This window comes from Aliiglaciecola sp. SL4, from assembly GCF_041538045.1.
Taxonomy (GTDB): Bacteria; Pseudomonadota; Gammaproteobacteria; order Enterobacterales; family Alteromonadaceae; genus Aliiglaciecola.
This window is the reverse complement of the sequence record NZ_JBGOSE010000006.1, coordinates 230,685-288,355: the sequence shown is the minus strand read 5'-3', so window position 1 is coordinate 288,355 and position 57,671 is coordinate 230,685. Positions and strand designations below refer to the sequence as shown.

Annotated in this window: 54 protein-coding genes, 1 pseudogene and 1 riboswitch (1 of these 56 only partly in view); of the genes and pseudogenes, 17 read left to right on the top strand and 38 right to left on the bottom strand. The window is 40.1% G+C overall.

Features of this window, described 5'->3' with window-relative positions:
- Window positions 1-7: 7 nt before the first annotated feature.
- Both AB6T38_RS11515 and AB6T38_RS11510 read right to left on the bottom strand, forming a co-directional pair.
- A complete protein-coding gene (locus tag AB6T38_RS11515) occupies window positions 8-493 on the bottom strand; it encodes a GNAT family N-acetyltransferase (RefSeq protein ID WP_216048940.1) in 486 nt (161 codons plus the stop codon).
- Window positions 469-1,326: an MBL fold metallo-hydrolase gene (locus AB6T38_RS11510; RefSeq protein WP_372547451.1), complete on the bottom strand. Its 858-nt coding sequence runs from the start codon at window positions 1,324-1,326 to the stop codon at window positions 469-471. Before AB6T38_RS11510 ends, AB6T38_RS11515 begins: the two co-directional genes overlap by 25 nt.
- A gap of 165 nt (window positions 1,327-1,491) precedes the next feature.
- Here AB6T38_RS11510 and AB6T38_RS11505 point away from each other — a divergent pair, with 165 nt between their 5' ends.
- A complete protein-coding gene (locus tag AB6T38_RS11505; RefSeq protein ID WP_372547450.1) occupies window positions 1,492-3,222 on the top strand; it encodes a Na+/H+ antiporter NhaC family protein in 1,731 nt (576 codons plus the stop codon).
- A 27-nt stretch (window positions 3,223-3,249) separates the two neighbouring features.
- Here AB6T38_RS11505 and AB6T38_RS11500 read toward each other — a convergent pair whose 3' ends face one another.
- Together AB6T38_RS11500 and AB6T38_RS11495 are read right to left on the bottom strand one after the other, a co-directional pair.
- Entirely contained in the window at window positions 3,250-4,005 is a 756-nt protein-coding gene (locus AB6T38_RS11500; RefSeq protein WP_372547449.1) for a LytR/AlgR family response regulator transcription factor, read from the bottom strand.
- A complete protein-coding gene (locus AB6T38_RS11495) occupies window positions 3,998-5,080 on the bottom strand; it encodes a sensor histidine kinase (protein ID WP_372547448.1) in 1,083 nt (360 codons plus the stop codon). Before AB6T38_RS11495 ends, AB6T38_RS11500 begins: the two co-directional genes overlap by 8 nt.
- A 456-nt stretch (window positions 5,081-5,536) precedes the next feature.
- Here AB6T38_RS11495 and AB6T38_RS11490 point away from each other — a divergent pair, with 456 nt between their 5' ends.
- Entirely contained in the window at window positions 5,537-8,494 is a 2,958-nt protein-coding gene (locus tag AB6T38_RS11490) for a TonB-dependent receptor domain-containing protein (RefSeq protein ID WP_372547447.1), read from the top strand.
- A gap of 105 nt (window positions 8,495-8,599) precedes the next feature.
- Here AB6T38_RS11490 and AB6T38_RS11485 read toward each other — a convergent pair whose 3' ends face one another.
- From AB6T38_RS11485 to AB6T38_RS11405, 17 genes are all read right to left on the bottom strand, one after another.
- Window positions 8,600-8,806: a DUF1653 domain-containing protein gene (locus tag AB6T38_RS11485; RefSeq protein WP_303499177.1), complete on the bottom strand. Its 207-nt coding sequence runs from the start codon at window positions 8,804-8,806 to the stop codon at window positions 8,600-8,602.
- A gap of 2 nt (window positions 8,807-8,808) precedes the next feature.
- Window positions 8,809-10,008 (bottom strand): MFS transporter, encoded by a 1,200-nt coding sequence (locus tag AB6T38_RS11480; RefSeq protein WP_372547446.1) that lies wholly within the window; start codon window positions 10,006-10,008, stop codon window positions 8,809-8,811.
- 113 nt (window positions 10,009-10,121) lie between these two features.
- Complete coding sequence (dinB, locus tag AB6T38_RS11475; protein ID WP_372547445.1) at window positions 10,122-11,189, bottom strand: DNA polymerase IV; 1,068 nt, start codon at window positions 11,187-11,189, stop codon at window positions 10,122-10,124.
- 58 nt (window positions 11,190-11,247) lie between these two features.
- Window positions 11,248-11,682, bottom strand: coding sequence for a hypothetical protein (locus AB6T38_RS11470; protein ID WP_372547444.1), 435 nt, complete (start codon window positions 11,680-11,682; stop codon window positions 11,248-11,250).
- 51 nt (window positions 11,683-11,733) lie between these two features.
- A complete protein-coding gene (locus tag AB6T38_RS11465; protein ID WP_372547443.1) occupies window positions 11,734-12,144 on the bottom strand; it encodes a hypothetical protein in 411 nt (136 codons plus the stop codon).
- A 207-nt stretch (window positions 12,145-12,351) separates the two neighbouring features.
- On the bottom strand, window positions 12,352-12,585 hold the full coding sequence (nqrM, locus tag AB6T38_RS11460; protein ID WP_348491381.1) for a (Na+)-NQR maturation NqrM: 234 nt from the start codon (window positions 12,583-12,585) through the stop codon (window positions 12,352-12,354).
- 27 nt (window positions 12,586-12,612) lie between these two features.
- Window positions 12,613-13,644: an FAD:protein FMN transferase gene (locus tag AB6T38_RS11455; RefSeq protein WP_372547442.1), complete on the bottom strand. Its 1,032-nt coding sequence runs from the start codon at window positions 13,642-13,644 to the stop codon at window positions 12,613-12,615.
- An 84-nt stretch (window positions 13,645-13,728) separates the two neighbouring features.
- Window positions 13,729-14,961 (bottom strand): NADH:ubiquinone reductase (Na(+)-transporting) subunit F, encoded by a 1,233-nt coding sequence (nqrF, locus tag AB6T38_RS11450; RefSeq protein ID WP_303471192.1) that lies wholly within the window; start codon window positions 14,959-14,961, stop codon window positions 13,729-13,731.
- A 26-nt stretch (window positions 14,962-14,987) separates the two neighbouring features.
- Window positions 14,988-15,596 (bottom strand): NADH:ubiquinone reductase (Na(+)-transporting) subunit E, encoded by a 609-nt coding sequence (nqrE, locus tag AB6T38_RS11445; RefSeq protein ID WP_216048953.1) that lies wholly within the window; start codon window positions 15,594-15,596, stop codon window positions 14,988-14,990.
- 3 nt (window positions 15,597-15,599) lie between these two features.
- On the bottom strand, window positions 15,600-16,232 hold the full coding sequence (locus AB6T38_RS11440) for an NADH:ubiquinone reductase (Na(+)-transporting) subunit D (protein WP_348491379.1): 633 nt from the start codon (window positions 16,230-16,232) through the stop codon (window positions 15,600-15,602).
- An 11-nt stretch (window positions 16,233-16,243) separates the two neighbouring features.
- A complete protein-coding gene (locus tag AB6T38_RS11435; RefSeq protein ID WP_372547440.1) occupies window positions 16,244-17,002 on the bottom strand; it encodes a Na(+)-translocating NADH-quinone reductase subunit C in 759 nt (252 codons plus the stop codon).
- Window positions 16,992-18,200 (bottom strand): NADH:ubiquinone reductase (Na(+)-transporting) subunit B, encoded by a 1,209-nt coding sequence (locus AB6T38_RS11430; protein ID WP_372547439.1) that lies wholly within the window; start codon window positions 18,198-18,200, stop codon window positions 16,992-16,994. Before AB6T38_RS11430 ends, AB6T38_RS11435 begins: the two co-directional genes overlap by 11 nt.
- A 3-nt stretch (window positions 18,201-18,203) precedes the next feature.
- On the bottom strand, window positions 18,204-19,544 hold the full coding sequence (locus AB6T38_RS11425; RefSeq protein WP_372547438.1) for a Na(+)-translocating NADH-quinone reductase subunit A: 1,341 nt from the start codon (window positions 19,542-19,544) through the stop codon (window positions 18,204-18,206).
- Between the two features lie 478 nt (window positions 19,545-20,022).
- Window positions 20,023-21,201, bottom strand: coding sequence for an enoyl-ACP reductase FabV (gene fabV / locus AB6T38_RS11420; protein ID WP_372547436.1), 1,179 nt, complete (start codon window positions 21,199-21,201; stop codon window positions 20,023-20,025).
- Between the two features lie 159 nt (window positions 21,202-21,360).
- Window positions 21,361-22,458: a TRAP transporter substrate-binding protein gene (locus AB6T38_RS11415; RefSeq protein WP_372547434.1), complete on the bottom strand. Its 1,098-nt coding sequence runs from the start codon at window positions 22,456-22,458 to the stop codon at window positions 21,361-21,363.
- A gap of 19 nt (window positions 22,459-22,477) precedes the next feature.
- Window positions 22,478-23,836, bottom strand: a complete 1,359-nt coding sequence (locus tag AB6T38_RS11410; protein WP_372547433.1) for a TRAP transporter large permease subunit — start codon at window positions 23,834-23,836, stop codon at window positions 22,478-22,480.
- A complete protein-coding gene (locus tag AB6T38_RS11405; protein WP_372547432.1) occupies window positions 23,836-24,369 on the bottom strand; it encodes a TRAP transporter small permease subunit in 534 nt (177 codons plus the stop codon). The genes AB6T38_RS11410 and AB6T38_RS11405 overlap by 1 nt, the downstream gene beginning before the upstream one ends.
- A 142-nt stretch (window positions 24,370-24,511) precedes the next feature.
- A riboswitch (cobalamin riboswitch) is annotated at window positions 24,512-24,641 on the top strand.
- Between the two features lie 152 nt (window positions 24,642-24,793).
- On the opposite strand from AB6T38_RS11405, the gene AB6T38_RS11400 reads away from it, so the two are divergent.
- From AB6T38_RS11400 to AB6T38_RS11390, 3 genes are read left to right on the top strand one after another with little or no spacing between them, the layout of a single operon-like run.
- Complete coding sequence (locus AB6T38_RS11400) at window positions 24,794-25,633, top strand: ABC transporter ATP-binding protein (RefSeq protein WP_372547431.1); 840 nt, start codon at window positions 24,794-24,796, stop codon at window positions 25,631-25,633.
- A complete protein-coding gene (locus tag AB6T38_RS11395) occupies window positions 25,626-26,654 on the top strand; it encodes a FecCD family ABC transporter permease (RefSeq protein ID WP_372547429.1) in 1,029 nt (342 codons plus the stop codon). The genes AB6T38_RS11400 and AB6T38_RS11395 overlap by 8 nt, the downstream gene beginning before the upstream one ends.
- A 2-nt stretch (window positions 26,655-26,656) precedes the next feature.
- The gene (locus AB6T38_RS11390) at window positions 26,657-27,559 is read left to right on the top strand and encodes a cobalamin-binding protein (protein WP_372547428.1); all 903 of its coding nucleotides are present in this window, start codon (window positions 26,657-26,659) and stop codon (window positions 27,557-27,559) included.
- Between the two features lie 73 nt (window positions 27,560-27,632).
- Here AB6T38_RS11390 and AB6T38_RS11385 read toward each other — a convergent pair whose 3' ends face one another.
- On the bottom strand, window positions 27,633-27,956 hold the full coding sequence (locus AB6T38_RS11385; RefSeq protein WP_348491369.1) for a BolA/IbaG family iron-sulfur metabolism protein: 324 nt from the start codon (window positions 27,954-27,956) through the stop codon (window positions 27,633-27,635).
- Between the two features lie 145 nt (window positions 27,957-28,101).
- Window positions 28,102-28,716, bottom strand: a complete 615-nt coding sequence (locus tag AB6T38_RS11380) for an alpha-ketoglutarate-dependent dioxygenase AlkB (RefSeq protein WP_372547426.1) — start codon at window positions 28,714-28,716, stop codon at window positions 28,102-28,104.
- A gap of 24 nt (window positions 28,717-28,740) precedes the next feature.
- On the opposite strand from AB6T38_RS11380, the gene AB6T38_RS11375 reads away from it, so the two are divergent.
- Together AB6T38_RS11375 and AB6T38_RS11370 are read left to right on the top strand one after the other, a co-directional pair.
- Entirely contained in the window at window positions 28,741-29,880 is a 1,140-nt protein-coding gene (locus AB6T38_RS11375; RefSeq protein WP_372547425.1) for a methyltransferase, read from the top strand.
- 12 nt (window positions 29,881-29,892) lie between these two features.
- Entirely contained in the window at window positions 29,893-30,492 is a 600-nt protein-coding gene (locus AB6T38_RS11370; protein WP_348491367.1) for a peptidylprolyl isomerase, read from the top strand.
- On the opposite strand, the gene AB6T38_RS11365 is transcribed toward AB6T38_RS11370, so the two are convergent.
- The 4 genes from AB6T38_RS11365 to efp form a co-directional block, all read right to left on the bottom strand.
- Complete coding sequence (locus AB6T38_RS11365; RefSeq protein WP_372547423.1) at window positions 30,487-31,017, bottom strand: GNAT family N-acetyltransferase; 531 nt, start codon at window positions 31,015-31,017, stop codon at window positions 30,487-30,489. The two genes, AB6T38_RS11370 and AB6T38_RS11365, sit on opposite strands and share 6 nt — an antisense overlap.
- Window positions 31,014-32,153, bottom strand: a complete 1,140-nt coding sequence (locus AB6T38_RS11360; protein WP_372547421.1) for a GGDEF domain-containing protein — start codon at window positions 32,151-32,153, stop codon at window positions 31,014-31,016. The genes AB6T38_RS11365 and AB6T38_RS11360 overlap by 4 nt, the downstream gene beginning before the upstream one ends.
- A gap of 174 nt (window positions 32,154-32,327) precedes the next feature.
- Window positions 32,328-33,305, bottom strand: coding sequence for an elongation factor P--(R)-beta-lysine ligase (gene epmA / locus AB6T38_RS11355; RefSeq protein ID WP_372547420.1), 978 nt, complete (start codon window positions 33,303-33,305; stop codon window positions 32,328-32,330).
- Between the two features lie 53 nt (window positions 33,306-33,358).
- Window positions 33,359-33,928: an elongation factor P gene (efp, locus tag AB6T38_RS11350; protein WP_348491363.1), complete on the bottom strand. Its 570-nt coding sequence runs from the start codon at window positions 33,926-33,928 to the stop codon at window positions 33,359-33,361.
- A 32-nt stretch (window positions 33,929-33,960) separates the two neighbouring features.
- On the opposite strand from efp, the gene epmB reads away from it, so the two are divergent.
- Window positions 33,961-34,986 (top strand): EF-P beta-lysylation protein EpmB, encoded by a 1,026-nt coding sequence (epmB, locus tag AB6T38_RS11345; protein ID WP_372547419.1) that lies wholly within the window; start codon window positions 33,961-33,963, stop codon window positions 34,984-34,986.
- 1 nt (window position 34,987) lies between these two features.
- Here epmB and AB6T38_RS11340 read toward each other — a convergent pair whose 3' ends face one another.
- The gene (locus AB6T38_RS11340; protein ID WP_348491361.1) at window positions 34,988-35,176 is read right to left on the bottom strand and encodes a hypothetical protein; all 189 of its coding nucleotides are present in this window, start codon (window positions 35,174-35,176) and stop codon (window positions 34,988-34,990) included.
- A gap of 122 nt (window positions 35,177-35,298) precedes the next feature.
- On the opposite strand from AB6T38_RS11340, the gene AB6T38_RS11335 reads away from it, so the two are divergent.
- Together AB6T38_RS11335 and AB6T38_RS11330 are read left to right on the top strand one after the other, a co-directional pair.
- On the top strand, window positions 35,299-35,628 hold the full coding sequence (locus AB6T38_RS11335; RefSeq protein WP_348491360.1) for a hypothetical protein: 330 nt from the start codon (window positions 35,299-35,301) through the stop codon (window positions 35,626-35,628).
- A 175-nt stretch (window positions 35,629-35,803) separates the two neighbouring features.
- Window positions 35,804-36,154, top strand: a complete 351-nt coding sequence (locus tag AB6T38_RS11330) for a hypothetical protein (protein ID WP_372547417.1) — start codon at window positions 35,804-35,806, stop codon at window positions 36,152-36,154.
- A 9-nt stretch (window positions 36,155-36,163) separates the two neighbouring features.
- Here AB6T38_RS11330 and AB6T38_RS11325 read toward each other — a convergent pair whose 3' ends face one another.
- From AB6T38_RS11325 to nudF, 6 genes are all read right to left on the bottom strand, one after another.
- Window positions 36,164-37,483, bottom strand: coding sequence for a hypothetical protein (locus tag AB6T38_RS11325; RefSeq protein WP_372547416.1), 1,320 nt, complete (start codon window positions 37,481-37,483; stop codon window positions 36,164-36,166).
- 394 nt (window positions 37,484-37,877) lie between these two features.
- Window positions 37,878-39,767: a DNA topoisomerase IV subunit B gene (parE, locus tag AB6T38_RS11320; protein ID WP_372547415.1), complete on the bottom strand. Its 1,890-nt coding sequence runs from the start codon at window positions 39,765-39,767 to the stop codon at window positions 37,878-37,880.
- Between the two features lie 178 nt (window positions 39,768-39,945).
- Complete coding sequence (locus tag AB6T38_RS11315) at window positions 39,946-40,521, bottom strand: YqiA/YcfP family alpha/beta fold hydrolase (protein ID WP_372547414.1); 576 nt, start codon at window positions 40,519-40,521, stop codon at window positions 39,946-39,948.
- Entirely contained in the window at window positions 40,522-41,277 is a 756-nt protein-coding gene (locus tag AB6T38_RS11310; protein WP_372547413.1) for a metallophosphoesterase, read from the bottom strand.
- An 11-nt stretch (window positions 41,278-41,288) separates the two neighbouring features.
- The gene (locus tag AB6T38_RS11305; RefSeq protein WP_372547411.1) at window positions 41,289-41,735 is read right to left on the bottom strand and encodes a DUF1249 domain-containing protein; all 447 of its coding nucleotides are present in this window, start codon (window positions 41,733-41,735) and stop codon (window positions 41,289-41,291) included.
- Window positions 41,722-42,348, bottom strand: a complete 627-nt coding sequence (gene nudF / locus AB6T38_RS11300) for an ADP-ribose diphosphatase (RefSeq protein ID WP_372547410.1) — start codon at window positions 42,346-42,348, stop codon at window positions 41,722-41,724. Before nudF ends, AB6T38_RS11305 begins: the two co-directional genes overlap by 14 nt.
- A gap of 353 nt (window positions 42,349-42,701) precedes the next feature.
- Here nudF and tolC point away from each other — a divergent pair, with 353 nt between their 5' ends.
- Together tolC and AB6T38_RS11290 are read left to right on the top strand one after the other, a co-directional pair.
- On the top strand, window positions 42,702-44,039 hold the full coding sequence (tolC, locus tag AB6T38_RS11295; protein WP_372547409.1) for an outer membrane channel protein TolC: 1,338 nt from the start codon (window positions 42,702-42,704) through the stop codon (window positions 44,037-44,039).
- Between the two features lie 126 nt (window positions 44,040-44,165).
- On the top strand, window positions 44,166-44,999 hold the full coding sequence (locus tag AB6T38_RS11290; protein WP_372547408.1) for an ion transporter: 834 nt from the start codon (window positions 44,166-44,168) through the stop codon (window positions 44,997-44,999).
- A 731-nt stretch (window positions 45,000-45,730) separates the two neighbouring features.
- Here the strand turns inward: AB6T38_RS11290 and prsT are convergent.
- Window positions 45,731-48,472: an XrtA/PEP-CTERM system TPR-repeat protein PrsT gene (prsT, locus tag AB6T38_RS11285; protein ID WP_372547407.1), complete on the bottom strand. Its 2,742-nt coding sequence runs from the start codon at window positions 48,470-48,472 to the stop codon at window positions 45,731-45,733.
- Window positions 48,473-48,800: 328 nt separating this feature from the next.
- Between prsT and AB6T38_RS11280 the strand changes: the two genes are divergently transcribed.
- The 3 genes from AB6T38_RS11280 (at window position 48,801) to AB6T38_RS11270 (ending at window position 53,106) form a co-directional block, all read left to right on the top strand.
- Window positions 48,801-50,531, top strand: coding sequence for a DEAD/DEAH box helicase (locus AB6T38_RS11280; protein ID WP_372547406.1), 1,731 nt, complete (start codon window positions 48,801-48,803; stop codon window positions 50,529-50,531).
- Window positions 50,532-50,673: 142 nt separating this feature from the next.
- Complete coding sequence (gene cysG, locus AB6T38_RS11275) at window positions 50,674-52,071, top strand: siroheme synthase CysG (RefSeq protein WP_372547405.1); 1,398 nt, start codon at window positions 50,674-50,676, stop codon at window positions 52,069-52,071.
- 81 nt (window positions 52,072-52,152) lie between these two features.
- Window positions 52,153-53,106, top strand: coding sequence for a hypothetical protein (locus tag AB6T38_RS11270; RefSeq protein ID WP_372547403.1), 954 nt, complete (start codon window positions 52,153-52,155; stop codon window positions 53,104-53,106).
- Between the two features lie 209 nt (window positions 53,107-53,315).
- Here the strand turns inward: AB6T38_RS11270 and AB6T38_RS11265 are convergent.
- Window positions 53,316-53,735, bottom strand: a pseudogene (locus AB6T38_RS11265) (PhoH family protein); the annotation flags it as partial.
- A gap of 601 nt (window positions 53,736-54,336) precedes the next feature.
- Here AB6T38_RS11265 and AB6T38_RS11260 point away from each other — a divergent pair.
- Both AB6T38_RS11260 and AB6T38_RS11255 read left to right on the top strand, forming a co-directional pair.
- The gene (locus AB6T38_RS11260; RefSeq protein ID WP_372547402.1) at window positions 54,337-55,092 is read left to right on the top strand and encodes a hypothetical protein; all 756 of its coding nucleotides are present in this window, start codon (window positions 54,337-54,339) and stop codon (window positions 55,090-55,092) included.
- 440 nt (window positions 55,093-55,532) lie between these two features.
- The gene (locus AB6T38_RS11255; RefSeq protein WP_372547401.1) at window positions 55,533-56,399 is read left to right on the top strand and encodes a DUF6731 family protein; all 867 of its coding nucleotides are present in this window, start codon (window positions 55,533-55,535) and stop codon (window positions 56,397-56,399) included.
- Between the two features lie 202 nt (window positions 56,400-56,601).
- On the opposite strand, the gene AB6T38_RS11250 is transcribed toward AB6T38_RS11255, so the two are convergent.
- Both AB6T38_RS11250 and AB6T38_RS11245 read right to left on the bottom strand, forming a co-directional pair.
- A complete protein-coding gene (locus AB6T38_RS11250; protein ID WP_372547400.1) occupies window positions 56,602-56,874 on the bottom strand; it encodes a peptide chain release factor-like protein in 273 nt (90 codons plus the stop codon).
- A gap of 340 nt (window positions 56,875-57,214) precedes the next feature.
- Window positions 57,215-57,671, bottom strand: the final stretch of a protein-coding gene (locus AB6T38_RS11245; protein ID WP_372547398.1) for a DEAD/DEAH box helicase. The gene runs 2,048 nt beyond the window's last position; 457 of the gene's 2,505 nt are visible here — the last part of the coding sequence; its start codon lies off the right edge, out of view; its stop codon occupies window positions 57,215-57,217.

The window sequence follows — 57,671 nt, the reverse complement described above, 5'->3', positions numbered from 1 at the left end:
CTGTTATTTAGTCTTTAATTAAATAGTCACACTTTGCCATCTCAGGTGTTATAGATTCCGGATAATTTACTCGCCGGAAACCCAAAGATTGATACAGCTTCTTAGCGACTTTATTATGAGGCCATACAAATAACGAAAAGCCCTTAGTTACTAGGTATTCGGGGGCTTGAGTCAGTAGTTGCTTAACGAGTTGCTTACCAACACCACAGCCTCTGTTCTGAGGATTGACAACCAAACGGGCTAAGTGACACCTTCCAAGTCGTTCATAACACTGCCCAAAAGCGAGCATGTTGTTTTTGGTATCTATTAGCTTATAACTCCTTCCCTGCGCTAATTTAGTTTCTACAATTAGACTGCGGGAGCTAATGGGGAAGGAGATGTTAGGTCCCCCCCAATCACGAATTTCATCAAAACTGACAAACCACCCACAAAGGCTAGCTATATCCTGTTCGGAGGCCTCGACTAAAATTAACGGTAAAGTGTTCTTATCCATTTTTCTTCATTGATAAAAGCCCAGCTCCATTCTTTCCATTTATCATCTAATCCCGCGTCTATAATATCTTCAACTGGTAATCCATTTATCTTCAACTGTTTAACTTGCGAAGATGTTTGTTTAATCATTTCAACAAATGCCTGTAATTGCGCCTTGTCGCCTAAAGGTCCATGACCTGGAATAATTTTAGTATCATCATCAATCATACTAATCAGTTTTTCTACCCCGGCAATGTAACCTTTTACTGAGCCCCCACTGTCTATATCGATATAGGGAAAAAGCCCATTGAAAAATAAATCACCAGTATGCAAAACATTGGCCTTTTCAAACATAACGACACTGTCTCCATCAGTATGAGCGTTGGATAAATGCATTACTTTTAGTGTGTCACCATTAAAGTGAAAGGTAACACCTTGAGAATAAGTGACGACAGGCAATTCCGAGTGTTTATGCTCCTCTTTGTTTAGCAGTCGAACACGGACATTATCGTGGGCGAAAATAGTGGCATCTTTGACTTCTTTCATATACGCATTTGAGCCAGTATGATCACCGTGATAGTGGGTATTAATCACGTACCTTAACTTGTCTTTCAGAGTTGAATCTAAAGCAGCAGAGATTTTTTCTGCCATAGGTTCATATTGGTCATCAATAATCAGAAGCCCATCTTCACCGGCTGATACCCCAATATTTCCGCCCATCCCCGTTAGCATATAGACTGAATCCCCCAAATTTTCAGACTTCATAGTAACGTCATCAGGATTATTTTGAGCATAGCCAGACGTAGTTAAAAATCCAGTTAACAGAAACATCAATAAAACAACTTGTTTACGCATTTTCCTATCCTATGTGTTTAATCAGTTATGAATATTAAGAGCTCAACTAATCGTTAGCATTTAACGACAATAGTGCCTAATTAGCTTAGAAGTTTAGCCTCCTTGGATGCTAGACTATTACTTTCTCAATTTGCTAAAGACATAATTACTTAGAGTGGCGCTAGAATGAATAAATTGCAAAATAAGTTGACCTTTTTATGTATTATTTTAGGTTTAATAGGCGCTTTGTATGTCAATTTATATGTTTCAGCAACTTGGGTCGAATCAAGGATACAATACCAAACCTACTTAACAGAACAAGGTGAATGGGCATACGTAAAGCAAGGTAATGAACAAATTATTAGCGACGTTACTCCTTACGAACTATCGCCACTGGCCCAGCATAAACTAAATTTACTGACCTCAGAACCAGAAATTAAAGAACAGTGGGTTGTCATCTCAGACGTCGGTCAAAACCCTATTTTACTTCGCGCAGATTATCACTTTAAAGTATGGTCGCTGTTACCAGCATTCATCGCGATCGCCCTATGCTTAATCAGCCGAGAACCTCTGCTTGCCTTGTTTAGCGGGATCGTTGTGGGCGCTTTTATGTTAGGCAAGTTTGATATCAGCCAAGAAGTTTTAATACCTAATATGGCCACCACTGACGCAGCCTCAATTTTAATATTGTATTTGTGGTTGCTGGGCGGGCTGATGGGAATTTGGTCTAAAACAGGCGCGGCACAAGCGTTTGCGGAAATGATGAGTGAACGCTTTGTCACCGGTCCTCGTTCAGCAAAGCTAGTAACTTGGATGTTAGGCGTGTTGTTTTTCCAAGGTGGCACCATGAGTACTGTATTAGTTGGTACCACTGTCAAGCCCATGGCTGACAAAGCGAATGTGAGCCATGAAGAACTGAGTTATGTGGTTGACTCCACCGCTTCGCCTATTGCAGCAGTGATCGCATTTAACGCTTGGCCTGCATATATTCAGGCATTTATATTTGTTCCAGGGGTGGCATTCTTAGCCACTGAAGCCGACCGAATAGCTTTCTTTTTTTCCAGTATTCCATTTAGTTTTTACGGCATTTTTGCAGTAATTGGTACTCTCCTTCTTAGCTTAGAATTCACCGTTTTTTCCGGCGCACCAATTCGCAAAGCCATTTCTAGGGCCAGACTGACCGGCCAGTTAGATGCTCCAGACGCGGCCCCTATTAGCGCAAAAGAACTGCAAGAGACGAGCGTGCCTGAAGGGTATAACCCTCATTGGATCGAGTTTGTTTTTCCCCTTGTTAGTCTTATTGGGATTGCGGTGGTGACCTTCATCGTAACCGGCACCCCGCAAATTCACTGGGCCTTCGGGGGCGCTTTGTTAATTGCAGTGCTGTTCGCCATCGGTAAAGGCATGCAAATTCGTGAAATGCTTAATGGTCTTGGCATCGGCTGGAAAGGTGTTGTCGTCGCATCGGTAATTTTAATGTTAGCAATAACCATAGGCACCATCAGTAAACAACTTGGTGGTGGGATTTATTTAGTCGACCTACTTGGTGAACAGATGCCGTTCTGGATTCTGCCGGTAGTTTTACAATTGCTCACTATGATCATCGCCTTTTCCACCGGCACCAGTTGGGGAACATTTGCCATTGCATTCCCCTTAGCCATGCCTTTGGTTTGGGATATTTCTCAAAATGAAATGTTAGCCAACCCTGAAGTATTTATGATGATTTGTTTTGCTGCAGTGTTAAATGGCAGTGTCTATGGCGACCAATGTTCGCCCATATCGGATACCACTATTCTTAGCTCGATGACTACCGGCTGTGACTTAATGGATCATGTAAAAACCCAGCTAGTGCCAGCTACTATAGCAGCCTCTATTGCAGCGGTGTTATGGACCTTGTGTGCATTATTTATGAGTTAAGGGCAGATTAAAGGCGAGTCGTCATTTTTAATTGGTTAACTCATCAAGCTTAACTCTATTTCCACGAGATAAAGTTAGAACCTCGCCACTTTTTAAGATTACTGAGTAGTCACCTTTGTCATTTGGACGCAATTCACTAATGGCACTGCGACGAACAATGGAAGAACGATGAATCCGCACAAAATCTTGGGGATTGAGTTGCTCTTCCAAGGTAGAAAGAGTTTCTCGATGCAATACGTGTTTACCATCATTTAGGTGAATTTCCGCATAATTTCCTGCACCAGAGATAAAGTTAATTTGCGCCACATCGATCAAACGAATTCGACCAGGATCCCTTATCACTAACCTTTCTCTATAAACCGTTTGCTGATCATCCATAATCTGCTGAATAACTTCACTTAACTTAGAATAGTCATCTTGTTGTTCACCTTTGATCTTTTTCCTCGCTCGCTGCAAAGCCTTAAAGAAGCGCTCATCGTCATAAGGCTTCAAGATATAATCTATGGCATTAAGTTCAAAAGCCTCAACGGCATGCTCATTATAAGCAGTTACAAAAATAATCACGCTTTCAGGTGGTACATGTTTGGCCACTTGAATACCAAATAGTTTCGGCATTTCAATATCCAAAAAGACTACATTCGGTTTATATTCGTTAATCAATAAAAGTGCCTGATTGCCGTCTTCAGCTTCGTAAACAGTACCAATATCCGTTTCATTTGATAACAATACTTTGATCGTTTCCCGAGCCAGATATTCATCATCAGCAATAAGCACATTAAGCATCTTGCGCTCCTATTGGTATAGCTAAAGAAGTTTCAAATAAGTCGTTTTCAAGGGGGTGTAACTCCAATCGAAACTGCCCATAAAGTCGAGCTAATCTCTCACGAGTATTGCTCAGGCCGATTCCAAAACCATTGTGACTATCATTCCTAGCGACCTTGTTGGTTAGTACCACTCTAAGTTCGTATTCATTCCTACTAATATCTAAATTTAATAGATTTCGACTCGACTCTAATTGCGACCCGTGTTGTACCGCATTTTCAACCAACGGATGCAAAAGCATATTGGGAATTGTCAGGTCGAGACATTCTGGTTGCACGTGAATGTGGGTATCCAGCTTGTCTGCAAAACGCATTTTTTGGATAGCTAGATAACTATTGATAAAAGCAATTTCATCTTTAATCTTAATATCATCATTATTTTTCGTTTCGAGTATTTTTCGTAACATAATACTTAATTCAGAAAGAGCAGTTACAGCATCTTTATCACGCTTTAAGCGCACTAAGCTGGCAATAGTATTCAATGCATTAAACAGAAAGTGGGGGTTCAGCTGAGACCGTAAAGTCCGTAACTGTTCTTGGGTGAGTTCATGATGCAAACGCTTCAATTCAAGACTTTCTTGCACTGCATTATGATAAAAACGCAATGCCATCGCTGCCCCAAGCACTCCTAAATACATAGAAATATCCAATTGTGCATTCTGAGTTATGGTGCGCAGAAAGTAATACGAAAACTCATCCATTGTTCGATCTGTTACGGCGATGATGAGTAGATGCGCCGTACCCCAATAGATAAATAGAATAAACACCATCCAACTTAAGTGGAAAAAAACTTTAACAGTGGTTGAATGAGATGAGTGACTTGTGTATTGCACTAGCTTAAAGATAATGGCGGTCACGCCTATCCAAATAATAAACCAAGGACTTATCGCGATCCAAAGTTCAGTCCAATTTGGATTTTTGTCATTTTGCTCAAACGCTAAAAATTTAACGTGTGTGTAAAGGGCGTGAACAGCCAACCAAAAGAAGGTGTTGGCAAACCAGAAATAGCGATTAAAAATAAGTTTTGAATGGGCCATTTCAATTATTCTTTATCGTTGGCTTTTTTTTAACATATCGATGTTTTCATAAATAATCCACACATAAAATTGCATTAAAGTGGGTTAACTATTCATCACAACCTGTCCCCACTCGCCCCAAAGCCATCTCAATTAAAACTTTAGAAGTAACCAGCCTAAAGCACAACAAAAATCGTATAAATATAATTTAATCGCTAAATTTCAATAACTTAATTAATTTCCGAGTAATTTATTGGGCGACAATTAAACCTGCACAGCCGCCGTTCATCGAAAGTTCCCCCGCTTCAACACGCAAAACACTCCTTTGGTCACACACTTACAACGCTTGACGGAAACCACCTAGAGCAACTCCGAGATAGCGCATAGCTTATCTCTAGACAAGTGGTTTTTGTCACAAACTCACTATACAAAAAATGTGAGTCCAATTAACCATTGAGACCCATTGGGGAGCTAAAAATGTATATCACCTCAAAACTAGCCAGATCAATTAAGTTGGCACTTTGTGCTAGCTCGATGGCAGCAATTAGTACATCATTTGTTGCCGCTCAAGAAGCTACAGACACGACCGATGTAGAAAAGATTTCAATAACAGGTAGTCGTATTTTGTCACCCGGAGTTGAATCATCCAGTCCTATTTTTTCGTTGGGAGAGGAAGAGATTGGTTATTTACAAACCCCCGAGTTTGAAAAAATAATTCGCTCATTACCCTCTACTATTCCCGCCGATGGTGGCAACGTAAATAATGGCACCGCAGGTGCTGCAACCATAGATTTACGTGGTTTAGGGGCGCAACGTAATTTAGTACTGCTAAATGGAAAACGCATGGTGCCATTTAATTTTAATGGCCAAGTAGATACCGCCAACATTCCTACGGCACTAATTGACAGAATCGATGTAGTCACCGGGGGAGCTTCTGCCGTTTATGGTTCTGACGCCATTTCTGGTGCAGTGAACGTTGTACTGAAGAACAACTTTCAAGGTGTTGCTCTGGATATGAATCACTCGCAAAGTAGCGAAAGTGATGGCGACCAAGACAATATGTCTCTTACCATTGGCGCTAACTTTGACGACAGCCGAGGGAATGCGGTTTTATCAATTAGCTGGATGGAACGGGACTCAGTACTGCTCGGCGATCGTTCCTTAGGATTATTCGGTATTAATTCCAACACAGGTTCCGGTTATCAAGAGTTTCTAAACGGAGATGTAGCCACACCGCCGCCGGCTGGTTGTGGCGGTCCAAACGTTGTGGATTTATCTGGTAGCGGTTCAACTACTGCAATCCCCACTCGATTTGAATTAATAGGAACCGGTGTAAGTGGACAGTTTAGAGAGGACGGTACCCTTGGTTCAAACTGTAGTTTATTCAACTTTAACCCATTTAATTATTATCAAACGCCAGCTCAACGTTATGGCGCAACGGCCCTTGCCAACTATGAAATAAACGATCACATGGAATTCTACTCATCGTTTAACTTCACTAATACCACAGTGGTTCAGCAAGTCGCGCCTTCCGGTACATTTGGTAGCAGTTTCAATTTACCGCTATACAACCCTCTCATTGGCACACAGGCTTTAGACTTTATTCTTGATGGCGCGAATGCCGCTGTAGGTGATGGAACCTTATTAAATGGTGGTAGTTGGACTGACGCTAACAACAACGGAATTGTGGATACCGAAGACTCGTTAACGGTTCGATTACGCAGACGTACGTTAGAACTAGGTCCGCGCTCGGAACGCTATGACGCTGAGCTTTGGCAAATTAATGCCGGTATTCGCGGCGAGTTAGTAGCCGACTGGGATTATGATTTTTCTTACCAGTATGGTGAGTCAAACCGCACAACAGTGCGTGACGGCTATACCAATCTTGGTAACATCCAAAATGCATTGGATACCCGTGATGGTGTCAGCTGTGCAGTGGGTGGAACTTGTGTTCCTATTAATTTATTTGGCGGCTTTGGCACTATTACAGATGCGGCTTCGGCCTACGCTAGAGCGATTGCTTTACAGCAACAAAAATACGAACAAGAAATTATATCCCTAGTACTTACCGGCCCAGTAGACTTCATTGAGTTACCCACTGCTGGGGCTCCACTAGCCATGAGTTTTGGTTTTGAAAACAGGACGGAGACTGGTATTTTGGAGCCGGATGAATGTTTAAAAGAAACCCCAGCTAGCTGTCAAGGTGGAGCTGGAGGTAACTTGCTTCCAATTAAAGGTGGTTTTAAAGTTGATGAATTTTATTTTGAAGGGATTCTACCCGTGTTCGATGGTGCTGCGTTTGCTGAAACCATGGATCTAGAATTCGGTTTTAGGACTTCAGATTTTGATACTATCGGAACTGCAGAATCATGGAAAATAGGGTTCAATTGGCGTCCAGTAGGGCCACTGTTATTGCGAGTGATGCAACAAAAAGCCAATAGAGCGCCAAACGTAGGTGAACTGGCTTCCCCTGTCACATCTGGTTTAGATAATGCCGTTATTGATCCCTGCTCGATAGCCAATGCAGGAAATATTGACGCGGCACTAACAGCTTTATGTGTATCAACTGGTATGACTGAAGCGCAAGTAGGCGTGATACCCGACATCATTTCTGGTCAAATCAATACCTTTAATGGGAGCTCACCAAGCAATCCTCCAGGACCAGAAGAAGCAGATACTTTCACGGCAGGTTTTGTGTGGACACCAGATTTTACTTGGGCTAACGATTTTACCCTTTCGGTAGATTATTACGACATCGATATTTCTGGGATCATTGGTAATTTTTCCGCGCAGGAAATACTTGATTCATGTTATATCAATGGTGACGCTGGTGAATGTGCCAAAATCAATCGTGTTGGAGGAGACTTAACCGGTTCTGCGGCGGGTGTCAATCAATTTACCACCAACCTGAAGTATCTTCGTGCTGAGGGGATTGAAGTTGGCTTTAACATGAACTTTGATTTAGAGGAGATGGGCAACATTGCCATCTCAGGTAACATCAATAAATACTTAACCCAGGAATCACAAAGCTCAGACACAGTACCAGTTCTAGACTGCAAAGGATATTACGGCACCAGTTGTGATCCGCTATCTGATATACGTTGGATTCAGCGTACGACTTGGTCATATGATGACTTTACTGTTTCTTTATTATGGAGACATATCAATTCTGTAGATGTAGAGCCAGGTGAGCGTGACTTGCGATTTGAAGCCTTCAGAAAAATTGATTCTTACGATTACTTCGACATATTTGCCAGTTATAGTTTTACCAAATACGCCACCTTTACTTTGGGTATAGATAATATGTTTGACAAGGAATCACCGGTTTTAGGCAATGATATTGGTGACACCAGTTCAAATTCGGGCAATACCTTTCCAAGCAACTATGAAGTTTTGGGTAGAATCTATAAAGCAGGTCTTAAATTTAAGTTTTAGTACTTTGATTTAAACTAAAAAGTAACTTTAGCAAACTCAAAACGGAGCTTAAATAGCTCCGTTTTGATTGTCTGTTTTAAGCCTCAAGGCGGTACAGCTTTGCTTTTAATCGATAAATCGAAACCGCGGAATAAGTTTGCCTTCAACATCAACCTCTTCAATGAACATATCCAATGGCCTTACCCATAAATTTCTTTCACCATAAAGTGGACGGTAAACCACTAATTCGGTTTCATCCTCGGAGTGCTTAGCAACCCCAATCACTTCGTAATCATTGCCTTTGTAATGACGATACTTACCTGCTTTTAGCATACTTACCCTTCTCCATTCAATTCCAATACTGTTGCTGATCTAATCCGACAAGCCTGCCAAGAAAGCAAAATTAGATGGCAACAAATAATCATAAAACTAGTTAGCATTAACCCCTTCCAACCTAAAGCAAAGAGTAGTGCACCGGCTCCCAACGCAGCCATGCCTTGAGCACTAAAAACAGCGAATTCATTAATACTCTGAACTTGGAACTTCTGCTCAATAGTATGTGTTTGCGGCAGAAGCACAGTTCCACCTAAGAATAAAAAATTCCAGCCTATACCCAATAAAATGAGAGCGACCCAGTAATTGATCAGTTGACTGTCAATTGAACCAACCGCAATGGTTAACAAGTAGATAATAAGACCCGCCACTATCACCCGATAAACGCCGAGTTTTGCAATCAACAGACCACTGAATATTGAAGGAATGTACATCGCCAGAACATGACTTTGAATTACCCACTTAGCTTGCTCTAAGCTATACAAAGTATTGATATGCATATGCACAGGTGTTGCTGTCATGATAAAGCTCATGAGTGCATAACCTATCACTGACGCAGAAACCGCAATAATGAAAGAAGGCTTAGACAAGACATCACGAATAACAACTTTTTGCTTTCCTGTATGTTGCAGCGGGGTATGGGTCTCTTTAAATAAGCCGAATAACCCTATACAAATCAAACAAAGTACGGCCATTAAAACGAATGAACCAACAAATGGGGTTGCCAATAATTGATTACCAATAGTGGCGAGTTCCGGACCTATGATGGCTGCGGCTAAGCCGCCAAGTAGTACAGTGGATGCAGCTTTAGGGGCACGTTCAAAGGTCACTGACTCCATAGCGGCGAAGCGGATTTGCTGAAACCCAGAAATTGCTATCCCTAACAAAAAAGTAGCCACTAAAAATAATATAAAATGTGCAATATATATACTCAATGCAGCAAGCAATGAGGCACAACAAGCCAATCCAGCAACGGCTAAAAAAACAGGTTTTCGACCTAGCTTTCCCATGCAACGAGTAACGGGTATGACGCCAAAAGCGGTACCTATGATCATCATTGCTACCGGCAACGTGGAAAGACCTACAGAGGGGGCTAAATTCGCTCCAACAAGGCCTCCTACCATTACCATCATCGCTCCCGCACTCATCGCTAAGGCAAGTATTAAAGTTAATATCCATACATTTCGAGGGAGCGTAAACAAACTGGTCATTACCTATTAAAGTGAATAACGTACTAAAAATAGCACTCTTAGGAACAGCGTAGCGTGAATAATACCGAGGAAACATCCTGAAATCACGATTTGTTGAGCAACACTTAGGTCAGTGCAGTCTCGAAAGGTAAATCCATTTGCTGAAATTTGCTTTTTGTAGGCAAGCCAACGTGCAATCCAACTAAGCGAATACCACGTTCAGTTTTGCGATTGAATGCCTCATCAAGCAACTCAACAAAATAGTCTTTATCTAATTCCCCACATCTGTGTTCAACTGTGGTTTGTTGGAAGTCACTGAATTTTAGCTTCACACCTTGGGTTTGGATCTTGTTATCGCTTCGAGCAGATTTTAATCGCTCTTGCAGTTTCGGATAGAGGGTTTCCAAAACTTGCAAACATTGTTCTTTAGTCTGAATATCTTCATGTAGGGTGCGCTCTACCCCAACAGACTTCCGCTCTCTAGATAGGCTTAAATCTCGATCGTCTATTCCATTGCTACGCTTCCAAATTACAGGGCCGAACTTTCCGAAACTTTTAATCAACTGCTCTATAGGGAAGGTACGAACATCGTTACAGGTAAATAGCCCTAAATTATGCAGCTTCTGCACTGTTACTTTGCCAACCCCAGGAATTTTCCCAAGGGGGAGCTTTTTAACAAAATCATCTAATTTGTTTGGCGTGATCACACATATGCCATTTGGCTTATTTTCATCACTGGCAATTTTTGCCACAAATTTTAAAGGTGCTACGCCAGCAGAGGCTGTTAACCCCGTTTCGTTCACTATTGCGTTACGTATATCCTCTGCTATTAAAGTAGCACTGCCAGAGAATAGCGTGGAATCAGACACATCTAAATAGGCTTCGTCCAATGAAAGGGGCTCTATTTTGTCGGTGTATCGCTCGAAAATAGCGCGTATTTGTTTTGAGATCTGTCCATAGAGTTCCATACGACCTGGCACCATAACGAGATTAGGACAAAGTTTTAAGGCATGCGCAGTGGCCATCGCTGAGCGTATACCAAATTTACGAGCAGGATAGTTACAAGTTGAAATAACACCACGCTTATCGGATCGCCCACCTATGGCAATAGGAACATTTTTCAGCGCGGGGTTGTCACGCATCTCCACAGCAGCATAAAAGCAATCCATATCTATATGAATAATTTTGCGCATATTAACGACCTAAACTAAAACCTGTTTTTTTATACAGTAACAACAAATTCAGGTCAAGTTATTTGAACGTTGGTAGCTCCGGCAGCAAGGACTTCATTTGTGCATAGATAGGCTTGGCAATTTTCTTAAAACCCGATTCCGTAGGGTGGATTTCATTAAGCCAATCACTCTTATTACCTGGGCGCAAAATACCTTGGGTATCCACCACAATAAGTTTATTTAAGTGTTCTGGTTGACTAGCTAATGCCTGAAGTCGGGTTTTTAACGTCCCCAATAAAATTTCGACGATTGGCAGATGTAGCTCCAAAGGGATATTTTTTTCGAGTAAATAGGGATATATCCAAGGTTTAGTTTTAATCAAACCCCAAAAGAATTCAGCGCCATCTTCACTAGGTTTGGCGATATCGTAGGTATGGGTGATGATAGTTGCTTGTGGATTATATTCATCACGTAGATCTATTAATTGGTCAAAGGCCAAGATAATAGCATCCACTTTACGACTGAAACGCCCTGCATGAATGCAATCTTGAGCGCTAAAGCCCTCTTAGTATTCGTTAAGGAGCATGGGCATATCACGTTTGCCTACAATATCATTCCCGCCGCCAGAAAAAAGGACCAACTTAACGTATTTTGCTGTCTGTTCCATTACGGAGGCTAAGTCAGCCTTTTGTTGACCTGACATCATATCAACCGCCTCATCACCGTTGCTTGCGAGTCTGAGTAGATTGACTTTGTCGGTTCGCGAAACCACATTTTCAATATGATGAATAACGTTTATATCGCCTCCGAATGCAATCCACTTCTTAGGATAAGCGAACCAAGAATCGCCTTCGGTAATAATTCCGATTCTATCTGGATGTTTTTTGCAGATATGCAAAAAATCGGTACGTAAACTTGTAACTCCGGTATGGGCAGCTATGCGTCGGCGGCGTTCTATTGGTGTTTCATTTGGCATTCTTCTATCCCTGCTCACCTTTTTATTAAGTGTAGTAAAGGTAATTCAGTTTGCAGCAGATTTTAACAATTTCATTGCTAAGCAAGTTAGAAAATAAATAACCGAAATAAGAAAAGGAATATCAAGAATAATGAGATAGGTTAACTATTGAAAGTAACAAGGTTGTATTGAGTCTCACAACCTTGTCATCTATTTCGTTAGCAAAGATTAAAGAATTTGATTTTGTTTCCACTCAGCTAATTTTTTCTGGCGGATTTCCTCTTTTTCTAAACGCGCTTTTTTGCGGTCACATGGTTCAGGGCAGTCGCAGGCTTTAGAAATCCCTATGGCACCTAAGCCACCACAACTTCCGGAAATAGTTTTTTGTTGAAATATGTACCCAACTGCCATGGCTAACACCACAACTAGAAAAAACACAAAGGCTAAAATAAACGTACTCACAATATATCCTAGTTATTTCAAATTAAATTACTGCTCGCTCGCAGCATTAATATATTCGTCGAATTTACCCGTAGTATACGCTTTAAAGTCGCCATTTTCTCGGGTAATTAACATCACATCTAAATTGTGCTGTTTCGCTATACCTAACGCATCTTCCTTTCCAAGCACGTTCAGAGCAGTAGCTAAACCATCAGCAGTCATTGACGAAGGATGCACCACAGTAACGGCGACTAAATTATGTGTAATGGGGTAGCCTGTTCGAGGGTCAATTAAATGAGAATAGCGCTTACCACCTTGTTCAAAGTAGTTACGGTAGTCGCCTGAACTAGCTACAGCGTTATTACCTATGGTCAAAATAGATTGCACTGCGCGTTCATCGTTGACGGGTTTCTCTATCGCAATACGCCATCCTTGACCATTACTTTTTACCCCAGCAACACGCATCTCTCCACCAATTTCAACTAGATAGTTGGTGTAGCCATAAGACTCCAATAACTCGGCCAAGGCATCCACACCGTAACCTTTTGCAATGGTAGATAAATCCACATACAAGTCTGGCTGTAGCTTAATTAAAGTAGAGCCTTGGATCACTAATTTATTCAATCCAATTTTATCTTTAACGGAGTTGATGGTTTCTTGAGAGGGTATTTTATCTGGTCGAGCATCCGGTCCAAATCCCCATAAATTCACTAATGGTCCAACGGTAACATCAAGTACCCCATCGCTTAACTCACCAAGCCGCTTAGCTTCCTTTAACACCTTCAAGGTTGCTGGCGACAATTCAAATGGTTCAGAAGATAGTTGCTGATTGAAGCGCGAGAGTTCCGAGTTTGGATCGTAGGTCGACATTAATTTATTAATATCCACCAAAAGCGCGTCGATTTTTTGTTGTAACTCTTCTGGCGCCATTCCTTTATCTGAGTGCACTTTAACATTGTAACTAGTGCCCATAGTTGCACCGGACAAATGCACTTCACCAGTATTATCAGGGGTATTCCAAACAATGAAAATAACCACTGCAACACAAAAAACTAAGCCAAGGGATTTTAATTTATTCATTTAAAACGCCATTCACACAATTTGATAGGTTGGAAAAAAAAGAGGGACATAAAATGTCCCTCTCTACAAATTTCCATCTAAAAGTTAGCCACCAAAATCATCTAACATGATGTTTTCGTCTTCAACACCTAACTCTTTAAGCATGTTGATAACAGCTGCATTCATCATAGGAGGACCACACATGTAGAACTCACAATCTTCAGGTGCAGGGTGATCTTTTAAGTAGTTTTCAAGCAATACGTTATGGATAAACCCGGTATCACCTTCCCAATTATCTTCCGGTTGTGGATCAGATAATGCTACGTGCCACTTGAAGTTTTCATTTTCTTTTTGAAGCATATCGAAATCTTCAACATAAAACATTTCACGTAGTGAACGAGCACCATACCAGAAAGTAATTTTACGGTCGGTTTTAAGACGACGTAACTGGTCGAAAATGTGAGAACGCATTGGTGCCATACCAGCACCACCACCAACAAAGACCATTTCAGCTTGTGTGTCTTTAGCAAAGAATTCACCAAATGGACCAGAAATAGTGGCTTTATCGCCTTCTTTCAAACTCCAAATATATGATGACATTTTACCAGCAGGCAAGCTCAAGTTGTTGGGTGGAGGCGTAGCGATACGCACGTTCAACATAATGATGCCTTCTTCTTCTGGGTAATTAGCCATAGAATAAGCACGAATAGTTTCTTCATCAACTTTAGATTCAATATCAAAGAAACCGAAACGTTCCCAATCAGGCTTATACTCGTCAGGAATATCGTAATCTTTATATTTAACGTGATGAGGTGGAGCTTCAATTTGAATATAACCTCCGGCACGGAAAGGAACACTTTCACCGTCTGGCACAGCCAATTTAAGTTCTTTGATAAAGGTTGCTTTGTTATCGTTAGAAATAACTTCACAATCCCATTTTTTAATACCAAAGACTTCTTCTGGCAACTCAATATCCATGTCTTGTTTAATCGCTACCTGACAAGATAGGCGGCAACCTTCTTTAGCTTCACGTTTACTAATATGGTCAAGCTCAGTAGGCAAAATTTCACCACCACCTGATTTAATATCAACTCGACACTGTCCACATGAACCACCGCCACCACAGGCAGAAGATACAAAGATGCCTGAATCAGCCAAAGCACCTAGTAGTTTGCCACCTGGTGAGGCTGTAATGGCTTTATCTGGGTCGCCATTGATAGTGATAGTCACGTCGCCTGATGGTACAAGCTTAGACTTTGCGAACATGATGATAAGTACGAGTGCCAATACAATGGCAATAAACATACCTACACCAAGGTAAATTTCATTTGGATTCATTTACAAATACTCCTTAGTGTCTTCGCTTAAAGGGCTACGCCAGTGAACGACTGAAAACCCAATGCCATAAGACCTGCAATCATAAACACAGAGCCTAATCCACGTATGCCTTCCGGCATATCAGCATATTTTAATTTTTCACGTACTGCTGCTAGTAGGGTAATCGCGATTGCCCAACCTGCACCACTACCGATACCGTAAACCACACTTTCAGTGAAGTTATATTCACGTTGTACGGCAAAAGCTACACCACCAAAGATGGCGCAGTTAACGGTAATTAGCGGTAAGAAAATACCTAACGCGTTATATAGCGCAGGGAAAAACTTATCCAAACTCATTTCTAGAATCTGAACTAATGCTGCGATAACACCGATAAATGTTAAGAAGTTTAAGAAACTCAAATCTGCATCAGGGAAACCAGCCCAAGCAAGTGCGCCAGGAGCAAGAATGTTTACGTAAATCACTTGGTTTACAGGTACTGAAATACCCAACACCACGATAACCGCAACACCAAGTCCCATAGCAGTTTTTACTTTTTTAGATACTGCTAAGAAAGTACACATACCTAAGAACAATGACAATGCCATGTTTTCAATGAAGACAGACTTAACAAAAAGGCTTAAATAATGTTCCATGTCTTACTCCTTAGGTTCGACTTGTTCAGGACGAATGGTACGAATAAACCAAATTAATCCACCGATCAAAATGAAAGAACTGAAAGGTAGAATTAATAGACCATTACCTTGATACCAGCCACCATTTTGCACTAATGGCAAAATTGGGAAACCAAGAATAGTACCGAAACCAAATAGCTCTTTAATAGTACCGATCACGATAAGTACCATTGAATAACCTAAGCCATTACCAATACCGTCAAGGAAGCTCATGAAAGGAGGACTCTTCATAGCATAAGCTTCTGCCCGTCCCATAACGATACAGTTGGTTATGATCAAACCAACAAATACCGATAGCTCTTTAGCTATATCGTAGGCGACCGCCTTTAGAATTTGGTCAACAACGATTACCAAAGAGGCAATGATAGTCATTTGAATAATAATACGTACGCTAGAAGGTATCTGCTTACGAATAAGTGAAATAAATAAATTAGAGAATGCTGTAACTGAGGTTAGAGCTAAGGCCATAACCAATGCAGTTTCTAATTTAGTTGTAATAGCAAGTGCGGAACAAACACCTAACACTTGCAATGCGATGGGGTTGTTGTCCAGAATGGGTCCGAACAGCACCTTTTTCATTTCTTTAGTTTCAGCCATTGTGCTTCGCCCTATGATTTCCAAGTCTGATTTTTAAGGTATGGTCCATAACCATTCTCACCCAACCAATATGTCAATGTGTTCTGCACACCATTACTAGTTAAGGTTGCACCAGATAGCGCATCAACCGCATAGTCATTATTAGACCCTGCATTTTTCTTAACTTGAATTGCTACATCGCCATCTTTAAACAGTTTTTTGCCGTCCCACTTCGCTTTCCAGCTTGGGTTTTGCACTTCACCGCCTAGTCCGGGAGTTTCTTTTTGCTGATAGTAAACCAATTCACGAACGGTGTTACCGTCAGCATCAATAGCAAGGAATCCGTACATCAAATCCCATAAACCTGAACCATGGACAGGTAATACAATACGAGTAACTTCATTGGCTTCATTTTCAATTAAGTAAACGCTTGCAACACTTGAACGACGCTGAAAACCAACATTGCTATTTTCAACTTTAACACTGTACGCTTCTTGTTTAGCTGCTTTGTACATATCAAAGTCTTCTTCAACTTCAACATATTCACCCGTTTCTAAATCGACGAAACGCTCAGTTACAAACTTATCAAAGGTACAAGGTACGTCACAGTCAACTGTAGTTTCGAGGCCAGCAGCTTGTAATATATTGCTACGCTTATCGTTAGCAGCGTTTGTTTGTTGCATTTCACGCAAACCTACCGCTGCGCCAGACACTACAACTGAACAAACCAAACATACGGCAACAACAACACCAATAGTTCCGCCTAAGGTTTCTTTTTTCTTATCCGACACGAGCAACCCTCCGCTTAATGTTACTTTGAGCCACGAAATAATCGAATAGTGGCGCCCATAAATTTGCAAATAATATGGCTAGCATAACCCCTTCAGGGAATGCTGGGTTAAGGACACGAATCATCACTGTCATAAACCCGATTAAGAAGCCATATGCCCACTTAGCTTTGTTGGTAAATGAAGCTGATACTGGGTCAGTTGCCATGAAGAACATACCAAAGGCCAAACCGCCAGTTACCATATGCCAGTACCAAGGCATAGCGAACATTGGGTTAGTACTGCTGTCTACAAAGTTCAGTAGGGATGCAAAGAAAGCAACACCTAGAAGCACACCCAACACAATGCGCCAAGAAGCAATACGCATGTAAATAATAAAGAGTCCACCAAGCATTATCGCAAGGGTAGATACTTCACCTACAGAACCTGGGATGTTTCCGAAGAAAGAATTCCACCATAGGTCCATATTGGTATAGTCCATCTCACCGGATGCAGCTTTACTTAACCAAGTTGCACCAGAGTATCCATCTGCAGCAACCCAAATTTGGTCACCAGAGATTTGCGCCGGATAAGCAAAATATAAGAAAGCACGACCAGACAAGGCTGGGTTAAGGAAGTTACGACCAGTTCCACCGAATACTTCTTTGGCAATTACCACACCGAAGGTGATACCTAAAGCAACTTGCCATAAAGGAATAGTGGCTGGTAGCGTCAATGCAAAGAGCACTGAGGTAACGAAGAAACCTTCGTTTATTTCGTGTTTACGTACAGATGCAAATAACACTTCCCAAAAACCACCAACAATAAACACAGTGGCGTAAATAGGAAGAAAGAAACAAGCACCGTAAGACATCATGCCTAACCAGCCTGTGCCTTCAACACCAATTTGACCACCCAAGGCGGAAAACAAATTAGCCTGCCAGATATCAGGTAATGTGCCAGCGCCAAGCAATAAAGCTTCATGAGCTTGTGCACCTACGTTATACATACCGTAAAACATAGCTGGAAAGGTTGCCATCCAAACCATGATCATGATGCGCTTAAGATCAATGCTGTCACGAACATGTGTTGATGCTTTGTTTACTTTACCTGGCGTGTAAAAGATAGTTGCTGCAGCTTCATAAAGCGCGTAAAACTTTTCATATTTACCACCGGCTTCGAAATTCGGTTCTATTTTTTCTAAATAGGCTTTTAATCCCATGACCTAACCCTCTTTCTCAATGGTGGTGAGACAGTCACGTAGAATAGGTCCGTAGTTGTATTTACCCGGACAAACATACGTACACAACGCCAAATCTTCTTCGTCAAGTTCTAAGCAACCTAGAGTTTGAGCACTATCGGTATCACCAGAAATAATGTCACGAAGCAACAGAGTTGGTAAAATATCTAACGGCATAATGCGCTCATAGTTACCGATTGGCACCATTGAACGATCTGAACCGTTAGTCGACGTTGTCATGTTAAACAATTTTTTAGGTGACAAATGTCCAAGATAAGCACGAGTAACAGAATGCATATCACTACCTGGCGCTAACCACCCTAAGAATTTTTTCTCATGGCCTTCAGGCAACAAAGAAATCTGGGTGTGATAACGTCCCAAGAAACCGTGAACACCGTGGGCGTTTGTGCCCATTAAGACTGAACCGGAGATAACACGAACATCATCACCTTCAGTTTCGCCAGCAGCTAATTGCTCAGTATCAGCACCAAGAATGGTACTTAGCAAACGCGGGTTTTTAGCAGCTGGACCGCCAAGTGCAATAACACGTTGGTTGTTTAACACTCCAGATGTAAACAACGCACCAAACGCCATAACATCCTGATAGTTAATTGACCAAACTGTTTTGCTCGCACCAACAGCGTCTAAAAAGTGAATATGTGTGCCAGCTAAGCCCGCAGGGTGTGGTCCAGCAAACTCTTCTACTTCAACCTTAGTTGAACCAGTAGGAATGTCAGCACCAGGAGCCTTACAAACGTATACCGAACCTGTGGTAAGTTGTTTCAAAACAGCTAAACCGTTTTCAAAATCGGTTTTACGCTGTGCAATCACAACTTCAGGATCAGCCGCCAACGGATTGGTATCCATAGCAGTGACAAAAATTGACTTTGGTTCACTTCCCAGTGCAGGTACTTTGCTGTAAGGACGCGTTTTTAAGGCTACCCACAAACCTGACTTAACCAAATTCTCTTCAACTTTTTCGCGAGCAATTGAACTCAATTGGCTAGCTTCATATTTGTCGAAGGTTTCATGCTCATCACCAGCTAGTTCAATTACCACAGATTGCAAAACACGTTTTGCTCCGCGATTAACTTCAACTACCTTGCCCGCTGCTGGCGCAGTAAAGAGAACACCAGGATTCTTTTTGTCTTCAAAAAGAGCCTGACCTTTCTTAACTACATCGTCTACCTGAACAAACATGGTAGGACGCATGCCAACATATTCTTCCCCCAATACAGCCACGCGTGTGATGCTTGGGCCGTTTTGAATTGTTTGGTTAGGAGCCCCCTTAATAGGAAGGTCTAACCCTTGCTTGATTTTTATCATATGCAACCGCAGTCTTGTAAAAATAAAATTAAAGTGAAAGAAATATCAATTTTGAATTCTGCTTAAAAGTGCGAAAATGATGACATCCGCAGTTTCGCTTGAAAACTCAAAGGTGATCTTACTTATCTACTATTTTTGTCTTTTGTTGAGTGTGAATCCTTAACCAGGTGAACACAGAAATAACTTCCGTATTGGTCCACACCTCGCAAGAGAATGATTGAGCAAATGAGCTACTTATGGACTAAATAAGGGAACTCATGTCAGTAAACTCTGGAATTTTAGCATTAATCCACCGGTTTACGCTACGCTATTTACGGCTAAATAGGGATTTTCCGTATAATAATTAAGGTTTTTCTAAATATAGCGCAATTTATGAGCAGCGCTGGTTTTTTTAAGTCCCCTTAAAAATATTAAAAACCCTAACACGCGAACGTTAATTAGGGTTTAATACGCTATTTAATATAAATCTAACGATCTTCTACCACTCAATTAATGGGTTGATATCCTGTTCGTAATCGACACCTTCAATGTCAAAACCAAATAACTTCAAAAACTCATGGTGATAACCAGCATAATCACTCAGTTCATGGAAATTATCTTGAGTAACTTGATCCCACAAACCTTTAATAACGGCTTGAGTTGCTTCATTCGTTTCTTTTCCATCCATACGAAGTCTATTGTCTTCGTCAGTTTCAGGAGCATCAGCTAATAATTTTTGCTGGAATAAGCCGGTGATCTGTTCGATACAACCTTCGTGGGTCCCTTCTTGTTTCATTACTTTGTAAATTAATGATATGTACAAAGGCATCACAGGAATGGCCGAACTAGCTTGGGTTACCAACGCTTTTAGCGATGAGACATAAGCAGAAACATTTTTGTCACTGTGCTGTTTAATAATTTCACTGGCTGCACGATCAAGGTCTTCTTTAGCTTTGCCAATAGTCGCCTGACCGTAGATAGGCCAAGTTAACTCTTTACCAATATAGGTATAGGCTGTTGTTTTGCAATTTTCTGCCAACAAATCAGCTTCAGCTAAAGCATTCAACCAAAGCTCCCAATCTTCACCACCCATAACTTTAATTGTATTGGCAATTTCGTCTTCGTTTGCAGCTTCTAATTCAATTTCGTGGATTAGATCTTTATCAGTATCATAGGTTTTGGTTTTATAGTTTTGTCCAACAGGCTTAAGAGTAGACTTATACACTTCTCCAGTTTCTGGATCGGTTCTACGAGGAGAAGCCAAACTATAAATGACCAAATCAATCTTACCTATGTCGGCTTTCAGAGTTTCAATCACTTGTTGTTTGATTTCATTGGAAAATGCATCACCGTTTATGGTTTTCGCATAAATACCAGCGCTCTTTGCTTGCTGATGAAATGCAGCCGTATTATACCAACCCGCAGTACCAGTTTTCCGCTCTGTAGGTGGTTTTTCAAAACAAACACCAAGGGTTTTGGCTCCATAACCGAAAGTCGATACGATGCGAGATGCAAGACCGTAACCAGTTGAGCACCCCAACACTAGAACGTTTTTGGGTCCCTCTCCTAAATCTCCCTGACTTTTAACATATTCGATTTGTTCTTCAACACTCGCAGCGCAACCAACAGGGTGGGCGTTAGTGCAGATAAAGCCACGTACCTTGGGCTTAATTACCATAGTCTATTTTCCTCAATATTTTTTCCGAACATTTTAAACAGCCGTTTAACTATCAAAACCCAATCACAAACAAGATTATTAAAAGCGTAAGTATAGCTTTCACTGAATAAACTTCTATTGTAATAGGCATTGCCATAACAACAAATCTGAACAGCTAATTTATTTTCTCGCTTGTCGATTATTATAAAATTCCATTTCAGAAATTTGATGGTATTTAGATACCCCTTCTTGGAATTTTTGGTAAGACGCGTAAATTTTAGCAAACGTAGGGTCGGCAGCTGATTGCTCTTGCATCACCTCAATGCTAGCGGCACGAAGAGCTACAATGACATCTTTAGGAAGAGGGCGCATATCAACGCCATGGGTTTCAACCAGTGCTTGTACAGCATCATTATTCGCTGCTGTATACTCGTCCCACATATCTTGATTCACGGCTCTAGTGGCTACCTCAATTATTGCCTGTAAATCTTCTGGCAAAGATTCATATGCGCTTTTGTTAACAATAAACTCTAAACTAGCCCCCGGCTCATGCCAACCTGAGTGATAATAATACTTTGCCGCCTTGTAAAGTCCGAATGATAAATCGTTGTATGGGCCAACCCATTCTGTCGCATCTATGGCACCAGATTGCAAAGACGTAAATAACTCACCACCGGTCAGGGCCACAGGAATACCACCCAATTTTTTAAGAACCTCAGCCCCTAAACCTGGGATACGCATTTTTAAACCTTGCAAATCTTCCACGCTGTTAATTTCTTTTTTAAACCAACCTGCGGTTTGAACACCAGTATTGCCACCAGCAAAAGGAATTAAATTAAATGGTGCATAGAGTTCACGCCACATTTCTAAGCCACCACCATAGTGCAACCAAGCATTAAATTCAGTGGCATTCATGCCAAAGGGGATAGCTGTAAAAATTTGTGCAGCTGGCGCTTTACCTTTCCAATAATAAGAACCTGAATGTCCCATTTCAGCGGCCCCACTGGAAACAGTGTCAAACACTTCAAACCCCGGGACCATTTGGCCCGCACCAAACACTTTAATTTTTAAGCGGCCGTTAGACATGCGCTCAACGTTTTTAGCAAATGTTTCCGGGGCTCTACCTAACCCGGGAAAGTTTTTCGGCCACGAAGTTACTAACTTCCATTCGTAGGTCTGCTCTGAGGCACTGGCACCAGCATCCGAAGACGACTTGCCACCGCAGGCGGTAACAGCAATGATGCTAAAAAGTAATGAGACAAGTTTTAAGGTTTTCATTTCAATAAATCCATAAGGGTCACAACATAGAAGGCAGCCACGTTACCAGATCCGGCCAAATAGCCAAGCCTATTAATAATAGCAATTGAATAATAATAAAGGGTATCACGCCTTTATATATTTGAGTGGTCTGAACATTCGCAGGCGCGACTCCGCGCAAATAGAACAATGCAAAACCAAAAGGTGGCGTCAAAAACGAAGTTTGCAAATTCACCGCAATCATTATACCTAACCAAATAGGATCGACGCCCATAGCTAACAAAACTGGCGCAATGATAGGCACCACAACAAAAGTAATTTCGATAAAATCGAGAATAAAACCGAGTAAAAAGATCACCACCATTACTAGCAACACGGCACTGAATGTGCCTCCGGGTAGCTGTTCAAAAAAGTGCTCAATTAACTCTTCACCACCAAAGCCTCTAAACACTAAGGAAAATATTGAAGCACCAATGAGAATCAGAAACACCATAGAAGTTACTCGAGTGGTGCTTAACATGACTTCTTTTAACTTGTTCCAATCAACTTGTTTTTGCACTAAGCCCAAAATAAGAGCACCTGCAGCTCCCACTCCAGCGGCCTCAGTGGGCGTAGCAAATCCCCCTAAGATAGACCCCAAGACCACAAATATGAGGATAAGTGGCGGTAACAAGGCCCCAGCTAAATTAATGGATACTTTTGATTCACGCTGTTCCTCGCCTATGGTTTTATCAATATGGCGGTGAGCAAACAACACCACATAGAGTAAATACATCCCTACCAAAATCATACCTGGCACTAAGGCACCAATAAATAGATCCCCGACAGAAACCGACTCAGGGGAGAATATCCCCATATTGAGTTGAGCCTGCTGGAATGCGCTTGATAGCACATCACCTAACAAAACCAGTGCAATAGAAGGAGGGATAATCTGCCCTAAGGTACCGGTTGCACAGATCGCCCCAGTAGCAAATGAGGGGGAATACCCTTGTTTTAACATGGTAGGTAATGACAACAAGCCCATGGTAACGACGGTAGCGCCGACGATACCAGTGCTGGCTGCTAACAACATACCAACCAAAACCACAGAAATTGCTAAGCCTGAGTTCAACCTACCAAAGACTTGTCCCATGGCGATTAATAGTCTTTCAGCAACTTTGGATTTTTCTAACATGACGCCCATAAACACGAATAAAGGCACGGCAATCAAAGTTTGGTTGGTAACTATGCCGTAGAGTCGGCTAGGCACAGCATGCAGGTAAGCGGTATCAAAAACGCCAAATAAAGCGCCACCGCCGGCAAATATTAAAGCGGTACCCGCTAAGGTGTACGCAACGGGATAACCCAGTAATAAGGTTAAACAAACAACTAAAAACATTATCAGTGAGAGGTATTCCATTATTTATCCTCTGTAATTGCGTTTTTAGGATGATTCAACCAGACATTAATATTACGAATTAACTCGGAAATCCCTTGCAAAACCATAAGACCGGCGAACAACAGTATGAAGGTTTTAAGTAAAAAGACAGCAGGTAAACCACCAGCTGCCTGTGAGTCTTCCATTATGGCCCAAGAGGATGTCACGTAGTCCCAGCAAATTATTAATATAAACAGATTCACCGGCAGCATAAAAAATAGAGTACCGAAAGTATCGACTTTAGCTTTTTTAACCTTATCAAACCCACTGTAAAAGATGTCGACTCGAACATGTTCGTTAACCCGTAACGTGTGAGCACTGCCCAATAAAAAGACACAGGCGTGCAAATACATAACAGATTCCTGCATCGCAACCCAACCAATATCAAAACCATAACGTAGCACCACAATTAACAATGTGATTAACGCCATAAATAACGTAAACCAGCTTACTAATTTGCAAATATTATCGTTAAAAACGTCAATGGTCCGCGATAGGGATGCGGCGTTAAACATTTCCATACACCTGTCTAATTATTCTATTTGTACGATATTAAACGTTTTTTTCGCAAATAACGCTAGGGCGCAAGCATAAAGATTGCTATATTTTGGCTATATATTAGATTCGGTTTTTCACTTTATTTAGGTAAGGGATAATTTTATTTCCTGCGCATCAAGTGAAACGAAATGGGAATTTGGTGTAAATCCAAAACTGTACCCGCAACTGTAATTGATAGGCAATATTGTCAGTCATGAGTCAGATACCAGCCAGATCTTCAGCTATAACTTTTTTCTAGCGTGCGGGAATTCACGATCGTCTTGGGTAATCATTTCATTGCGAATCCCCCTATTGTCAACAACGTTCATGTCGAATAAATCGGTACGAAGGCGGGCACTCGACTAACAAAAATCTATCGCCGGACTAGAACGACTCAGAAGAATGGAAAAAACTGTCACAACAATGCTCAAACTTAACCATCTTAATTACTATATTGACGAAAAACAGATACTTTCTGATATACAGTTTCAGACAGAAAAAGGGACAATCATTGGGGTTGTGGGACCTAACGGTGCGGGTAAAACCACCTTGTTGAAGTTAATCTCGGGACAGTACCGGTCTGAACAACAGGTATTCTGGCAGACAACCCCAATTGAAAGTTTCACTGCAAGTATCCGAGCGAAACAAATCGCGGTAGTGAACCAGTTCAATAATAGTGTCTTCAATCTCAATTTAGAACAAATAGTTAGTATGGGCTTACTTCCCCATCAGTCTATGTTTTCTAGCGTATCAACTGAGCACAAATCCAGAGTTGCACAAGCAATCGCGGAAGTGGGTTTGACTGAAAAAAGCCACCAACTGTTTAGCTCTTTATCAGGAGGCGAGCAACAACGAGGGCAAATTGCTAGAGCATTGGTGCAAGGAGCAGGGTTATTTGTTTTAGATGAACCCATAAACCATTTAGATGTGTATTATGAGCATCAAATATTATCTTTATTGCGCAAAATAGCGAAGCACAACAAAGTTACTATAGTGATGAGCTTACATGACTTAAATCATGCAGCCGACTATTGCGATAAAATATGCCTGCTTGCCCAAGGGCAGTTGTTAGCCTTCGGCCCACCCAAACAAGTATTGACAGAACAACGCTTGCAACAGGTTTTCAAAACTCCATGCCAAGTAATTGAAAAGCCCAACAATAACAAAATAAGAATCGAATTTTATCCCCCCAACATCGATATTGAAGAGCCCGCAGGTGATATGGGTTTAGCTGATGTCTAAGGGCAAGTGGGGATTTCTAGCCAGTTTTAGCATACTTAGTATCCTAGGAGGTCTATTCTTTGGTGCCGCTGACCTAGATTTACTCAGTGTATTACGCTGTATGGCAAATAGTTGTGAAGCCAATGTTGAAGAGGTTATTTTCTGGCAAGTTCGCTTACCTAGGGTGCTTGTGGGCTTTTTAGTGGGTGCGGGGTTAGCCGTTGCCGGGGCGACTTTGCAAAATGTATATCGTAACCCTTTAGCAGATCCCTATCTATTTGGAGTGGTTTCTGGAGCAGGTCTAGGAGCAAGTATTTCAACCCTATTGTTTAATGGTAGTTTGGCCTCACACTCTTCGATTTTTGCGTACCTAGCTCAAATCCCCTTTACTTATGCGTTACCGCTAGCTGCGTTCCTTGGTGCATTTCTGGCAGTCACTATTGTACAGATTTTGTCTCGAAAACTGTTTGGAAATCGTACCGAACATTTACTTTTGGCAGGCGTGGCGGTGTCATTTATGCTCAGTGCCCTAAGCCACTTTTTATTATTTATGGCGGAACCCTTTGCCGCTAATAAAGTGATATTTTGGTTACTAGGAAGCTTAGCCAATGCGCAAATGTGGTTCGTCTGGATTATGCTTCCAATCGTTACCATTAGTGTTGTTTTACTTTGGCTTTTTGGTCGTCATATGGACGCAATGTTATTAGGTGATGAAAACGCTCAAACCTTAGGGATCAAAGTTGATTCACTGCGTTTACTGGTATTAGTCATTTGCGCCGCACTAACATCCTGCATAGTCGCATATTGTGGTGGTATCGGCTTTGTTGGGTTAATGATACCGCATATTGTTAGAGGCTGGTTTGGAGTAACGAGCAGAAATTTAATTGTCGGCAGTGTGTTAGTTGGCGGTAGTTTTTTAATATGGATCGATGTCATCGCCAGGGTGGTTGTAGAAAATCAAGAAATCCCCATTGGGATTATCACATCAGCCATTGGCAGCTTATTTTTCTTATTTGCCCTGCAAAAAAACCGAGGACGCTAATCTTGTCTGTACCAAAGATCAAAAAGGTGCTGAATTGTTGTCTATTAGGGTTAGCCAGCCTATTGCTGTCAACCGCTAACGCCAAAACGGTACAGAATTTTGAGCAGGTAAAACAAAACGAACGACAAAAGTTTAAAATCATCGCCTTAGCTCCTCATATTGTAGAACTGCTGTTTGACATCGGTGCCGGAGAGCAAATTATTGCCACGGGTTCATATGCCGATTACCCAGAACAAGCCAAAACCTTACCGCGGGTTGGTGATCATAGTCGTTTGCAAATTGAAAAGATTTTGCAGTTAAAACCCGATCTGGTAATTGCATGGAAAAGTGGAAACCCACTTGAGGATTTGGATCGATTACAACAGTTTGGTATTCCAGTGGTTTATTCTGACCCAAAAACCTTAGAAGATGTCGGAAAAGAGTTGCTGATGCTTGGTGATCTAACCGGTAGACAAACTCTAGCAAAGCATCGTGCAGACACTTATTTAACACAATTGGCAAAACTAAGGCACGATTTTGCCAATCAAACACCGGTAACCGTATTTTTCGAAATTTGGCCTGCTCCCCTGCAAACCATTGCGGGTAATGCTTGGCCCCAACAACATTTAAACACCTGCGGTGCCATCAACATTTTTGCTGAACTTAATAATGACTATCCTTCAGTATCCCTTGAGCAAGTCATTAGCAAAATGCCGCAAGCCATTATTCAACCTAAATCAAATACGCAGTCAGTCAATAAATTATATAATTGGCAAAAGTTTAGTTTTTTGCCTGCCGTCCAGCACAGTTTCATCTTTCGTCCTGATGCCGATAAGCTCTTTCGAATGACGACCCGAGTATTAAGTGAAGTTGATGTTTTGTGTGAGCAAATTCAGCAAGCTAGGCGAGTTTATCAACGGAAGTGATCCCCTGACATCCCCATATACGAAATTAAGGCGTGCCCAGAAAGGGAGTAGGCACACCTAGATACAAACTATTTTACGATGCGGCTTGTTTCATTCCACCTAAACAATTAGGTGAGTCTGGTGAGTTACCGTATAAATTTTGCCATTCTTCTCCGGTGTAAGTATGTAACGCCAACGCATGAATTTGTTCAGCAAGTTCCTCTTTGAGTACGGCGTTTACCGCTCGATGGCGATTAATTAAACGCTTACCTGCAAACTCAGGCGTAACAAGAACTACTTTAAAGTGCGTCTCGGACCCTTTAGGTACGTTGTGCATAAAGCTTTCGTTAATAACCTCCAAATGCGCCGGATTGAAATGCGATAGCAACTTCTTTTCAATATTATTTTGGATATTCATTGTGTGGTTCCTTTGTGTGTCCAACTATAAATTTAGCCTGTTCACAGAAAATTAAAAAACTATTTTTCATATTTTTGACTAAGTGTTTGAGTCAATTAGATATAATTTCCAATCCATGAATAAGGTGTTTTTATAACGTCTATACTTATTTGATTATGTTGCGAAAAGTAAGGTTTATTCGGCCGCCTAAAGACTGACTACGTTTAGGCAAACTGTGTTGCCAAAATTGTTGGGTATTTCCCGCCATCATTAACAGGCTGCCATGCTGCAGTGCTAACCTCACCTTTTGACCAGTTTGCATATGTTTAAAATCAAAATCGCGAGTTTGCCCTAAGGTCACAGAGGCTATTATGGGCTGGTAACCCAACTCTGTTTCATTATCAGCATGCCACCCCATGCTATCTTGACCATTTCGATACCAATTCGCTAAAACCGAATTAAACTCAGCTTTACAAATTTGTTCTAACAAATCTTTTAGTTGGCGTAATTCATTGATCCAGGGATTAGGTACCATGGTCAACCCAGAATATTGATAACTTGCTTGTTGGTCACCGTACCACGCTTGTAAACGAGGAATCGCAACCTTACGACCATAGACCTGAATTGAATCTTGCTGCCAAGCTAATTTAGCCTGTAAATTCTGATATAATTCACTGGCGGTATCTGAATCTAAAAAGTCGGCTTGATAATGCACTACAGCATCTTGCATCGGCATTTGACTCAGACCGACTTGGTGGGATGAAAATAAATCCTGTTGCATAAAACTTACGTGAATCCTGCTGAAATGAATACTAGCTTTAACTTTTTAGAAAAGTCCCTGGAATTATACCGCTACCCAAAGCGAATTACTCACCCTAGCTGGCAAGCATGGGATGCAGCAGATGAATTGCTTCTCGATCACATTCAACAAAGCCAAGAAAACATCAAGCAAACTCGTATTGTTATCCTAAATGACGATTTTGGTGCCTTGAGTTGTTGGTTAAACGAAGCAAAGGTCCACCATGTGAGTGATTCTCTAGTTTCTCAGTTGGCATGTAAACAAAATATAGAACTTAATAACTTGGACAAAGCTCGAATTACTTATATCGATAGCCTAGCACCAATACCTCAAGCTCCAGACTGGGTGGTGATTAAAATCCCAAAAACCTTAGCCTTGTTAGAACATCAGTTAATTCAATTGCAAACTGTGGTTTCACAGAACACAAAAATAGTAGCTGGCGCTAAAGCGAAAATGATACAAAAATCCACCTTAGCACTGTTTGAAAAGTATTTGGGCAAAACCTACACGTCCTTAGCTAAGAAAAAAGCGCGTTTAATCTTTTGTGAACCTGATCTGGCAATTCAACAAAAGCCCTCGCCCTACCCTAGTGTTTGGAAGATGCAACAAGAACCTTTTACCATTAGCAATCATGCCAATGTATTTGCGCGCCAGCAAATTGATATAGGCGCCCGTTTATTAATTGATAATTTACCCGATTGCACAGCTAAAACCGTGGTCGATTTAGGTTGTGGGAACGGTGTTTTAGGATTATGTATTCTTAAACGCTATGCGGATGCCCAAGTGATTTTTATGGATGAGTCTTATATGGCGGTGGCATCTGCGAAACTGAATGTGCAAAATAATTTACCCAAAGAAATGCATCGCGCACTTTTTATTGTCAGCAACTGCATGGAAGAATTGGAAAATAACCCACAAGTTGATAAGGTAATTTGCAACCCTCCTTTCCATCAACTAAATACGATTACAGATCATATTGCCAATCAAATGTTTGAGGATGCACGCTCAGCGCTGAAAAAGGGGGGAGAGTTGCGGATAATCGGCAACCGACATTTAGAATATCCACAAAAACTAAAACGCCTGTTTGGTGGCTATAACGTCATTTCGAGTGACAAAAAATTTAGTATTTTATCTTCGCTGAAGTAGAGAGTAATTATCATGAAAAAGGCTTTGTTTACCCTAACATTAATCTTCGTCACTTTTTTAGTCCAAGGCAAACCCAAAGACGATGGCTCACAAATTCAACCGGATAATTATTACCCAAGAGTAATGATGCATACCACCATGGGAGACTTTGTTGTCGAACTAGATAGGTCTAGAGCGCCCATTACGGTTAATAACTTTTTACGATACGTGGATAAACGTAGCTTTGAAGGTACAATTTTTCATAGAGTAATAGCCGACTTCGTAGTGCAAGGTGGTGGTTATGATAAAGACTACAAAGATTTATCTAAATTTCCTGATATCTATAACGAAGCCGGAAACGGTTTAAAGAATCGTACTTATACCATTGCGATGGCCCGTTCAAATGATCCCCATACCGCGAACCGTCAATTTTATTTCAACTTAAATGATAATGAGAGTTTAGATCCTGGTAGAAAATGGGGTTACGCTGTATTTGGCTATGTAACAGAGGGCACAGATATTTTAGACGCCATATCTCAGGTAGAAACTCAGTATGACGCCATTGTTGGTTGGGCTGATGTGCCTATCGAGCCGGTACTGTTAAACAAAGTGACGATTTTACCGCCCCTATAATACTTCCGGCTTGGTGTAGGTAAATAGTTTTGTATCTACACCTTGGTGTTGAATAACATTAGTAAATTCAAACCCCAATCGTTCAATTAGATTAATTGATTGAGTATTTTCTGGCGATATCATTGCATGCACGGTTTTTAAACCTAGGCGCTTACAGTCCGCAGCTAAGACTCCACCACAGGCCTCTAAGGTTAATCCTTTACGTCTAAATTCAGGCAAAATAGCATAGCCAATATCAGGGTATTCAAGAAAGGGCCTTTTTAACATTCCGCAGATACCCATGGGCCGATTTTTTCGGTTATCGCAAAATACGTACAGTCCATAACCATTTTCTCGATAAGAAACAAAAGGCCCAGTTTCGATAAATTCACGTGCATCTGATTGATTGTGAATATTACGGTCACCAATATGCCGAATCCAATCCGGATCATTGACTAAATCTAGAATAAAGTAAGCTTCTGCTAGGGTGACTTTACGGATATTTAAACGCTCAGTTTGAGCTACTAGGGTACCTTTACAATTCATGAACCTGTTGCATCATTTGGTTGTGAAAAAACACTACGGACTTTATTTTTGCCTGCCTTTTTAGCAAGATACAAGGCTTTATCCGCTTTTTCTAATAGAGCCATAACACTCTCTCCTTGCATTGAAGTAAGGCCAACACTAATAGATATATCGCAATCTAACTTTTGACTTTTGATTGTTCGAACTTCATTGCGCATTCTGTCTGCAATTTGAAGAGCATGATTTTGATTGGTTTCAATCAAAATCACTAAAAACTCATCGCCCCCCATTCTACCAACATAATCAACATCACGAACGTGTTTTTTAATGCTAGTTGAAATGTCGATTAGTATTTGGTCACCAAAAACATGTCCAAAACCATCATTAATTTGCTTGAAGTTATCCACGTCAATCATCAGTAAAGATAAGGAATGGTCAAAGCGCTCACTTCGTGCCATCTCTCTTTTTAAGGCGCTATCAATAGCTCGGCGATTCAGTAATTTGGTTAAATGATCTTGTTGCGAAAGGGTTTGTAATTGCTTATTGGTATTGGTTAAGGAGTAAATAGTTTCAAAGTTCTTCAATCTGGTTTTTTCAACCAAATGGGCAACCGCAAAACACGCTAAAACGCTACTAAAAGCGATGCTAATATGAGGCCATATATCAATGGAACCTGTGACCCAAATAAGCCCAACAAGCAGTCCAGCGAAAGCCACCATAAGAATACTCAAAAGATAACTTAGGTAACCCTGCAGGGAACAACACAGTAGCACCATAATAATCGTAAAAGGCGCAATCCCCAATCCATCATTCACACTCAACAGAGACCAAAAAACACCTACTGTGGCAAAAAATATTGAAAAAATTATTTCAATGGCATTGCCAAAAGAGAGTAATTTTGGAAAACGTTGTAATTTGTTCAATAGAAAAGCATTGGTCAAAGCAAATAGAAATGACACTAAGTACAACAAAGTATGTGGAATATTGGCAGCAAAAAACACGCACTCACCCAGACGAAAATGACTTAGTAATTGGATACCAAAAACTACTGATGCCAAATAAGAAAAGTAAATGGCGTACTGAATGTTATTGGAATTACTATGTACCAAATATTCGGCTAGAAAAGCAGGCTTTGGTTTGGGAAAAAGTTGTGACATCAATCCACTCGTCAAATCGAAACCATAAAACACTCACATTCATTGCAATATAAACTGCGTAATAGGTGTTAGTGCGTCGATTAAAAATCCTTCAAATCTAGTTTAACAAAAATGTGAAGGCATACCATGTATTTTGTTGATTTTGACGATTAAATTTTAGTTTAGATTGTTGAACTATGCATTATCAATTGAAAAACTCATGACTTGATCGATATTTTGAACCTCACAAGCTATCATCACTAATCTATCCACCCCTAAGGCAACGCCCGAGCAATCAGGTAAGCCATTTTCCATTGCAGCCATGAAATGCTCATCTAAACCTATTTCGGTCAGACCACTTTGTTGACGAACCTGATTATCGTTTTTAAACCGTGACAATTGTTCCTTAACATCACTCAATTCGTAATACCCGTTAGCAAGCTCTAATCCTTTAAAATAAATTTCAAATCGTTCCGCCACACGAGGGTCGTCCTGTTTTATGCGAGCTAGAGCTGCTTGTGACGCTGGAAAATCAGTTATCGCCACAGGTTTAACACGACCAATTTTAGGTTCTACAACTTGACTGCAAAGCAATTGTAAAAGTACATCTTTTGAAGTCTCATGCTGAGCAATATTAGCAAACCCAAAATACTCTGCTTTGCGTTTTAAGTCTTTTAAAGTGCAGTTTAAGGGATCAATATCACAATAAGTGAGGAAAGCTTGCTGATAAGTGTGTCTATCGAGGGGATCGGTTTTGAGTATCTTTTGCAAGAGCTCATCTATTTCGTCAATTAACTGGGATGAATTAAAGTCGACGCGATACCACTCTAACATGGTAAATTCAGGATTGTGATGCTTACCAGACTCCTCATTGCGAAAGGATTTACATAACTGAAAGATACTGCCACTTCCGGCACACAATAAACGCTTCATGGCAAACTCTGGGGATGTCTGCAAAAATAAGCTTTCAGTTTCTGGCTTTAAAGGGCTATTAAATTGTGTGCAAAAACCCTGAAGATGTATGTCGGTGACACTTGCATGTGCTAACACCGGGGTTTCCACTTCTAATACGTTACGATGAGCGAAAAACTCACGGATCTGAGTATTAATCTCTGCACGCTTTTTCAGGGTTTGAATAGTTGCGGTGGGTCGCCAGTTGACTGATGAATTCATAAAATCCAGATAATTTGAGAGCCCAATGGGAATTGGGCCCTAGACGTGGAAACTTATTTTTGCGCCCGTGAAACGTATTCACCGCTGCGTGTATCTACTCGTATTACTTCACCCCTTTGAACAAACAAAGGAACTCGAACTACGGCACCAGTCACCAAAGTAGCAGGTTTGCCACCTGTCCCAGCAGTATCACCTTTTAGACCAGGATCAGTTTCAGTGATCTCTAGTTCAACAAAATTAGGTGGTGTCACGACGATTGGGCTACCGTTCCACAGGGTAATTGTGCAATTGTCGTTCTCAACCAACCACTTCACACTCTCACCTACGGCTTTTTCGTCAGCAGCAATTTGTTCGAAAGTTTCGTTGTTCATAAAATGGTAAAATTCACCATCGTTATAAAGATACGTTAGTTCCGTATCCATTACATCTGCACCTTCTACGCTGTCACCGGATTTAAAGGTTTTCTCTAACACTTTTCCGGAAATAAGCTTACGAATTTTAACTCGGTTAAAGGCCTGACCTTTACCTGGTTTTACATATTCGTTCTCAAGAACGTTGCAAGGTTCGCCGTCGAGCATTATCTTTAAGCCCGCTTTGAATTCATTTGTGCTGTAATTAGCCATAAACCCTCTAAATTAATCGATTGAGTACTCGTTTGGCCAAGATAATACCTAAAAAATCCATCTCTGTAGAGAGTAACTGGCAAAAAGAACTAGCAACTAGCTTTAATGATCCGCAAAAACTACTGAAATATTTAAATATTCCAGCGGAAGAACAGATTAAAAATTTAGCGGCTAGGTCACTTTTTCCCATGCGTGTTCCACAACACTTTGCTAACTTGATGAGCAAAGGTGACACCCAAGATCCGTTATTCAAACAAATATTTCCGTTATATGACGAATTTCTGGAAGACCCTGAATACACGGTTGATCCTTTGCTAGAACAAGAAACACCGCAACAAGGAATTTTGCATAAGTATCAAACCCGGGCGCTATTAATGGTTCGTGGAGGGTGTGCGGTTAACTGCCGTTATTGTTTCCGTCGACACTTCCCCTATCAGCAAAATAGTTTGAATAAACAGGGATGGATAGAAGCCTTAGATTATATTGCGCAAGATTCAAAATTAAATGAGATAATCTACTCTGGTGGTGATCCGCTAATGGCCAAAGATGACTTTCTAGCATGGCTAACCAAGCAGATTGAACAGATTCCTCACATAACGCGACTAAGAATGCACACCCGCTTGCCAGTAGTCATTCCGAATCGAATAGACGCTCAGTTTCTTAAATGGATTAGCCAGTCTAGGTTAAAAATGATTATGGTATTGCATATCAATCATGCTAATGAAATCGACACAAAGTTACTCTCAAAGCTAAATTTACTGCGGGAAAAACAGGTAACCCTGCTTAATCAATCTGTATTACTTGCTGGCGTAAATAATACCGCCGAGAGTCAAATAGCCTTAAGTGAACGTTTATTTGAAGCTGGCGTGATGCCATATTATTTGCATATGCTGGATAAAGTGAAAGGTGCTACTCACTTTGCTGTGAACGAAAATCAAGCAAGGGAAATCATGGCAGAAATGATAAAGCGCTTGCCAGGATTTCTTGTCCCAAAACTCGTAAGAGAAATAGGCGGACAACCTGGCAAGACACCTTTAGACTTACATCTCCACCCTTAAATTAAGCAAATGTGTTTACATTTGACCCAATAGCAGGATTAGAAGAAACTTTTGGTACGTCAGCCGCTGATTCCAACAACTGAAGCGTCGCTTGACCTTGCGTCTCTTGATTTGATTTCGCGAGTTGCAAAGCTTTGGTTTCAAGTGACGCACCGGTAGCCCCTGATGCATTTACACCCTGAAGTTCCATACCAATTACCTCATTGCTTGTAGCAATTTAAAAAAACAGGCAGAATTACCCGTCTACGCTTGTTATCGACTCTAATTAAACATTCTTGAGTATTTTTTTTCACTTTATTGAGATTATTTTCCATGTCCCCACAATTGAACGCGACACTTCGCCCGTTATTTGAGAAATTAACTGAAAATATGCAGCTTATTTATCGTAAAGCTATAGATGCAGACGAAGCACTTTCTAAACTGCAACAATCAGGAAAAGGAAAGTTTAATCATATATTTGCAGAAGACGCGGGATTTGGCGTTCAAAGCAAACGATTCATGCCCTATGTAAAGGAGCTTGCCGCCGAGGTCGCTGAACTTGAAACCGCGGAGCAACAAAAATTCGAGAATGCTCTGCCTGGAATAGTCAAAAAAATGGAATTATTACTCAGTACTTTAAGTCAACTAAAAACGACTCTTTAGTAACAAGGCTAATATGAAACACGGCTAAAATCATATTGATAGAGCCAACATAATTGATTAGGTTGTTTTTTGAGCAAAATACACCATAATTATAAGCAGAGGTCTAGATATTTAAACTCGATTTGAAAGTGTAGAACATAGTAATCAGCTATGTATAAAGTTTGGAGGTGAGATCATGGAAATTACAACAAGTAACAGTCTAAATAATATATCTAACTCTCTTTCCAATACTTCAAATAGTAAAGAGCCTAGCCTCAATGCCTTCGGCATAGGAAGTGCAAACAAACCAGAGGTTGAGCTCTCAGCTCAAGCTAGAATTTTACAACAAAACGAACAAACTCTGCAGGAACGGACTCAACCTGAACAAAACCAAAGTACAGAGGCAGATAATCAAAATGATAGTGCTGAACCTCTTTCTGGTAATGAATTTATTCGGGTTTCCAGCAGCGTTGGCTCTGCAGCGAAAAATAATTTAACCACTGAAAAGGCCACTGAAGTCTACCGCTCTATTCAAGAACTCTTGTAGCACCACCTATCATTGAAGGGTATCAGTGTTACTATTTTTAGCCTTGAATTCTAGATACAAAGGTAGGTGTTCAAGATGCTGGTTAATTTGAGCAACCGTCTGCTTGTATTCGTCACTTTCAACATTTCCATATTGCTTAATAAAAGCCTGTTTACTCAAGCCTTCAGGTAAATTATCGATAGCAGGGAAAAATAAATCTTCGCTTTCTACTTGTGCTAAGGCATCTTGGAAAGCTTCAGCGTAGATAGGATCGATAGCCATAGACGCAAATTTAATTCCAGCCAGATCAGCAGCTAAATCAGCAAAACTAAAACCAGAGCCCCCCTCAGCCCTATCCATCAATTCCTTAAACTCTCCAACGGCATGACTTATTCCTTGTTGGGTTAAAATCTTTATTGCTGAAGAAATGACAAAATGTTGAGTTAAATCGCTGCGTCCTCTTAACAGGGGACGGTAATAAGGCATTACCAACTTGTTTTGATAAGGCTGCACGTCACCTATAAAATTCGCCATGCGGTGGTGACCTACATAAATTGCTAAGGCTAATAAGGCCGATTCATTTTCCATGACAGCACTAGATTGAGGCGTCCTAGTCTTGACCTTTTTGAATAGCGGGTTCATAAAATCAGATAATGGCAATCCACCACGGTGTTGCGAAAAACTCAAACTATCTAAAAATGCCAAATAATAACGAACTCTTTGTTTAAGCTCCTCATCACCGCTGCCTGAGAGTCCGTTTTTGATTTCATTTAAGCTAACTAAAAAGTCATGAATAGGAATTAACTTTACCTTTAATTCCTCAGCAGAAACGGTTATTTCAGAGATTTGATCCAAAGCTTGATCACCCAGATCACTATCAGTCAACCGATTCACGATAAAAGTCATCACTGAAATACCCCAATCCCCAGATATTGGCAGATCTCCTAAATTTACATTTGCCACTTTAATCCTGGAGGCTGAATACAAATCGCCTTGCAAATTAATATAGACAGATGGCCATTTAATTGGGATTTTATAACTAAATTTAACGCCTAATTTTTTAGAGTTTGTATCGACTTGCCCAGAGAACTCTGGAATAGCACGTTGTAAAAAACCAACAATACTGTTCATTTGCGGTTTAGAAATAATTATGGTTTGCGGAATGTAACGTTTACGAGTTATTTGCCTCGTCTGATCTATTAGAATATTGATACTATCGGCATCATCAACTTGCACAGATGCATTGGTCGCAACTATTGGTTTTGATTCGACAATTAGCACTACTAATATAACTAAAATTGCGACTAAGAGTAGCAAGAATAGTTTGCAAAATTTAATTACTTTAGACATCAGCAACCGTCCAAACAACTCGCAACACCGACCTGATAAAAATTAACCTTGTTTTACCGATTTGCTTATTTAATGAGTAGAAAAATCAACTATTTATTCTGCTGCAAGCCTGAACAATAAGTCACTTTTTAACAGCTTATCTTGACCCCCCCCATAGAACAACCTGGCTCTGCAAAGCCGAAGTCAGCAATAGCCTCTGATTGATCAGCATTAGGATTCACCGTAGAAGTGTCAAGTTCTTATCTTTTGGTTTTATCATTTATTAAACGTAAGGTAGCACACATATTTCCGGCCGTGCTATTTAATACAGAAATCTTTGCATCACTTGAAATTCCTAGAAGTTTTGGCGATGCAAATACGAACAAATGCCTAATATAAAATTAATTATTGTTAATTAAACTTCAGCCATATTGCCTTTAGATTCTAACCAGACCTTACGATCCGAAGCACGCTTTTTAGAAAGTAGCATGTCCATTAATTCCATCATTTGCCCGGCATCACCTTCAGTAAGTTGAACAAGACGACGAGTATTAGGATCCATAGTCGTTTCTCTAAGTTGCATAGGGTTCATTTCCCCCAAACCTTTGAATCGTTGCACATTAACCTTACCGCGTTTTTTTTCAGCTTCAATTCGGTCTAAGATCCCTTGTTTTTCACCTTCATCAAGGGCGTAATAAACTTCCTTACCCACATCAATTCTAAACAAAGGCGGCATGGCAACATACACATGTCCACGATTGACCAGAGTTCTAAAGTGACGCACAAATAATGCACATAACAAAGTAGCAATGTGTAATCCATCAGAGTCTGCATCGGCTAAAATACAAATTTTACCGTAACGTAACCCCGTTAAGTCCTCTGAATCTGGATCTATCCCTAAAGCCACCGATATATCATGGATCTCTTGAGATGCCAGTACTTGGGATGAATCCACTTCCCAACTATTTAATATTTTACCGCGCAGAGGCATGATAGCTTGAAAAACACGATCTCGAGCCTGTTTAGCGGAACCGCCAGCAGAATCCCCTTCCACCAAAAACAGTTCAGAACGTTCAATATCCTGATTGGTACAATCGGTCAATTTACCCGGTAATGCCGGACCTTGAGTAACCTTTTTACGAGCAACTTTTTTACTTTGGCGTAAACGGCGCTGCGCGTTGTTAATACACATGTCGGCCAATAACTCAGCCACATCAGTATGTTGATTCAACCATAAACTAAACGCGTCTTTAACCACACCTGAAACAAATGCAGCGGATTGCCGTGACGACAAACGTTCTTTAGTTTGTCCGGCAAATTGCGGATCTTGCATCTTTGTAGACAGAATATATGCACATCTATCCCAGATATCTTCCGGTGACAGCTTCACTCCACGGGGTAATAGGTTTCGGTACTCACAAAACTCTCGCATGGATTCAAGTAAGCCTTGTCGGAGTCCATTTACGTGAGTTCCACCTTGTGCAGTAGGGATCAAGTTAACGTAGCTTTCAGTTACCAGTTCTCCACCTTCAGGTAACCACATTACCGCCCAATCTGCGGCTTCATGATTGCCCGCCATTTTACCAACAAATGGTGCATCTTCAGGTAAAGTAATGTAATCACTGACTGACTGATATAGATAGTCTCTTAAGCCATCTTCGAAATACCATTCTTGACTTTCTTTGGTGATTTTATTGTCGAACTTAATTTTTAAACCAGGACATAAAACCGCTTTAGCGCGCAATATATGCAATAACTTGGTCACAGAGAACTTAGCAGAATCGAAATAAACAGGATCGGGCCAAAACTTTAAACCAGTTCCGGTATTACGTTTTCCGCAGGTATCGACAACTTTAAGATCTTCAACTTTGTCGCCGTTTTCGAACGCCATGCTGTAGACATTACCATCTCGTCGAATCAAAACTTCGACTCTAGTAGACAATGCATTCACCACAGATATTCCCACACCATGCAGACCACCAGAAAACTGGTAATTTTTATTGGAGAATTTACCACCAGCATGCAACTTGGTCATGATCAATTCGACCCCTGAAATGCCCTCTTCTGGATGAATATCCACAGGCATTCCACGACCGTCATCAACCACTTCCAATGACTGATCTTCATATAAAGTGACTTTGATATTACTGGCGAATCCTGCTAAAGCTTCATCGACACTGTTATCAATAACTTCCTGGCTAAGGTGATTTGGGCGAGTGGTATCGGTATACATCCCAGGACGACGTTTTACCGGATCTAATCCATTAAGGACTTCAATTGCATCAGAATTATATTGGTTTGACATGCTTTTTATTCGATTTTTGTTGCCAAAAGGAGGTGCTTTGTCACACCTATACTTGCATTGATGTTATCAACTCAAGATGAGCTGAGCAATCAACATATTAGGTTTTCTCTACTCTTGAGCGCTAATCATTTTTTTACAGGGTTTTGGAAGCCTAAAGTTAATGAACAACTAAATTAACTTAAGAGAGTAAAAATTTGAAAATTTCTGGCAGATGATCGGCGTAGTTTTGAAAGCTATGATCTCCCCCTTGCTCGATTGTCAGTCTACTATTTGCATATTTTTGCTCAGCTTGACGATAATCCAAGGTTTCATCATTAGTCTGTAATAACGCCCAATATGCTCTGGGATTATTTAAGTTGGTTGTATTCAAATCAATAAGTTGCTGAATATGTGCAGCTTGTAAGGTAAATTCTTGATTCGTGTAAGGGTTAATATGGGTGCCTAAAAAGTCCTCTAACAACTCAAAAGGACGAACAGCTGGATTAATTAATACCGCTTTACCACCGAACTTCTCAACCAAATGAGTAGACATAAACCCGCCCATGGAGCTGCCTATAAACGCTAATTTTTTATCTGCATATTTACTCACCAAACTTTCCAGCATATGAGCTGCTTCTAAAGGATAGTTCGGCACCTGAGGCACTTCCATTATCAACTCAGGATGATACTCACGCACATAAGTACTGGTTTGTTGTGCCTTGACTGATTGCGGAGAGCTCATAAATCCGTGGATATAAATTAGTACATTTTGCATTTATTTAAATTGTTCCTGTTGTAACCGAATAGTGGTGCTATCAAAGCTGCCATTGTTATGTAATTGATAAAGCTTAAAACCTGGCATTGCATCACTGATTGCGAAATCAGCTTGAGAAGCGAATTGCCAACATGTTGATGGACTAGAGTGAAAATCACACGCGAGAATTTTGTGGTGACTGTCATGATGAATGTGCCCGTATATCACCAACTTAACTTGCGGCAGTGTCGTCACAGCATTGACAAAATCGTCCCGATTAAGCCATTGATGTTTATCCATCCACCCACCACTAGCTAGAGGGTGATGATGACAAGCAATTAAATGAAAGTTATCAAGGTTATTTTGCAGCTTGTCTTTTAGGTTCTCTAAATCTTTATGGCAGACCCGTCCCAAGGTGTCTTGGTGTCGGGTATCTATGCCGTGCAAAAACCAATTGTCTATTTGCCATGGTTGGCTTTTGGCTAGATCCAAGTTTGCAAGGAGCTTGTTAAAGGCATTAGATTGATCGTGATTACCGGCAATCACTTTGAATTTATTGGATAAATTAAATTGAGCCATTAAGGTTAAAAAGTGCTGGTAACTTTGCTCGCTATCGTCACCTGAAATATCGCCGGTCACCAAGACTCCGTCAGGGTTAAGCTGTTCAACTTTGTCTAGAAGCAACTGTAAACTTTGGTATGGATTAATATTGTTAAAACCGGTTTTGCTCTTATCTTTGAACAAATGGCAATCACTAAGTTGCACTATCTTTGCCATGATGATTTACGTTAAGTCTCAGATGAGCCTATGGACTCAGCGTGACGTAAACAAAACGATAGCCATTCCGCAAGGAAGCGGTTAGTCATTTCCTTTTCGTTAGGCTGATGCATATGAGTATTGGGGTAAGCATAACTAGGTTTTAACGAACCGATATGTTGTGCACTCAATACCTCAGCAACATTGGCATCATGATAAAGTCGAATTTGCATAACTGGCCGCAAAAATGCAGGTACACCATCGGCTAACTGTGCCAATTCAACTGTACTGGTATAGCGGCTGCTATCGATAATTTTAACGCGATAATACAAGCCATCGTTAATTTCAAAGGTATAACTTAGTGTCACAGTGTCACAATCAGGCAACAAACGAAGTAGACGGGCATAATTAGCCTCACATACCGCCAACAATGAAGGTAAGTTTGGGACATATTTACGTTGTCGACTAAGTGTTTTCATGCCAAGAATTACGTACTTTTTGTTCGTTAATAAGGAACCATTGTACCGCGATAAGCGTAGCAGCGTTATCGATTTTACCTTGGTTAAGCCAATCAATTGCTTCTAACTTAGTTGCTCGGCGCACTAAGATGTCTTCACTCTCATGGTCCAGTCCGTGCACGCCTTGTGCAGTTGTTGCATCCACTTCACCAATATAAATATGGATCCGCTCCGTCGTTCCGCCTGGGCTTGAGAGATAACTAAGGGCTTTGTGCATACGTTTAATCGTTACACCAGCCTCTTCAAGTGCTTCGCGACGACACACCTCTTCGATGGACTCATTTTGTTCAATCATTCCTGCAACTATTTCAATTAACCAAGGAGATTCGCTCGTAGCAAATGCGCCTATACGAAACTGTTCAATGAAAACAAATTCATCAAGTATAGGATCAAACAATAATACAGCAACAGCATGACCTCGTTCTAAAACTTCACGGGTAACTAGTTGACTCCACCCACCACCAAATAAACGATGGCTAAATTGATAATTAATGAGTTTAAAAAAACCATTATACAGAGGTTTAGTTGTACTAATTTTTAAATCGTCTTTGCCAAATGTTGGAAAAGGTTTCAATTTTCAAACTCCAAATTTTATGTAGACTTGCTAATTTATCGGCTCAGTTACCTTGCTAAACACGCCATCTCGTAGCCTAATAGCATGAAATTTTTACCTTAAACACTATTGTCTAAAATATTAAGGTAAAATACATAAATTAGGTTATTAAAGTACAGAATCGGTGCAAAAGGCGAGTTAAATAACTCTGAATATAGGTTCTGCCAAACATATTCTGTTACACTTCACAGGATACTGTTACCACTTATGGTTTTCGATTAACGCTTGATTTACTTACACTTTGAATCGAAATAAAAATAATCGAAAAAACTAAACATCATGCAATACACTACGGAACAAAAATAGGAAAGCAAATGAAAAAATCAATTCTGTCTCTGCTTATTGGCTTTAGCGTGGCCACTCAAGCCTATGCAGATGATCTTTATCAGGTGTACCAACGCGCACTGGAACAAGATCCTACGATCAATCAAGCAAAAGCTGATCGTGACGCAGCCTTTGAAGGCATATCAATCAGCCGGGCGAACTTATTACCTCAAGTTTCTGGTGTTATTAGCTATAGTAAAAGTAATCAAGAATCACTTAATTATTCAAGTGGCAGCTCTTCACCCTCAATTATTACTACAGACACTGCCAATTTAGGGTGGGATATCAACCTGTCGTTGTCAGTTTATGACCATAAAAATTGGGTAGGCCTAGACCGAGCTGAGAAAGTTGCACAACAGAGCGACACAAATTATGCGTTAGCCAAGCAAGAGCTGATTGTTAGAACAACCATCGCTTATTTAGCCGTGCTTAGAGCAAAAGATGGTTTGGAGTTTGTGCAAGCAGAAAAGCGCGCTATAGAACGTCAGTTAGAACAGACTAAGCAACGTTTTGAAGTGGGTTTAACCGCTATCACTGATGTGCATGAAGCCCAAGCTAATTTTGATAATACCGTTGCCCAAGAAATTGTCGCTGAAAACTTAGTTGAGCTTAGACTAGAAGAATTGCGTGAAATAACCGGTAAATATCACGATAATTTATCGGTACTTAATACCGAGAGTTTTTCGGCTTCCCGACCTATTCCAGAGGAAGTAGATGGCTGGTTGGCTATTGCGGAAGAAAAAAACCTAGATCTTATGGTCAGCAAATTGGCAACTGAAATAGCCAAAGACGACATTAAACATGCTCGTGCTGGTCACTATCCTACACTTAGCCTTACAGCATCAATCGGCAGTAATGACACCGAAGTGCTTGGTGTCGACTTACCTGTTCGGGACAATGACTCAATTGGCCTAAATTTAAATGTGCCTATTTATTCAGGTGGCAGTGTTAGCTCTCAAACGGCACAAACAAAATATAACTATATTGCCGCTAGCGAGAGTTTAGAACTGACTCACCGTTCGACTGTTCGTTCTATTCGTAGTTCATATAATGATGTAGTAGCAGCAACCTCTACTATTCGAGCTTTTGAACAAGCGGTTATTTCTGCGCAAAGTGCTTTGCAAGCTACTGAAGCAGGGTTTGACGTAGGTACGCGTACCATAGTTGATGTGCTTAATAGCACGCGAAACCTGTTTGACGCTCGTCGCAACCTTGCTAGCGCTCGTTATGATTTTATCTCCGCAGTAATGACGTTGAAACGTTCAGCTGGTAATTTAACGGAACAAGACTTAGAAGATATTAACCGAGGGCTAAAACCAGCGTCCTAAGTTTATAAAACTTCAGAAAAATCCGTTATCGGTCGTGCCGTTAACGGATTTTTTATGTTCACCAAAACACACGTTTTGTTACGGTATGGACGCTTTATTTAACTTTTTGTTTGGACTTCAACTGACATGAATGCCTCTGCAATAAAAGCCAAATTTATTAAAATTCGTTCGAATAAAATTTTCGAGCTGGTAGTGATTTCAGTGATTATATTTTCTGCACTACTGGTTGGCGCGAAAACTTATGAGATGTCACCAACCTTGATATCTGTCACCACTTTTCTAGATTGGTTCATAACCTTTTTCTTTTTCACAGAGATAGCCATACGTTTTTTTGCAGAGCCTCGAAAACGGGATTTCTTTAAAAGTTTGTGGAATATATTCGACACCTTAATAGTGTTGGTGAGTGTGATACCCGCAGATAATAGCGATATGGCCATCATTGCACGCTTAGTGAGAGTATTTAGAGTTCTCAGGATGGTTTCCATTATCCCTGAATTGCGGCTGCTATTAACCTCTTTGGTAAAAGCCATGCCTCAACTCGGCTACGTAATGTTGCTGATGTTTATTATCTTCTATATTTATGGGGCAATTGGCAGCACCTTATTCGAAGAAATTAATCCCGAGTTATGGGGTGATATAACGATATCCATGTTGACCCTATTTCGAGTTATGACCTTTGAAGATTGGACCGACGTAATGTATGAAACAATGGAGGTTTACCCTCTAAGTTGGATATTTTACCTGACATTCATATTCTTAAGCGCCTTCGCGTTTTTAAATATGGTAATCGGTATTGTGGTGAATGTTATGGAACAGGAGAATGAAAAAGCTCGTAGTGAAAAAATGCTTGAACTGGGAGAGCCGACAATTGCTGACTTATCCAAACAATTGAGTGATATTCACCTGCAGCTAAATAAGCTGAACCAAAACAATCAACATAAAAAGACAGATATACAATAAACTAAACTGACTATACCAATCTGCTAGGATTTTCAGCCCAAAGTGCGACTAGCAGAATGGTAAGGGCAAACAGTAAGCTCTACTTTTCACTGCGCCACTCTGTGTTTTCTCAGCTTTATCTGTACGCTGTAAAGATTTATGTTCACCAACTATAAAATTTATTCAATTAAAATGAGAGTAAAGTCGTTTTAATTGCACTATAAAGATAGAACGTCAAAAAATAATTGACGGAAAAGCGTTTTAGAAGGATTTAAGCGTCAAAAGTATAACTAACCATAACCATCAGGTAAATTAAATAACCAAAATAAGCGCCAAAAGCTGTATTATTCAATTTTTAAAAGCTGGCATTGTTTTCGCTTAGAAATAACTTAAGTGATTAAAAACAAAAATTAGCTAACTACGATGATAGCAATGAACAGAATTGTTTTGCCCATTGCTTGTATCATTAATGGAATAAAATTATGCGTATTAAAAGAGTCTCAGAACCATTCAAGCACTTGGCTGGAAAGTCTTTTAAGTTAGTTTGTATAGATTTGAATAGGGAAAGTTCAAACCAAAAGTCTAAAATTCATGTGAACAATGTGATTAATTTTCCTTTTTCTCCAAAGTGTAAGAATTTCAAAAAAGATTAGAATTATTTTCTGATTTATTAAGATTAAACAAAAAGGGAGCGTATGCTCCCTTTTTTGATATATCGACTTTCTAGAGGTTCTTATCGAAACCTTATGGCTTTAAATCCCATATTGATTTTTTAGATTTTTAACCCGCTCAATATTATTTTCAGCCGTAAAAGTACGTTCACTAAGCTTCCGTCTCCCCAAGGTATTGTTGCCACTCGCAAATAAAACTTCCACGTAATTAAGATATATCTCATTATTTTTCATGGAATCATTTATGACACGATCATAATACTTTAAGGATTCATCATACTTTTCTTGCTTCATTAAGGCTTGAGCCAAAGTATCCACTGCATCAGGATTATCAGGATATTGCTCTACGGCTTGTTTAGCGTATTTTTCAGCCTCTTTTAAACGTCCATTTTGAGCGTACAAATACGCTAGGTTATTTAACACCACAAAATTATTTGGGTTTAGCTCCAAGGTTTTTTCATAAGTCGCTATGGCGGTTTCCTCATCCCCGCTTATTTGCCGTTCAGCAATCATCATCTTCACTGCTATGTCATTGGGATATTTTTCCGCATGTTGCTGCAATAATGAAAGTGCTTCGGGCTTTTTATCAAGCCGCTCTAAATTTACGGCTAACAAAACCGCATTTCGGCTATTTGGTACTACCTCATAAACCGCTTTAGAGTTATCCAGCGCCTCCGCATATTTCTCTTCAGACATTTGAATCCGAGCTTTGAAACCTTTTGCAACAGGCAGCTGCTGCGTTTTATCAGGCAAATTAGATAGCGCCCCTTTAGCTTCCTCAAATTGTCTAGACATCACTAGAAAGTGAGTTTTTAACACTTCAACGCTCAGATCATCTCGGGCTTCAAGAAAGCGGCTACTCAATTCAGCCCCTTCTGTAAACGCTCCTTTAGCATCAAGCAATAACATTTTACCAATGTTGGCAGCTTTGCTATTAGGATAAGCAGCGAGCCACTTATCATAATGCTGATTTGCATCCGCTATACCACCAATTCCAAGCAGCGCTTTACCTTTTAAGTTCCAATAAGTCGCTGGTGCAGTCTCATCATCTGAAACGCCTTCTAGCGATGCTAACACGTCATCCCATTTCTTTTCCGTTAAGTACATGCGAGCTACTACTAACTTCAACGAAACATTTTGTGGATCATTTTTCAGTGCGGTTAAGGCGGGCTCCATACCCTTAGCATTCTCTTTGATTTGCATGTGAGAAAGATAATAAGAGGCTAACGCAGGCACGAAATCTGGTTTTTTAGCTAAGATTGCCAACAATTTCTGATGCCCGCTGTCTCTATCCCCTCTGGCAATGTCTAAATTAGCAATAGCTAACTTAATAAGGCCATTTTCAGCATCCAGAACTTCAGCCTGCTTATACATATCCATTGCAGTATCAAAGTCTTTTTGTTTAGTGGCTAACTCCCCAGCCAACATATAACCTTTAAAATCATCAGGGTTAGTAGCAATCCATTCCTCGGCTAGAGCTTCAGCTTTATCGAGTTGGCCAGTAGCCAAATAGGCATTTGCTAAAGTGGCTTTAGTCACATCCATATCAGGACTTTGCTCAAGAGCATTTTCTAAATCAACGATGCCACTGACATCATTCAAGGAAAGTCTTAACACGCCTAAACGAGTTAAATCCTCAGCAGAACGGCTTATTTCAGCTGAACGCGCAATCACTTCTTTAGCATCATTCAGGTTACCAGCACGAATTAATTCATATCCAGCTTTGCTAAACAACTTAGCATCTTGTTCTGTTACTTCACTGAACATTTCCAACACATTGCTGGCATCTTCAGATAAGCCAAGTTCCAATTGGCTTGCTGCTAACATTTTTAACGCTGGGTGGTTAGGTTGCAAAGAACTGGCGATATAAGACAAGTGAGTATTTGCAGCCTCATAATCCTCAAGGACATAAGCAGCATATCCGGCAATCAATCTTAGAACTGGGTCACCACGACCACTTTGAATCGCTTTTTCAGCATATTTTTGTGCATTTTCATGCTCATTCTTAGCCGCGCTCACAACACTTTTTAATTGATTAAGTAATGCATTTTCTTGATTGATCGCGAGCAACTGATCGATGTAAGGTTCGGCTTCGGTTATTTTACCGTTGTCGACTAAAAGTTTTGCTAAAACAAAAACGATTTGCGTATCTTCTGGGTATGCTTCCAAATAAGATACATAAACGTCAGCGGCTTTATCTACCTGCTGAGTACGCAAATACAATTGACCTTGTAGTTTGAGGACGTCGGCGTTTTCTGGGTATTTTTGCGCTAGAGTTTCTGTTTTACTTACCGCCTCATCAACGTTTTGCTCTAACACCAAACCAAATATTTCAACTAACCCAGAGTACACTGTATCGGCATTAACCGTACTCAGTTGTTCCAATAACAATTTCGCATCCGCTTCTTTGCCTAATTGAGCCAAAGATTGTAATTTAAAAAAGCCCACTTCCATTTCTTGTTCTGGGGTCATTCCTGCTTCTGCATGATCAATTTGGCTTAATTCCGCATAAGCACCAGAATTTTGGTAAGCCTGTGATAATAAGGGGATAACGTCAGAAGCAGGCTGTCCATATTCTAATGCTCGGTTTAGTTCTTTTTCTGCACTTTCATATTGTTTTTGCTTTAAATACACTTTCCCCAATTCAAATCGGGCAATTGGATTTCTAGGGTCAGCTTGAACCGCACTTTTCAGTTCAATAACGGCAGAATTTAATTTATTTTGTGCAATAAACTCTTGAGCAGAGGTTAAATGTTCTTCACTTGTTTTCTGGGTACATCCGAGAATGAGGCTAACGCTAATTGCTATTAGTAATTTTCTCATATTGTTAACTCTTCCTTAATGTCAAATTAGCTCTATTTTGTTCTATGCTTCAAGTCTAATTATTTTTTACAGCAGGGTTTAGTCTAAAAACCAATAGACTAACACCGATTTTATTAAAATTAAGCCTATAATGTTAAGTAGCGGTTAACTGCCCGTTAAAAAATAAAAAATTATCACCTGAAATGGCACCTTTGTTGGCTTAAAATAAGGTTATCTAATATACTACGACTTTAATCAATACCGGCCTTTAGGCACTTTTCAAGATTGCCTGTTTAGCTGTAATTAGCTGATGTCAGTTAATTACTTATCCGGTAACCAGGGATCATGAATGACCAGTACGACAGATATAACCTTTAAAGAACTTAATCTACCTGAAGCACTCTTGCAAGCAATTGAAAAAGTTGGCTACGAAAAACCATCTCCAATTCAAGCCGAGAGTATACCGTTAATATTACAAGGCCATGACTTACTAGGCCAAGCACAAACGGGTACGGGGAAAACCGGTGCATTTGCACTTCCTATGTTGGCCAACCTAGATATTGATGCCGACTTCACACAATTATTGGTATTAGCCCCAACTCGGGAATTAGCTATTCAAGTTGCAGAAGCGTTTCAAGTATACGCTAGCTTTTCGAAAAAAATTCGCGTTTTACCAATATACGGTGGCCAATCTTACGACAATCAGATTCGCCAGCTAAAACGTGGTGTGCAAGTGGTTGTTGGTACACCGGGACGTGTTATCGACCATATCAAGCGTGGCACCCTTAAACTCGACAAGTTACGTTTTTTGGTATTGGATGAAGCCGATGAAATGTTACGTATGGGTTTCATTGACGATGTAGAATGGATTTTAAGCCATGCACCTGAAACACGCCAAACAGCATTGTTTTCAGCAACTATGCCAGCGCCAATCAAAAAAATAGCAGAACGTTATTTAAGCAATCCAAAACATGTGAAAATTGCTTCTAAAGTCAGTACTGCTAGTACCATTAAGCAGCGTTTCTGTCAGGTTGCAGGACATCACAAGTTAGAAGCTTTAACCCGAATTATGGAAGTGGAAGAATTTGATGGTGTCATCATATTCGTTCGTACCAAAACAGCAACGGTAGAGTTAGCCGACAAACTTTCAGCTCGTGGTTACGATGTTGAACCTTTGAACGGTGATATAGCGCAAAATGCTAGAGAAAGAACGGTTGACCGTCTTAAACAAGGTAAAATAGATATTCTTGTAGCTACCGATGTTGTAGCTCGAGGATTGGATGTTGAACGCGTAAGCCATGTTATTAACTACGACGTTCCATATGATACAGAATCTTATGTTCACAGAATTGGACGAACTGGTCGTGCAGGACGTCAAGGTGATGCGATTCTATTCATATCACATCGTGAAAAGCGCATGTTGTTCTCAATTGAAAAAGCGACGAAACAAAGTATTGAACAAATGCCGATTCCGTCAATTTCTGAAATTAATCAAACTCGTTTATCTCGATTCAAAACCAGTGTCATTGAAGCAATTCAAGACGATTCAATCGAAAGCTTAATTCCTATTGTAGAGTCTATTCAAAAAGAAACTGAAGCGGCCCCAGAAAAAATTATGGCGGCCTTGGCTAAAATTGCACAAGGCGATGAGCCATTAATCCTTAAAGAAGGTGACCGCCCTGACTTAAACGCTAAACCTGCTTACAACGAAAGAGATCGTGGACCTCGTAGTGGTGGCAGAGAGCGTGGTTCAAGAGATGAACGTGGTGGTCGCGGTCGTAATCGTAGCAGCAAACCAGACGAGGGAATGCAACGTTATAGAATTGATGTTGGCCATTCTCATGGGGCCAAACCTGGCAACATTGTTGGTGCGATTGCCAATGAAGCGAATATTAGCAGTAAGAATATCGGTGCCATTGAGATCTTCGATAGCTTTAGTACCGTTGACCTGCCTAAGGGCATGCCAGCTAATACCTTTGGTGTGCTCGAAAAAACTCGTGTAGCGGGGCAGCGATTGGCCATTCGTGAGTGGAGTGATGAGCCACCGAAACGTAAATCGCGTAAATTCGATAAACGATAATATACTAAACCCGCTCACAAGGCGGGTTTTTTGATTCAAAATCTAAATAACCAAACGAACTATCATTTAGTTTTTAATACTTTTTCTATATATAAAATTTCACGCAGAATCTACTTCTAAATGATTACAATAGGCAGCTAACATGCGTTATTTCCCGATTTTTATTGATACTCAAGAGTTAAATTGCTTAGTAGTAGGTGCTGGGGAAGTGGCTGCCCGCAAGATAGAGTTACTACTTAAAAGCGAAGCTAAGATTACCGTTGTAGCACCTTGGATGTGTAGCACTGTAGAGCAATTTGCAGAGCAAGGGTTGATTACCGCGATAACAAGAGAGTTTCATCAAGGTGATATTGATAAGCGCGACCTGATTTTTGTCGCTACAGATAACAGCGAGGTGAATCAGCAGGTTCATAAGCTTGCGAGTGCCGCAAACATTCTCGTTAATGTGGTAGATAACACTCCTTTGTGTAAGTTTATTACTCCCTCAATCATCGACCGTTCACCAATAGTGATAGCCATGAGTAGCGGTGGCGTTGCACCGGTTTTACTGCGCTATTTACGTCAAAAGCTAGAGTCTTTCATTCCGCAAAAAATCTCGCTTTTAGGTCAATTTTCGGAGAAATTTAGAGAGCAAGTGAAACAACGTTTGTCGTCAATCACGTCTCGAAGGTTTTTTTGGGAAGATGTACTTGATGGTCCTATTGCAGAACAGATTTTAAATGGCAATCAGCAGAAAGCTGAATCGATGTTTGCTGAGTCATTGGCAAACCATGAGCAAAAGAAAGTTCATGGTGAGGTGTATTTAGTGGGAGCTGGTCCCGGTGATCCCGACTTACTCACGTTTAAAGCCCTACGTTTAATGCAAAAAGCCGACGTTGTTGTATACGACAGGCTAGTTTCCAAAGAAGTTTTAGAGTTAGTTCGTAGAGATGCTGAAAAAATCTATGTGGGAAAAGCAAAAAGCCAACATACCCTACCCCAACAAGATATTAACGTATTACTCGCTGATCTTGCCGCAGACGGTCAAAGAGTTGTCAGACTCAAAGGGGGTGATCCCTTTATCTTTGGACGAGGTGGCGAAGAAATAGAAACCCTTGTAGACCGTAATGTTTCTTTCCAAGTTGTGCCTGGTATTACCGCAGCAACTGGGGCGGCAAGTTATGCTGGGATCCCGTTAACCCATAGAGATCATGCGCAATCAGTGGTTTTTGCCACTGGGCATTTAAAAGACAACACCATTGATCTAGATTGGCCTGCGTTAGTTCAAAAAAATCAAACCATCGTCTTTTATATGGGAATAACCGGTTTGGCGATTATCCGTGACAAACTTATTGAACATGGCATGCCCAAAGATATGCCGATTGCAATGGTGCAATCTGCCACAACAGAAAAACAAAAAGTGGTTACCGGCAGTTTAATTACAATACAAGAACTTGCCGAAGAAGCTGAAATTAAACCGCCTTCTCTTATCATTATTGGCACTGTTGTTACCTTAAGAAAAAAACTAAATTGGTTTGCTACTGAACAACCCACTAACTAGGGGGATAATTGGTTAGCGGCAAATTTAACCTCAACACTGATATTCGCTACTATGCTTAATACCAAGAGGGGGTGAATACCAATGAAAGCATTATTAATTGTTCTGTGCCTACTATTTATAATAGGGATAATATCCCCAGCCAATGCACAACAACTGCAATTTAAAAAATCATCAGATAGTGATACATACACCTACAATTATAAGTGGGTTGACCAAGCTAAACAAACGAACACATTGACCTTTTCAGTAGATAAAACCACTGCCCAAGAACAGTATAAAAATCAAACCGTCTTTAAACCGGAAATAGCGCAACGTTATGTCTACGTTGAATTGATGAAGCAAGCACAAAAAGTCAGTCCAAAAGAAGCTCGTGTCACCATTCAACAACGTGGTGAACGGTTAGAGTTGAAAGTATCCAGTCGGGATCAAGCCATGCTCGATAAGTGGAAATCATTGATGTCTGAAAAGCAAGAAAGCGCCTTTGATGACTACTTATTTGCCAATCACTATACGCGTTTTGTTAATCACTTAGGTCAAGAAGGGGTGATCCCTGATCACATACGCTATATCCAACAAAGTAGAGCGTTTTTATTGCCAGCTGCCCAAGCAATATATGAACAATTAGACGAGGGAACGGACACAAGAGCCTATGTGAATTTAATGCTAGGCTGGATCCAAAGTATTCCCTATAACCAACTAACCAGTCGCGTCGATGCCAACGGCGCTGGGTTTTTCACACCTTTAGAGGTGCTTAATAACAACAAAGGAGATTGCGATAGCAAAGCGACCTTGACCGCATCGTTAATGCGCTCATTGCTTCCAGATTTGAGTATGGCAATGATATATCTCCCCAATCACGCACTCTTAGCCGTTAACTTAGGTGAGCGTCCAAATGAAAAATCCATAAATATTCGTGGTGCTCAACACGTTTTGATAGAACCTACAGGGCCTGGATTGGTAGGCATTGGCGAAATATCTGATGAAACAGCTAGACATATCGCAAATGGCAGTTACAAAGTGGTGATGATCCCCTAATCATTATTCACCTCAAAGGTTATAATGTTCTTTGTTCGTTAAATCTTCTAAAGCCTATTGGGGTAATAGTGGGCCTCACATGGACTTCTACCGCCAAACTATACATTGGCACTTTTATGTCTGAAAATTTACCTTGTAGATAAATTAAAAAAGGCCATGCAGAGCATGGCCTTAAAGGTGAGATTCAACAATATTATTTTTGTCTTTGGTTACAAATTTTCTTCTGCAAATTCAGCCAATCGACTTCTCACTACACCATCTAAATTGATAGTTGCACTACCTGAGAAGTCTTTAAATTTCTCCACCAAATAAGTCAAACCAGAGGTGACTGCAGATAAGTAATTACTATCAATCTGAGCTAAGTTTCCGCCACAAATTAGCTTAGTACCCTCGCCACATCGAGTTATGATGGTTTTTAGTTGGGAAGCTGTAAGGTTTTGTGATTCATCTAAAATAACAATGGCATTTTGGATACTTCGACCACGCATAAAGTTAACCGACTTAAACTGAATATTGGCCTTTTCCATGATGTAACTCATAGAACCTTTCACATTTTCATCGTTTTTATGCAGCACTTCTAAAGAATCTGTAATGGCTGCTAACCAAGGTGCCATTTTTTCTTCTTCGGTTTTCCTAAGATCCACACCTACGTTGTCAAAGAGTTATATTTATACTTATTCACTTAAATCCAAATTATTAATTATTTCCCTTTCCATTTATATAGCTACAGTAACGTTTCTTCACATAACTCGATAAGCAACCGGAATATGATTTATCTATGGTTTGCATGAATTAACCAATACTTTCCTAATTCAGACTTGCGATGATCGCAATAATCCGATTTATATGAAATCCATCATAGCAAGTAAAATCACTAATAGAAATTTGAAATCGAAAACTTGGGTTAGATATAGAATAACTAAAGATCATCATTTCTAACTAGAACAAATCCAATTCTGTGTTGGTAAACCACATAAGGTTCTATTGGCTTAAAAGCCCCGCTCAAAATAGTCTTTTAAACCATTTGGCGCTCAAGTGGATTTTTAAAGGAAATAAAGTCAGCCAATACGGAAATAGATCAGCCCCTAGTAGTAAGTTTCTAAATTGTAATTTCGAACCGACATCTTTGCTAATAGTCAGAAAAAGTGATCTCGGCGGTATATTGCTAATTCCCCCATTCGCAAAAAATAGATAGACTAACTACATTAGTATTGACAGTTGAGGTGACAATTGGGCTTAATTGTACAAGGAAATGTAGTCAAAGTTGATCATGAAAATAAGGAGTGGTTGAAAACAACCCCATATGGCAATCCAACAAAAGAAAATATCGATGGATTAATAGTTTATTCTTTATTTAAAAGACTGTTGGCTTCGCGTAAATCTAGAAGAATACATCGTGATAAAATCCCCGGAGATAACTGCCCAATAATATACGCGCTAAAAGGCAAAGATAATTTAACGACAGATATAACAAGCATCAAAAAGCTTCATGTCAGCTATGAAACGATTGTAAACGTATTTCAAGCCAGCGAACCAAATGGCTACGATTTTGTGATTTCGATGCCTTCATCACATAATATCAGTCGCATAATAGGTAGACGTTTAGCCAACACTTTCACGGCATTTCACTCTCATGATTTTTTGCGTAAATTGACTATTGAAGAGGCTTTTAATTTGCTTGATAGAGCCGATATTAGTGTTGATGAGCATAAATCGTTATCTTATAGATTAAGAAAACAGAGGCAAGAAAATGGTTTCCAAGGAAGCTTTTCACTCAAAGGAATTCCTGTCCAATTTAGAACTGAATTTCCTCCATTGTGCTTAAATAACGTCAAGGCGATACAAGTTCAGCCTCAACGAATTTTGTTGGTTGATGATTTATTGGCAACAGGAACAACATTAAATACAGCCTATAATTTAGTGCAGCAAATGTTTCCTCAAGCTATAATCCACGGCGCTAGCTTGATTAGTTCATCTACGAAATAATCTTGACGATTGCGTCAATTAGCATCATAATATTTATTACAGAGTGTGCTTGAGTCTCCCCGCTCTTAAAATCCAGACGAGACCCGCGTAGGCACCTTGCTAAAGGTCGGTCTGTAAAGGACGAGTATTTGGCAGGTTAGGCAGCGGCTAACCCTTCAACTTTTTGTTGTCGTACTAGTAACGTTAGGAGAGCTTTTTGCTCTCCTTTGTTCTTTCTAGGCATAGATAATCTTATAATTCCCCTTCGCCGTTGGCGATAATCAAATACTATTTCTGATTTGTCTTGTTGATGCTTAAATGAAAATAGTTTGTTTCTTTGAAAAGACACACAAACACTGTATATTAAACCAGCGGTTGTAGACATTTTCTTATAAATATGAGAGATTATCCTACAATCATAAAAAAGCGCTGAAATATACTTGACTACATAACGGATTATTATGAACAAACTAAAAAAGAGCATTACTGTCAGGTTTTTCTCAATTGAAGCTGAGAACTCTTTTTTTACTGAGTTTGTTTCCAATTACCAAGCCAATCAGAGTAATGATAATCGAACTCGGATCATCAGCATTCGGAACAAGAAGCATTTAGTAAAAGCATCTGATTATATTCAACAATCTAAGCTAAATGTTTATCCCGTAACAGTTGTCCGTGAGAGGAACACATGGCAAACCAAAGCCACAAGTGACGGTAAAATTTCTTCCATAGCGATAAACCAAGGCATTATTGGTGACCCATATTTCTTTTCAATAGTTCCTGAGTTAAAGATCGTAATCGGCTTTACGTCTGGACCAAGCGTTAGCTTGAAAAGTGTAGGAACTTCATTGCTGGAACAATTCAGTAATAACAGATCGAGTAAAGTTAAACTGGAGCTTATTCCAAAAGAAAAAGAATTTTCAAAATTAACTGAAATCAATGATTACAGCAGCTTACATTTTAAAATAGGAACATCTTCGCTTTCTGATGTATCTGAAAACGCTCCTCAGTTAATTCGTGATTTAAGCAGCGCTCCTTACCTTGAAAGCAATATGCAACTTGCTTTAGATTTTGCTATCGACGAAAAAGAAGATACTGGGCTATCAAAAGAAAATGTCATTGAAATAGTAAATTACTTATCAAATCACGACGACTGTACCCTTTTGAAAGTTAAAGGAAAAAATGAAGATGGCTCTGTAGTCCATTTAGATTTCGGAAATGCTTTCTTTAATTATAAGACTGAAATTACGACACGCCATAAATATATTGATGAAAATGTTGCTCAAGAAATCTTAGAAGCAGCACTAACCAGTTTCAAATCCTTGGAATAACTGAAACATAACCGTTACTTGTAGTAGCTCATAATTCATTAGTGGTGGGCTTCCCAGATTTCATAAGACAGGCAGTTATGAGTTTTAACTGCACCCACGCACAAAGGCGCAAGAAACGCCAATGTGGGCACTAAGCTAAGGACATAAACTAGGCTGACACAGAGTTCTGAACACCCTCTATCTTTTAGCTAGTTTTATTCAATTAATCATACTTACCTGAATCAAGATCTTTCATAAATTGTTCACCATCTACCAAGTCACTTTCATCAATATTTAAAAACCTTTCTTTAACCAACTCTTCTTTTAAAATCTCAATAGCAGAAAGCTTATTTTGATGTTGACTAGAATAAGATGTACTTTCGGCAGTAATACCTGTTTTTTGGTGTTTGGCTTTTACTCCTACGTCAACAGAAAGGAATTTTGTTTGCTCTGATTTGATAATTGAAAATTCTATTTCATCTTCAAATTTACTCATACTTATTACCTTTTACTGACGTTTACTTAAAAAAATAGTAATTACTATTTTTCTAATACTTTGTTTTCTTGTTCCTGCTTAAGCTCTTGACACACTCGCTTTTTTGCTTAATTACATTGAGCAATGCACTTTGAATATTCACATTCAACACCTCTTTCATCAATTTCTATTTAACTCTTCCAATCGAGGCCAATCAATGGTTTCCCGTGATATTTTTTACAAATCAAAATTCATTCGTGGACAAGGCCGCTTAAGGAAAAAGACGGCTATTGATTATAAAATTTAGTTATACCTTAAATTTCTAACCTGATAGATCAAGCTGAGACTTATTTACGTTATTTTACTTAGCCATCGATAATATTTCTTTTCTGGTTATTGGGTGTACATCAGTCAGTACGCCATTCTTGAGTAATTCTAAAAGTTTATGCAATGAACCAACTTCAATATTACCAGCAAGCGTTTCATTAATCTCTTTAGCTGCTTCGCGAGATAAACCGATGTTAATCAGTTCAATCACCCTGTCGTCACTCGCACCGATTTCAATAAATGTATGTAACTTGGTACTCGATATTTCCAATTGCTTTAGAGCGATAACATTTGATAATAATACTTGATAGCAACGTAGAGCATTTGCCATTCTGAACCTAATATCATTGTTAATAACTTTAATAACATCCCTCACCGCTTTATTGGGGTTTATTTCATCACCTTTTTTCTTTTTACTTTTTTCCATCCATTCAATTTGCTCGCTAATAATATCTTTTAGGCTATCACCTTGAACCCATTTAGCCGCAATG

What these genes read in the sequence shown, in the direction of transcription:
- AB6T38_RS11515 (WP_216048940.1), bottom strand. Translation starts at nt 493, where the DNA reads ATGGATAAGAACACTTTACCGTTAATTTTAGTCGAGGCCTCCGAACAG.
- AB6T38_RS11510 (WP_372547451.1), bottom strand. Translation starts at nt 1,326, where the DNA reads ATGCGTAAACAAGTTGTTTTATTGATGTTTCTGTTAACTGGATTTTTA.
- AB6T38_RS11505 (WP_372547450.1), top strand. Translation starts at nt 1,492, where the DNA reads ATGAATAAATTGCAAAATAAGTTGACCTTTTTATGTATTATTTTAGGT.
- AB6T38_RS11500 (WP_372547449.1), bottom strand. Translation starts at nt 4,005, where the DNA reads ATGCTTAATGTGCTTATTGCTGATGATGAATATCTGGCTCGGGAAACG.
- AB6T38_RS11495 (WP_372547448.1), bottom strand. Translation starts at nt 5,080, where the DNA reads ATGGCCCATTCAAAACTTATTTTTAATCGCTATTTCTGGTTTGCCAAC.
- AB6T38_RS11490 (WP_372547447.1), top strand. Translation starts at nt 5,537, where the DNA reads ATGTATATCACCTCAAAACTAGCCAGATCAATTAAGTTGGCACTTTGT.
- AB6T38_RS11485 (WP_303499177.1), bottom strand. Translation starts at nt 8,806, where the DNA reads ATGCTAAAAGCAGGTAAGTATCGTCATTACAAAGGCAATGATTACGAA.
- dinB (WP_372547445.1), bottom strand. Translation starts at nt 11,189, where the DNA reads ATGCGCAAAATTATTCATATAGATATGGATTGCTTTTATGCTGCTGTG.
- AB6T38_RS11465 (WP_372547443.1), bottom strand. Translation starts at nt 12,144, where the DNA reads ATGCCAAATGAAACACCAATAGAACGCCGCCGACGCATAGCTGCCCAT.
- AB6T38_RS11455 (WP_372547442.1), bottom strand. Translation starts at nt 13,644, where the DNA reads ATGAATAAATTAAAATCCCTTGGCTTAGTTTTTTGTGTTGCAGTGGTT.
- nqrF (WP_303471192.1), bottom strand. Translation starts at nt 14,961, where the DNA reads ATGAATCCAAATGAAATTTACCTTGGTGTAGGTATGTTTATTGCCATT.
- nqrE (WP_216048953.1), bottom strand. Translation starts at nt 15,596, where the DNA reads ATGGAACATTATTTAAGCCTTTTTGTTAAGTCTGTCTTCATTGAAAAC.
- AB6T38_RS11440 (WP_348491379.1), bottom strand. Translation starts at nt 16,232, where the DNA reads ATGGCTGAAACTAAAGAAATGAAAAAGGTGCTGTTCGGACCCATTCTG.
- AB6T38_RS11430 (WP_372547439.1), bottom strand. Translation starts at nt 18,200, where the DNA reads ATGGGATTAAAAGCCTATTTAGAAAAAATAGAACCGAATTTCGAAGCC.
- AB6T38_RS11425 (WP_372547438.1), bottom strand. Translation starts at nt 19,544, where the DNA reads ATGATAAAAATCAAGCAAGGGTTAGACCTTCCTATTAAGGGGGCTCCT.
- fabV (WP_372547436.1), bottom strand. Translation starts at nt 21,201, where the DNA reads ATGGTAATTAAGCCCAAGGTACGTGGCTTTATCTGCACTAACGCCCAC.
- AB6T38_RS11415 (WP_372547434.1), bottom strand. Translation starts at nt 22,458, where the DNA reads ATGAAAACCTTAAAACTTGTCTCATTACTTTTTAGCATCATTGCTGTT.
- AB6T38_RS11410 (WP_372547433.1), bottom strand. Translation starts at nt 23,836, where the DNA reads ATGGAATACCTCTCACTGATAATGTTTTTAGTTGTTTGTTTAACCTTA.
- AB6T38_RS11405 (WP_372547432.1), bottom strand. Translation starts at nt 24,369, where the DNA reads ATGTTTAACGCCGCATCCCTATCGCGGACCATTGACGTTTTTAACGAT.
- AB6T38_RS11400 (WP_372547431.1), top strand. Translation starts at nt 24,794, where the DNA reads ATGGAAAAAACTGTCACAACAATGCTCAAACTTAACCATCTTAATTAC.
- AB6T38_RS11395 (WP_372547429.1), top strand. Translation starts at nt 25,626, where the DNA reads ATGTCTAAGGGCAAGTGGGGATTTCTAGCCAGTTTTAGCATACTTAGT.
- AB6T38_RS11385 (WP_348491369.1), bottom strand. Translation starts at nt 27,956, where the DNA reads ATGAATATCCAAAATAATATTGAAAAGAAGTTGCTATCGCATTTCAAT.
- AB6T38_RS11380 (WP_372547426.1), bottom strand. Translation starts at nt 28,716, where the DNA reads ATGCAACAGGATTTATTTTCATCCCACCAAGTCGGTCTGAGTCAAATG.
- AB6T38_RS11375 (WP_372547425.1), top strand. Translation starts at nt 28,741, where the DNA reads ATGAATACTAGCTTTAACTTTTTAGAAAAGTCCCTGGAATTATACCGC.
- AB6T38_RS11370 (WP_348491367.1), top strand. Translation starts at nt 29,893, where the DNA reads ATGAAAAAGGCTTTGTTTACCCTAACATTAATCTTCGTCACTTTTTTA.
- AB6T38_RS11365 (WP_372547423.1), bottom strand. Translation starts at nt 31,017, where the DNA reads ATGAATTGTAAAGGTACCCTAGTAGCTCAAACTGAGCGTTTAAATATC.
- AB6T38_RS11360 (WP_372547421.1), bottom strand. Translation starts at nt 32,153, where the DNA reads ATGTCACAACTTTTTCCCAAACCAAAGCCTGCTTTTCTAGCCGAATAT.
- epmA (WP_372547420.1), bottom strand. Translation starts at nt 33,305, where the DNA reads ATGAATTCATCAGTCAACTGGCGACCCACCGCAACTATTCAAACCCTG.
- efp (WP_348491363.1), bottom strand. Translation starts at nt 33,928, where the DNA reads ATGGCTAATTACAGCACAAATGAATTCAAAGCGGGCTTAAAGATAATG.
- AB6T38_RS11340 (WP_348491361.1), bottom strand. Translation starts at nt 35,176, where the DNA reads ATGGAACTTCAGGGTGTAAATGCATCAGGGGCTACCGGTGCGTCACTT.
- AB6T38_RS11335 (WP_348491360.1), top strand. Translation starts at nt 35,299, where the DNA reads ATGTCCCCACAATTGAACGCGACACTTCGCCCGTTATTTGAGAAATTA.
- AB6T38_RS11330 (WP_372547417.1), top strand. Translation starts at nt 35,804, where the DNA reads ATGGAAATTACAACAAGTAACAGTCTAAATAATATATCTAACTCTCTT.
- AB6T38_RS11325 (WP_372547416.1), bottom strand. Translation starts at nt 37,483, where the DNA reads ATGTCTAAAGTAATTAAATTTTGCAAACTATTCTTGCTACTCTTAGTC.
- parE (WP_372547415.1), bottom strand. Translation starts at nt 39,767, where the DNA reads ATGTCAAACCAATATAATTCTGATGCAATTGAAGTCCTTAATGGATTA.
- AB6T38_RS11315 (WP_372547414.1), bottom strand. Translation starts at nt 40,521, where the DNA reads ATGCAAAATGTACTAATTTATATCCACGGATTTATGAGCTCTCCGCAA.
- AB6T38_RS11310 (WP_372547413.1), bottom strand. Translation starts at nt 41,277, where the DNA reads ATGGCAAAGATAGTGCAACTTAGTGATTGCCATTTGTTCAAAGATAAG.
- AB6T38_RS11305 (WP_372547411.1), bottom strand. Translation starts at nt 41,735, where the DNA reads ATGAAAACACTTAGTCGACAACGTAAATATGTCCCAAACTTACCTTCA.
- tolC (WP_372547409.1), top strand. Translation starts at nt 42,702, where the DNA reads ATGAAAAAATCAATTCTGTCTCTGCTTATTGGCTTTAGCGTGGCCACT.
- AB6T38_RS11290 (WP_372547408.1), top strand. Translation starts at nt 44,166, where the DNA reads ATGAATGCCTCTGCAATAAAAGCCAAATTTATTAAAATTCGTTCGAAT.
- prsT (WP_372547407.1), bottom strand. Translation starts at nt 48,472, where the DNA reads ATGAGAAAATTACTAATAGCAATTAGCGTTAGCCTCATTCTCGGATGT.
- AB6T38_RS11280 (WP_372547406.1), top strand. Translation starts at nt 48,801, where the DNA reads ATGACCAGTACGACAGATATAACCTTTAAAGAACTTAATCTACCTGAA.
- cysG (WP_372547405.1), top strand. Translation starts at nt 50,674, where the DNA reads ATGCGTTATTTCCCGATTTTTATTGATACTCAAGAGTTAAATTGCTTA.
- AB6T38_RS11270 (WP_372547403.1), top strand. Translation starts at nt 52,153, where the DNA reads ATGAAAGCATTATTAATTGTTCTGTGCCTACTATTTATAATAGGGATA.
- AB6T38_RS11255 (WP_372547401.1), top strand. Translation starts at nt 55,533, where the DNA reads ATGAACAAACTAAAAAAGAGCATTACTGTCAGGTTTTTCTCAATTGAA.
- AB6T38_RS11250 (WP_372547400.1), bottom strand. Translation starts at nt 56,874, where the DNA reads ATGAGTAAATTTGAAGATGAAATAGAATTTTCAATTATCAAATCAGAG.